Annotated in this window: 46 protein-coding genes, 4 tRNA genes and 1 riboswitch; of the genes, 25 read left to right on the forward strand and 25 right to left on the reverse strand. The window is 63.0% G+C overall.

Going from position 1 to position 57,671, the window contains the following annotated elements:
* Positions 1–97: 97 nt before the first annotated feature.
* Both HDE78_RS19530 and HDE78_RS19535 read left to right on the forward strand, forming a co-directional pair.
* The gene (locus tag HDE78_RS19530) at positions 98–478 is read left to right on the forward strand and encodes a hypothetical protein (RefSeq protein ID WP_179482650.1); all 381 of its coding nucleotides are present in this window, start codon (positions 98–100) and stop codon (positions 476–478) included.
* 91 nt (positions 479–569) lie between these two features.
* Positions 570–2,396: an alpha/beta fold hydrolase gene (locus HDE78_RS19535; RefSeq protein WP_255457920.1), complete on the forward strand. Its 1,827-nt coding sequence runs from the start codon at positions 570–572 to the stop codon at positions 2,394–2,396.
* Here HDE78_RS19535 and eat read toward each other — a convergent pair.
* The 5 genes from eat to HDE78_RS19560 form a co-directional block, all read right to left on the reverse strand.
* Positions 2,380–3,756 (reverse strand): ethanolamine permease, encoded by a 1,377-nt coding sequence (gene eat / locus HDE78_RS19540; RefSeq protein WP_179482654.1) that lies wholly within the window; start codon positions 3,754–3,756, stop codon positions 2,380–2,382. The two genes, HDE78_RS19535 and eat, sit on opposite strands and share 17 nt — an antisense overlap.
* Positions 3,722–4,540 (reverse strand): ethanolamine ammonia-lyase subunit EutC, encoded by an 819-nt coding sequence (eutC, locus tag HDE78_RS19545; RefSeq protein WP_179482656.1) that lies wholly within the window; start codon positions 4,538–4,540, stop codon positions 3,722–3,724. The genes eat and eutC overlap by 35 nt, the downstream gene beginning before the upstream one ends.
* The gene (locus tag HDE78_RS19550; protein ID WP_179482658.1) at positions 4,537–5,928 is read right to left on the reverse strand and encodes an ethanolamine ammonia-lyase subunit EutB; all 1,392 of its coding nucleotides are present in this window, start codon (positions 5,926–5,928) and stop codon (positions 4,537–4,539) included. The genes eutC and HDE78_RS19550 overlap by 4 nt, the downstream gene beginning before the upstream one ends.
* Before the next feature lie 105 nt (positions 5,929–6,033).
* Positions 6,034–6,399, reverse strand: a complete 366-nt coding sequence (locus HDE78_RS19555; RefSeq protein WP_179482660.1) for a hypothetical protein — start codon at positions 6,397–6,399, stop codon at positions 6,034–6,036.
* A gap of 420 nt (positions 6,400–6,819) precedes the next feature.
* Entirely contained in the window at positions 6,820–7,701 is an 882-nt protein-coding gene (locus HDE78_RS19560) for an alpha/beta hydrolase (protein WP_179482662.1), read from the reverse strand.
* A gap of 139 nt (positions 7,702–7,840) precedes the next feature.
* Between HDE78_RS19560 and HDE78_RS19565 the strand changes: the two genes are divergently transcribed.
* The gene (locus tag HDE78_RS19565; protein ID WP_179482664.1) at positions 7,841–8,005 is read left to right on the forward strand and encodes a hypothetical protein; all 165 of its coding nucleotides are present in this window, start codon (positions 7,841–7,843) and stop codon (positions 8,003–8,005) included.
* Here the strand turns inward: HDE78_RS19565 and HDE78_RS19570 are convergent.
* The 8 genes from HDE78_RS19570 to HDE78_RS19605 form a co-directional block, all read right to left on the reverse strand.
* Positions 7,974–10,112 carry a glycoside hydrolase family 3 protein gene (locus tag HDE78_RS19570; protein WP_255457921.1) on the reverse strand — a complete coding sequence of 713 codons (2,139 nt, stop codon included), beginning with the start codon at positions 10,110–10,112 and terminating at the stop codon, positions 7,974–7,976. The two genes, HDE78_RS19565 and HDE78_RS19570, sit on opposite strands and share 32 nt — an antisense overlap.
* Positions 10,113–10,316: 204 nt before the next feature.
* The gene (locus HDE78_RS19575; protein ID WP_179482666.1) at positions 10,317–11,066 is read right to left on the reverse strand and encodes a hypothetical protein; all 750 of its coding nucleotides are present in this window, start codon (positions 11,064–11,066) and stop codon (positions 10,317–10,319) included.
* A gap of 728 nt (positions 11,067–11,794) precedes the next feature.
* Positions 11,795–11,868: transfer RNA gene (locus HDE78_RS19580), tRNA-Cys, on the reverse strand.
* Between the two features lie 94 nt (positions 11,869–11,962).
* Positions 11,963–12,038: transfer RNA gene (locus HDE78_RS19585), tRNA-Gly, on the reverse strand.
* A gap of 147 nt (positions 12,039–12,185) precedes the next feature.
* A tRNA-Gly gene (locus HDE78_RS19590) sits at positions 12,186–12,261 on the reverse strand.
* A 96-nt stretch (positions 12,262–12,357) separates the two neighbouring features.
* Positions 12,358–12,978, reverse strand: a complete 621-nt coding sequence (gene pgsA / locus HDE78_RS19595) for a CDP-diacylglycerol--glycerol-3-phosphate 3-phosphatidyltransferase (protein WP_179482668.1) — start codon at positions 12,976–12,978, stop codon at positions 12,358–12,360.
* A gap of 98 nt (positions 12,979–13,076) precedes the next feature.
* Entirely contained in the window at positions 13,077–14,921 is a 1,845-nt protein-coding gene (uvrC, locus tag HDE78_RS19600; protein ID WP_179482670.1) for an excinuclease ABC subunit UvrC, read from the reverse strand.
* 8 nt (positions 14,922–14,929) lie between these two features.
* Positions 14,930–15,436, reverse strand: coding sequence for a low molecular weight protein-tyrosine-phosphatase (locus HDE78_RS19605; protein ID WP_179482672.1), 507 nt, complete (start codon positions 15,434–15,436; stop codon positions 14,930–14,932).
* A gap of 161 nt (positions 15,437–15,597) precedes the next feature.
* Between HDE78_RS19605 and fabV the strand changes: the two genes are divergently transcribed.
* Positions 15,598–16,800, forward strand: coding sequence for an enoyl-ACP reductase FabV (gene fabV / locus HDE78_RS19610; RefSeq protein WP_179482674.1), 1,203 nt, complete (start codon positions 15,598–15,600; stop codon positions 16,798–16,800).
* An 87-nt stretch (positions 16,801–16,887) separates the two neighbouring features.
* Here the strand turns inward: fabV and kdsB are convergent, their stop codons facing one another.
* The 5 genes from kdsB to HDE78_RS19635 all read right to left on the reverse strand — a co-directional run bounded on the left by kdsB (position 16,888) and on the right by HDE78_RS19635 (position 22,211).
* On the reverse strand, positions 16,888–17,664 hold the full coding sequence (kdsB, locus tag HDE78_RS19615; RefSeq protein WP_179482676.1) for a 3-deoxy-manno-octulosonate cytidylyltransferase: 777 nt from the start codon (positions 17,662–17,664) through the stop codon (positions 16,888–16,890).
* 62 nt (positions 17,665–17,726) lie between these two features.
* Positions 17,727–19,034 carry a 3-phosphoshikimate 1-carboxyvinyltransferase gene (aroA, locus tag HDE78_RS19620; RefSeq protein ID WP_179482678.1) on the reverse strand — a complete coding sequence of 436 codons (1,308 nt, stop codon included), beginning with the start codon at positions 19,032–19,034 and terminating at the stop codon, positions 17,727–17,729.
* 60 nt (positions 19,035–19,094) lie between these two features.
* Positions 19,095–20,183 carry a prephenate dehydratase gene (pheA, locus tag HDE78_RS19625; protein ID WP_179482680.1) on the reverse strand — a complete coding sequence of 363 codons (1,089 nt, stop codon included), beginning with the start codon at positions 20,181–20,183 and terminating at the stop codon, positions 19,095–19,097.
* A 75-nt stretch (positions 20,184–20,258) separates the two neighbouring features.
* Positions 20,259–21,344, reverse strand: coding sequence for a 3-phosphoserine/phosphohydroxythreonine transaminase (gene serC, locus HDE78_RS19630; RefSeq protein WP_179482682.1), 1,086 nt, complete (start codon positions 21,342–21,344; stop codon positions 20,259–20,261).
* A gap of 99 nt (positions 21,345–21,443) precedes the next feature.
* Positions 21,444–22,211, reverse strand: a complete 768-nt coding sequence (locus HDE78_RS19635; protein ID WP_179482684.1) for an FHA domain-containing protein — start codon at positions 22,209–22,211, stop codon at positions 21,444–21,446.
* A 115-nt stretch (positions 22,212–22,326) separates the two neighbouring features.
* On the opposite strand from HDE78_RS19635, the gene HDE78_RS19640 reads away from it, so the two are divergent.
* Both HDE78_RS19640 and infA read left to right on the forward strand, forming a co-directional pair.
* Positions 22,327–22,602 carry a polyhydroxyalkanoic acid system family protein gene (locus HDE78_RS19640; RefSeq protein ID WP_179482686.1) on the forward strand — a complete coding sequence of 92 codons (276 nt, stop codon included), beginning with the start codon at positions 22,327–22,329 and terminating at the stop codon, positions 22,600–22,602.
* Between the two features lie 120 nt (positions 22,603–22,722).
* Positions 22,723–22,941 carry a translation initiation factor IF-1 gene (infA, locus tag HDE78_RS19645; protein WP_007508585.1) on the forward strand — a complete coding sequence of 73 codons (219 nt, stop codon included), beginning with the start codon at positions 22,723–22,725 and terminating at the stop codon, positions 22,939–22,941.
* Positions 22,942–23,067: 126 nt separating this feature from the next.
* On the opposite strand, the gene clpA is transcribed toward infA, so the two are convergent.
* Positions 23,068–25,344: an ATP-dependent Clp protease ATP-binding subunit ClpA gene (gene clpA, locus HDE78_RS19650; RefSeq protein ID WP_179482688.1), complete on the reverse strand. Its 2,277-nt coding sequence runs from the start codon at positions 25,342–25,344 to the stop codon at positions 23,068–23,070.
* 66 nt (positions 25,345–25,410) lie between these two features.
* Positions 25,411–25,737: an ATP-dependent Clp protease adapter ClpS gene (gene clpS, locus HDE78_RS19655; protein WP_179482690.1), complete on the reverse strand. Its 327-nt coding sequence runs from the start codon at positions 25,735–25,737 to the stop codon at positions 25,411–25,413.
* A 131-nt stretch (positions 25,738–25,868) separates the two neighbouring features.
* Here clpS and HDE78_RS19660 point away from each other — a divergent pair, with 131 nt between their 5' ends.
* The 9 genes from HDE78_RS19660 to HDE78_RS19700 all read left to right on the forward strand — a co-directional run bounded on the left by HDE78_RS19660 (position 25,869) and on the right by HDE78_RS19700 (position 36,956).
* On the forward strand, positions 25,869–26,402 hold the full coding sequence (locus HDE78_RS19660) for an NUDIX hydrolase (RefSeq protein ID WP_179482763.1): 534 nt from the start codon (positions 25,869–25,871) through the stop codon (positions 26,400–26,402).
* Positions 26,399–27,553, forward strand: a complete 1,155-nt coding sequence (mnmA, locus tag HDE78_RS19665) for a tRNA 2-thiouridine(34) synthase MnmA (protein WP_179482692.1) — start codon at positions 26,399–26,401, stop codon at positions 27,551–27,553. Before HDE78_RS19660 ends, mnmA begins: the two co-directional genes overlap by 4 nt.
* A gap of 10 nt (positions 27,554–27,563) precedes the next feature.
* Positions 27,564–28,187: a high frequency lysogenization protein HflD gene (gene hflD / locus HDE78_RS19670; protein ID WP_179482781.1), complete on the forward strand. Its 624-nt coding sequence runs from the start codon at positions 27,564–27,566 to the stop codon at positions 28,185–28,187.
* A gap of 45 nt (positions 28,188–28,232) precedes the next feature.
* Positions 28,233–28,634: a phosphate-starvation-inducible PsiE family protein gene (locus tag HDE78_RS19675; protein WP_179482694.1), complete on the forward strand. Its 402-nt coding sequence runs from the start codon at positions 28,233–28,235 to the stop codon at positions 28,632–28,634.
* 98 nt (positions 28,635–28,732) lie between these two features.
* Positions 28,733–29,398, forward strand: a complete 666-nt coding sequence (locus tag HDE78_RS19680) for a response regulator (RefSeq protein WP_179482696.1) — start codon at positions 28,733–28,735, stop codon at positions 29,396–29,398.
* Positions 29,399–29,463: 65 nt separating this feature from the next.
* Complete coding sequence (locus HDE78_RS19685; RefSeq protein WP_179482698.1) at positions 29,464–30,852, forward strand: ATP-binding protein; 1,389 nt, start codon at positions 29,464–29,466, stop codon at positions 30,850–30,852.
* A gap of 168 nt (positions 30,853–31,020) precedes the next feature.
* A complete protein-coding gene (locus tag HDE78_RS19690; RefSeq protein WP_179482700.1) occupies positions 31,021–34,263 on the forward strand; it encodes an efflux RND transporter permease subunit in 3,243 nt (1,080 codons plus the stop codon).
* Positions 34,253–35,446 (forward strand): efflux RND transporter periplasmic adaptor subunit, encoded by a 1,194-nt coding sequence (locus tag HDE78_RS19695; RefSeq protein WP_179482702.1) that lies wholly within the window; start codon positions 34,253–34,255, stop codon positions 35,444–35,446. Before HDE78_RS19690 ends, HDE78_RS19695 begins: the two co-directional genes overlap by 11 nt.
* A 4-nt stretch (positions 35,447–35,450) precedes the next feature.
* Complete coding sequence (locus HDE78_RS19700) at positions 35,451–36,956, forward strand: efflux transporter outer membrane subunit (protein ID WP_255457922.1); 1,506 nt, start codon at positions 35,451–35,453, stop codon at positions 36,954–36,956.
* Positions 36,957–37,133: 177 nt separating this feature from the next.
* On the opposite strand, the gene HDE78_RS19705 is transcribed toward HDE78_RS19700, so the two are convergent.
* Positions 37,134–38,480 carry a hypothetical protein gene (locus HDE78_RS19705; protein WP_179482704.1) on the reverse strand — a complete coding sequence of 449 codons (1,347 nt, stop codon included), beginning with the start codon at positions 38,478–38,480 and terminating at the stop codon, positions 37,134–37,136.
* Positions 38,481–38,859: 379 nt separating this feature from the next.
* Here HDE78_RS19705 and rnt point away from each other — a divergent pair, with 379 nt between their 5' ends.
* The 6 genes from rnt to phoU all read left to right on the forward strand — a co-directional run bounded on the left by rnt (position 38,860) and on the right by phoU (position 44,387).
* Positions 38,860–39,522 (forward strand): ribonuclease T, encoded by a 663-nt coding sequence (rnt, locus tag HDE78_RS19710; protein WP_179482706.1) that lies wholly within the window; start codon positions 38,860–38,862, stop codon positions 39,520–39,522.
* 164 nt (positions 39,523–39,686) lie between these two features.
* Positions 39,687–40,718, forward strand: coding sequence for a phosphate ABC transporter substrate-binding protein PstS (gene pstS / locus HDE78_RS19715; RefSeq protein ID WP_255457925.1), 1,032 nt, complete (start codon positions 39,687–39,689; stop codon positions 40,716–40,718).
* A gap of 165 nt (positions 40,719–40,883) precedes the next feature.
* Positions 40,884–41,903, forward strand: coding sequence for a phosphate ABC transporter permease subunit PstC (gene pstC, locus HDE78_RS19720; protein WP_179482710.1), 1,020 nt, complete (start codon positions 40,884–40,886; stop codon positions 41,901–41,903).
* Positions 41,903–42,769, forward strand: coding sequence for a phosphate ABC transporter permease PstA (gene pstA, locus HDE78_RS19725; protein WP_179482712.1), 867 nt, complete (start codon positions 41,903–41,905; stop codon positions 42,767–42,769). Before pstC ends, pstA begins: the two co-directional genes overlap by 1 nt.
* Positions 42,770–42,800: 31 nt before the next feature.
* Complete coding sequence (gene pstB, locus HDE78_RS19730) at positions 42,801–43,571, forward strand: phosphate ABC transporter ATP-binding protein PstB (RefSeq protein ID WP_255457926.1); 771 nt, start codon at positions 42,801–42,803, stop codon at positions 43,569–43,571.
* 90 nt (positions 43,572–43,661) lie between these two features.
* Positions 43,662–44,387 (forward strand): phosphate signaling complex protein PhoU, encoded by a 726-nt coding sequence (gene phoU, locus HDE78_RS19735; RefSeq protein ID WP_179482716.1) that lies wholly within the window; start codon positions 43,662–43,664, stop codon positions 44,385–44,387.
* A 111-nt stretch (positions 44,388–44,498) separates the two neighbouring features.
* On the opposite strand, the gene HDE78_RS19740 is transcribed toward phoU, so the two are convergent.
* Genes HDE78_RS19740 through rnr form a run of 3 tightly spaced genes read right to left on the reverse strand, consistent with a single transcriptional unit; the run spans position 44,499 to position 48,144 of the window.
* Positions 44,499–44,792: a hypothetical protein gene (locus tag HDE78_RS19740; RefSeq protein WP_179482718.1), complete on the reverse strand. Its 294-nt coding sequence runs from the start codon at positions 44,790–44,792 to the stop codon at positions 44,499–44,501.
* On the reverse strand, positions 44,789–45,535 hold the full coding sequence (gene rlmB / locus HDE78_RS19745) for a 23S rRNA (guanosine(2251)-2'-O)-methyltransferase RlmB (RefSeq protein WP_179482721.1): 747 nt from the start codon (positions 45,533–45,535) through the stop codon (positions 44,789–44,791). The genes HDE78_RS19740 and rlmB overlap by 4 nt, the downstream gene beginning before the upstream one ends.
* The gene (rnr, locus tag HDE78_RS19750) at positions 45,532–48,144 is read right to left on the reverse strand and encodes a ribonuclease R (RefSeq protein ID WP_179482723.1); all 2,613 of its coding nucleotides are present in this window, start codon (positions 48,142–48,144) and stop codon (positions 45,532–45,534) included. The genes rlmB and rnr overlap by 4 nt, the downstream gene beginning before the upstream one ends.
* Before the next feature lie 281 nt (positions 48,145–48,425).
* Here rnr and HDE78_RS19755 point away from each other — a divergent pair.
* From HDE78_RS19755 to HDE78_RS19770, 4 genes are all read left to right on the forward strand, one after another.
* Positions 48,426–48,512: transfer RNA gene (locus HDE78_RS19755), tRNA-Leu, on the forward strand.
* Positions 48,513–48,617: 105 nt separating this feature from the next.
* Positions 48,618–49,082, forward strand: a complete 465-nt coding sequence (locus tag HDE78_RS19760) for a nuclear transport factor 2 family protein (protein WP_179482725.1) — start codon at positions 48,618–48,620, stop codon at positions 49,080–49,082.
* Between the two features lie 170 nt (positions 49,083–49,252).
* Positions 49,253–49,380: riboswitch (glycine riboswitch) on the forward strand.
* 40 nt (positions 49,381–49,420) lie between these two features.
* Positions 49,421–52,297: an aminomethyl-transferring glycine dehydrogenase gene (gene gcvP, locus HDE78_RS19765; RefSeq protein WP_179482727.1), complete on the forward strand. Its 2,877-nt coding sequence runs from the start codon at positions 49,421–49,423 to the stop codon at positions 52,295–52,297.
* Between the two features lie 193 nt (positions 52,298–52,490).
* Positions 52,491–54,611, forward strand: a complete 2,121-nt coding sequence (locus HDE78_RS19770) for a catalase (protein WP_179482729.1) — start codon at positions 52,491–52,493, stop codon at positions 54,609–54,611.
* 99 nt (positions 54,612–54,710) lie between these two features.
* Here the strand turns inward: HDE78_RS19770 and HDE78_RS19775 are convergent, their stop codons facing one another.
* A complete protein-coding gene (locus HDE78_RS19775; RefSeq protein WP_179482731.1) occupies positions 54,711–57,623 on the reverse strand; it encodes a response regulator in 2,913 nt (970 codons plus the stop codon).
* Positions 57,624–57,671 lie beyond the last annotated feature (48 nt).

Below are 57,671 nucleotides of genomic sequence, written 5' to 3' on the forward strand. Positions count from 1 at the left end.
GGTCCAGCGTTTGATTTCTTCTTCCATCACGATGCTCATGGGGGTGCTCCCTTGGGAAAGTAACACCTGAGCAGGATTTCAGTGGGTCATTACATTTGTGTTTTTTCGCAAGGCCCTCGAATGGAAGTTTATTCCAGCGGCGCTTTTCCAGGCTGTTGTTTTCGGTATCGTCCACTGGCTTGGCGCAGGGGGTGGTAGTGGGGTCGCATTGCAGATCTTCTTAATCACGTTTGCCGGTGGCATCTTGTTCGCGGTATTGGACGCCCAAAGCGGCTATTCTGTCTGGAGTGGCTGGGTTTTTCACGCATCGCTTAACGCCGCATGGACTGTGTTCGCGGTTTCAGATTCAGCTGCAACCGGCTGGCTGGGCAACCTTTTACGCTTGGCGAGCGCTGTGCTTGCGATCCTTTTGCTTTACCTATTTATCCGGCCGCAGCTTAACGCCTCGTCAAAGGCGGAAGGCTTCGCTGCCGCTTAACTCCAGCGATATGTCGATCAACCATCGAGTGCGCAAACGGATACAGCGAGGGATCGCTCTTGCGGCTCTGTTCGGCCTCAGCGCCTGCGCCATGGTCGACGTGAAGCATGTCAACTCGCGCGATTACGTCACCGAGCGCCGCGCCGACGTGTTGGCTTCCGGACACCTCAGCGACAACACAGAGCAGGCACTGAACGTAGTGGCGTTGACCGCGGATGGCTGCGAAAAAGCCTTCGCCCCCTGCTCGGATACCCTGCTCCACTCGTCGGGCCTCGACGAGGAGCAGCGGCTGTCGGCGCTGTCCGAGCTGTGGCTGGCGAAAGCCTTGCGCAGCAAAGGCGCCGCGGCGTCGATGGACGACGCGACGCTCGATGCCTACCTGCAGTCGGCGCGCTACGCCTACGCCTATCTCTTCTATACCGCACGCAAGCCGGCCGACCGGGCGTTCGAGCTGCGCCAGGTGCAGGTGATCGACTTCTACAACTTCGCCGTGCAGCGCGCGGTCACGCGCTTCTTCGAAGAGCTGCCGCGGCTCGGGACTGACTGGACACAGACCTCGCTGGCCGGCTGGACAGTGCTGCATCCGCAAACCGACGTGCGGCTATCGGGCGATGCAAGGGTTCCTATCGAGCTGATTCCGGCGGCCGGCCTGCAGTTCAAGGGCTTGCGTGACACCTATACGCGTGACGGTTTTGGTTCGGAGTTTGTCGCCGTGGCGCCGCCGGATACCGACTCCGATGCCGTGCCGTGGCGCAACCCGGACTACGTCTCGATGACCGGCGCGCTGGTGTTCGACGGCGCCACGTTGAATGACGTGCTGGCCGCCCGGGAGGTGCGACTGCTGGCCAGAGATCCTTATCGCGACGACTCGATCCGGCTGGCCGACCGGGACGTGCCGCTGGCCGCCAACTTCACGGCCGCTTATGGCGTGTGGCTGGCGCGTTCGGGATTCGCCAGCCAGTCGATCCGCTCGCTGCTCGGCCGCGAAGGCGGCATCACCACGCCGCGCGTGCTGCTGATGCAGCCGTACGATCCCAACCGGCTCACCGTGGTCATGCTGCACGGGCTGGCGAGCAGCCCGGAGGCCTGGATCAACGTCTCCAACGAAGTGATGGGCGATGAAAACCTTCGCCGCAACTACCAGGTATGGGAGGTCTACTACCCGACCAACGCCCCACTCGCGGTGAACCTGGCAAACATTCGCAGGGCGCTCGACGCCACGCTGAAGCATTTCGACCCCACCGGCAACGCGCGCGCGTCGAACAACATGGTGCTGGTCGGCCACAGCATGGGCGGCGTGATCGCGCGGTTGCTGGTGTCCACCAGCAACGAGCAGCTGTGGAAGGTGGTGCCGGTGCGCGCCAACCTGTCCGATGCCAAGCGGCAGAAGCTGCGCCAGCGACTGGCGCCGTATCTGCAGTTCACGCCGATGCCGCAGGTGACGCGTGCGGTGTTCATGGCCTCGCCGCATCGCGGCACGCCGCTGGCGCAAGGGCGGCTGGCGCTGCTGTTTCGCGGCCTGATCCGGCTGCCGGCGAACCTGCTGGCGGAAGTGACGAATCTGTCCGATGTGCTGAAAGATGCCTCGACGCCGGGTAAGCCGCTGCGCCTGCCCAACAGCATCGACAATCTCAGTGACAAGGACCCCTTCATCATGGCGACGGAGAACTTGCCGATCTCGCCGCGCGTGCGCTATCACACCATTGTCGGCGTGTATAAATCGCACGGCCCGTTGGCCACCAGCAGCGACGGCGTCGTGCCCTATAGCAGCGTGCATCTGGCCGGCGCCGATTCGGAGCTAGCCGTTCCGTCGTGGCACAGCGTGCAGGAGACACCGGCAGCGATCCTCGAACTGCGCCGGATTCTTCGGCTACAGGAAACGACGGCGCGGTCGGGGATGCTCAGTAGCGGGCGCTGAACTCGCCCGGCTGCCCGCGCGCGATGCGCCCGCGTACCACCAGCCAGTAATATCCCGCCGCCAGCACAAACAGGCCGACGAAAAGACCGAACAGCACGGCGTTGTAGAACACCATGGTGAGCAGGCAGATCAGCGCGGTCACCAGCGCAATCAGGGGAAACCACGGATAGCATGGCGCACGAAAAGGCCGTTCCAGCGCCGGCTCGGTGCGCCGCAAACGCAGCAGCGCCAGCATCGAGATCAGATACAGCACCACCGCACCGAAGACCGACAGCGTGACGATATTGGCTGTCAGCGGCTGGCCGCCGATCTGCACCCAGCGATCGGAATAGATCGCCGCCACGCCGATCACGCCACCGGCCAGGATCGCCCAGTGTGGCGTACGTCGGCGCACGCCCAACTGCGCCAGAACAGTCGGCAAAAAGCCCGCGCGCGCCAGCGCAAAGATCTGCCTCGAATAGCCCATGATGATGCCGTGGAACGACGCGATCAGTCCGAACAGGCCGATCGCCACCAACATGTGCAGCCAGCCGCTGTGGCTGCCGACCACCACTCGCATGGCCTGCGGCAGCGGATCGTTGATGTTCGCCAGCGCGCGCCAGTCGCCCACGCCGCCGGCGAGCAGCATCACGCCGAATGCCAGCAGCGCCAGCGTGGCGATGCCGGCGATATAGGCGATCGGCACCGTGCGCCGTGGATCGCGCACTTCTTCGGCCGCCATCGCCGCGCCTTCGATCGCCAGATAAAACCAGATCGCAAACGGAATGGCCGCGACGATGCCACCCCATGCCTTGCCGTCGAGCGTGGCCTGCCCGGCCCAGCCATTGGCGGTGAAATGCTGCCAGGCAAAATCCGGTGCGACTACGCCCATGAATACCAGCAGCTCGACAATTGCCAGCAAAGTTACGATCAGTTCAAACGTGGCCGCAATGGTCACGCCGGCAATGTTCAGCGCCATGAAAACAACGTACGCGCCAACGGCGACCAGCTTCGGCTCCAGCGCGGGAAACTGCACGTTGAGATACGCGCCGATCGACAGCGCAATGGCCGGCGGCGCAAAGACGAACTCGACCACGGTAGCGAAGCCGGCCACCAGCCCGCCCCAGGGGCCGAACGCCCGATAGCTGTAGGCAAACGGACCGCCGGCGGACGGAATCATCGTGGTCAGTTCGGTATAGCTGAAGATGAAGGTCACATACATCACGGTGATGAATACTGCCGTGACCAGAAAACCCAGCGTGCCCGCGCTGGCCCAGCCGTAGCTCCAGCCGAAATATTCGCCGGAGATCACCAGCCCTACGGCAATGCCCCACAGGTGGAAACCGCTAAGTGTTTTCTTCAAGCCTGCCGCTGTGTTCATCCGAGATGCCTGCCTGTGATGAAAGATCAGGTTTGAGTGCGGTACCCGTCAGCTTGCGCTGACGCGCTTCCTGGGCCAGCCACGCCAGCAGCGTGGCGGCGCGTTCGTAGTCGAGTCCATCGGCATGGATATTCGAGATGCAGTTGCGTAGCGAATCGGCCTGCCCCGGCTGCGGTGACCATGTCAGATAGACGCCTAAACTGTCTGCCACGCTGAGACCCGGCCGTTCGCCGATCAGCACTGCCACCATGCGCGCACCGAGCCGCTGTGCAATCGCATCGCCAAGCCCCACGCGCGCCTGCGTCGCCAGCACGATCGGCGCAATGGCCCAGTCCTTCAGTCGCGCCGTGCAGGCGTCCAGCATCGCGACCGAGTGATGCATCGCCGCACGCGCGGACAGGCCGTCAGCAATGACAAAGACCAGATCATAGTCACCGCGCTCAGCATCGAGTTCGGTTTCACCGTTGCCCAGTTCGCGGCCCCAGTCAGGCCGCAGGAGATAAGTCTGGCGATCGGTGGCGCGACTGCCGACGTCGATGCATTCACGTGGCGCCAGCGCCTTGCGCAGCGCAGGGACGTCCAGCGCCGCGTGCACCGCATCGCGCGCCTGGCTTGCGGCGGCCTGGAATTTCAGCAGTTCTTTTGTCGGCAGCGCATCGCCGGTGCGGCCCAGCCCAATGCGCGCGCGGGTGAACTGGCGCAGACGCGCAAACGGATCGCGCGCCAGATCGTCGACCACGCGTCCGTCAACGGCAGATTCGTCGATGGCGCGCTCGTCGCTCATGCGGTTGGCGCTCCGAGCAGTCGCCGCAGCGGTGCACCGCCCGGCTGCGGCGGCGGCAAACGCCCCCGGCTATCAAGCATGCCCATCTGCGCCAGCCAGCGCTCGAACTCCGGCGCAGGCCTCAGGCCGCGCGCGTGGCGCAGGCCGAGCACGTCATGGAACGACAGGCTTTGATAGTTGAGCATCACATCGTCCGCACCCGGCACCGCGATCAGGAAATTGACGCCAGCGTTGGCCAAGAGATGCATCAGCACATCCATATCGTCCTGATCGGCTTCGGCGTGATTGGTGTAACAGACGTCCACGCCCATCGGCAGGCCGAGCAACTTGCCGCAGCAGTGATCCTCCAACCCGGCGCGAATGATCTGCTTGGCGTCGTAGAGATATTCCGGGCCGATAAAACCGACCACGGTATTGACCAGCAGCGGATCGAACGCGCGCGCCACCGCGTACGCGCGCACCTCCAGCGTCTGCTGATCGACACCGTGATGCTGGCCGGCCGACAGCGCGCTGCCCTGCCCGGTTTCGAAATACATCGCCTGCTGCCCGACGCTGCCGCGCTTGAGCGAGCGCACCGCATCGTGCGCCTCGCGCAGCAGCGAGAGGTTGACGCCAAAGCCGGTATTCGCACCTTCGGTGCCCGCCACCGACTGAAACACCAGATCCAGCGGCGCGCCGCGCTCGATCGCCTGCACCGACGTGGTGACGTGCGACAGCACGCACGACTGCATCGGAATATCGAAGCGCTGGCGCAGCTCGTCGAGCAGCTTGAGCAGGGTGATGCAGTCGGACAGGCTGTCACCGGCGGGGTTGATCCCGATCACCGCGTCGCCCATACCGAACAACAGGCCGTCCAGCACCGCCGCGGCAATGCCGGCCGGATCGTCGGTCGGGTGATTGGGCTGCAGCCGGCTGGCGAGCGTGCCGGGCAGACCGATGGTGCTGCGAAACGCGGTGACCACGCGACACTTGGCGGCCACCGCGATCAGGTCGGCATTGCGCATCAGCTTGGAGACCGCCGCCACCATCTCGGGCGTGAGCCCGGGTGCCAGTGCGGTGAGCGCGGCGGCATCGGCTTCATACGAAAGCAGCCAGTCGCGAAACTCGCCGACGGTAAGGTGCGCGATGGTGGCGAACGCGGCAGCATCATGCGTATCGACGATCAACCGCGTCACCTCGTCGTCCTCGTACGGCACCATCACGCGATCGAGGAACGTTTTCAGCGGCAGGTCGGCCAGCGCGAAACGGGCGGCGACACGCTCCTCCTCGCTCCCCGCCGCGAGGCCGGCCAGTTCATCGCCCGAGCGACGCGGCGACGCGCACGCCATCAGCGCGCGCAGGTCGTCAAAGCGATAGTTCGTTGAACCCACGGCCGCGGTATAGGCCATCGACTTGCCCTCTCGCCGGTCGATTCGATACTAGCGGCCGCTTTGTGCACTGCGCAACGGTGGCGTCTGCAACGATGTGCAAAATCCGGCTCTTACCGTTCGGTTCTACCGCATCAACGCCTTGGCGGCCTCCATTTCCGGATCGCGGTAGCTGGCGATATCGGATGCGCGCGGCTTGACACGAACATCGGGATCGAGCCCGGCATCAGCCAGCCAATAAATCGCAAAGGACAGAATCGATAGCGTCGCCTGGATGGGCAGCACTACATGCGTGTGTCCACCATGGTTCCAGCTCAGCTTGAGCGCCATCGGCAGGCAAAACGCGAAGATGTAGTAAAAGCCCTGCAGAGCCATGGGAACGAAATGCCAAGCCCAACCGGTGGGCAGCCGGCCAGTAGCCAGGCGCCGCACATAAAAATAAAGCAGCGGCCCAAAACCCAGTCGCCAGAAAACGGCGCGAACGAAAGCCATGGATACGCGTCGTAGAGGCCGGCGTAGCCGATAGTAAAAGGCGTGATCAACAACACGACAGCGAGCAAAAGAGCAGCAAGAAACCCGTTGGCCACACGATTGCGCCCGGCCTTCAGTAGCAGCACTGCCACAATCACCCCGTGGACGCTACCCACCAACAGAATCGTGCTCCACAGACCGAAGCGGATCATGATCCAGTCGTTTCCCGAGACGGGATTTCCATAGCCTCTCCCACCACCTTTCTGCGTGCTTTGTTCAATGGCCGCCGCTGAGGAACAAGCAAAGCGATCACGCTATTCGATATGGCCCGTCTCTTCAGGCTCAAAGGCGAGAAGGTGCGGCACCTGCAAGTCGTTGGCTTGCAAAACCACGTCGCATCTTGGCCGAAGGTAACTGCGATGTGGCGCATATCCTGCACGGTTACTGAGCAGGCAAGCGATCCAGCCAGTCGCCCATCTGCTTCATCACCTGGGTACGGGCGGGCTCGGCTTCGTTCATCAGCTCGTGATACAGCGCCGCGAAATGGCGGGTGGTGAGCTGGCCGGTCGATGACGCGCCGGTAGCGAACGCAGTGCTGCCGGAGGGATCGACCAGCTTGTCCGCACCGGCAACCAGCAGCAGGGTCGGCACAGGCAGCTTGGCGGCATCGGCAATGCTGGCCTCACCGGCGCGGAAGATAAAGTCGGCCAGACGCGGCGTAATCTTGCCGAAGACCAGCGGGTCGTTGCGGTAGGCCGCAATGACCGACGCGTCGTGCGAGATATGGTCGACCTTGAGACCGCTGCTCAGCGGCAGATTCGGCAACAGCGATGCCAGCACGTGCGCGAGCTTGCGCATGCCGGCGCCTTCCCAACTGCGCAGTGCTGGCGACGTCAGCATCATGGCGCCGGGTTGGATGCGGCCATCCAGCACCGTGCGCGCGGCGACCAGCCCTCCCATGCTGTGACCCAGCAGCAGCGGCGGACGCGCGTGCTTGGCGGCATAGCTTTTATAGACGGCCGTGAGATCGGTCAGCAGATCGTCTGCATGCGTCAGCGCGCCGCGCGGCCCGGGCGTTTCGCCGTGTCCGCGCTGGTCGTAACTGAGCACGTCGAAGCCCCGCTTGCGGAACCAGCCGGCCACGTGCGCATAGCGGCCGCTGTGCTCACCCAGGCCATGCACGATCAGCACAGCCCGCCTGGCGTCCGCCAGCGGCCAATGGCGAAGGCGCAGCGCGAGCCCATCGGCCATGCGCTGTTCGTCGATACGCCCCTGGTCCTGTTCGCTGGCGGAAGACGCGCCAGAGGTTGCCGCTACGTCCATGGTCGAGCCCGATCCCGAGTCAAAGATGGCGCATCATGCTACGAGGCGCCCTGCCGATGCCACCGCGAACAGCATCGACCACTGCCATTTCACCTGATACGGGCTACTTTCTCGCCGATACCGCCATCAGGAACCTCGCATGGGCTGCCTACCCGTACCGCTGTTTTTTCTCATTGGCTTTGGCGTCGGCTATCTGGTCGACGGCCAACACGGCGCGCTATGGGGCGCCGGTATCGGGCTAGTCGTGGGCGTGATCGGCATGGGCATCATGATCAAGGCGATGCGCGGGAGCGACGGACGCTGAAGCTGGCTGCGGGCAGCTCGACGTTCGCCTCGCCCTCGAACGACGTCGCCGAATGCCCCAACTGAATCCGGTAGCTGCCAGCCGGACGCTGCCAGTTTTTCCGCTGGCCATCGAACGCGGCGAGAATCCACGGGTCGGCGGTGATTTCCACGTGCAGGGTCGCGCCCTTTTTCAAGGTGAGTCGACGCCAGCCGGCCAGGCGCCGCGTGTGATTTTCGCCTGGAAGCGTGACATAGACCTGTGGCACATCGGTGCCGTCGCGAGAACCGCGATTGCTGACATCGAACGCAACGACCAGCTTGCCGTCCGCCCACTTCGCCTTCAGCTTGTCGTAGCCGAAGTGCGTATAGGTCAGTCCGTAGCCGAACGGGAACAGCGGCTCGATATGCTTCTTCTGAAACCAGCGATAGCCGACGTCCGCCCCTTCGATACGGTAATCGACCGTGTCGGCCGGCTGACCCTGTGGCGGCACGCCGATCGAAGCCAGTCCCGCGCCCGGAATCTGCGGCCGCGGCAGCTGCGATTCGTCCTTCGGCCAGGTCATCGGCAAACGCCCCGACGGCAGCACTTCGCCAAACAGCAGCCGGGTGATCGCCTCGCCGCCGCGCGCGCCGGGATACCACGACTCCAGCACCGCAGCAGTTTGATCGAGCCATGGCATGTTTACCGGACCGTTGTTTTCCAGCACCACGACCGTGTGCGGATTGGCCTTGGCCACTGCAGCCACCAGCGCGTCCTGATGGTCAGGAAGCGTCATGTCGGGTCGATCGAACGACTCCGCGTCCCACTGCTCGACGAACACCACGGCCACATCGGCATGCGAGGCCAGCTGCGCGGCCGCCGCGACATCGCGCCCGTCGTTGAACTGCACTTTGCCCAGCACAAGGCGCGCAATCGCCGCCAATGGCGCGGACGGCTGATAGACACGCGGCCCCGGCCAGCCGTCTGGCGGCAAGCCGGGTACGGCGTTGCCCGCGGGCGGGTATACCACCGACGAACCGCCGCCGCTGAGCACGCCCTTGTCGGCATGGCCACCGATCACCGCCATCGATTTGAGCGATGGCGACAGCGGCAGCAGATCGTGCTGATTGCGCAACAGCACGACGCCGGCCTCTTCCGCCTTTTGCGCAACTGCGCCATCGGCTGCAAAATCGATCGGCGCCGCTTTGGCGGGATGATCGATGATTCCCGCGGCAAATAGGCTGCGCAGAATCCGCCGCACCATATCGTCGACGCGGGACTGGGGTACCTCGCCGGAAGCGATCGCTGCACGCAGCGGCTGATCGAAAAACACCTTGGGGTCGAACACCTCGCCTGCCGATTCCTGATCGAGCCCCGCCAGCGCCGACTTGCCCGCGCTATGCACCGCACCCCAGTCGGACATCACATAGCCGGGATAACCCCAGTCGCCTTTCAGCACGGCATTGAGCAGCCAGTCGTTCTCGCAGGCATAGACGGCGTTGTAGCGGTTATAGGCGCACATCACCGAACCGGGATGACCGATGCCGATGGCGATCTCGAACGCCAGCAGGTCGGCATCGCGCGCGGCCGGCTCGTCGATCTGCGAACTCAGCGTATTGCGGCCGGTTTCCAGCGCATTGAGCGCGTAGTGCTTGACCGTGGCGATGACTTTTTGATCCTGCACGCCGCGCACCGCGTTGCCCGCGATCGTGCCCGCCAGCAGCGGATCCTCACCGGCGTATTCGAAATTGCGACCGTTGCGCGGATCGCGCTCCAGGTCGACGCCGCCGACCAGCATCACGTTGAAGCCCTTCTTGCGCGCTTCGCTGCCGATCATCGCGCCGCCGGCGTAGGCGATCTGCGGATCGAAGCTGGCAGCGGTCGCCAAACCACTCGGCAACGAAATGGCGCCACCGCTCTTATCCGCCTTGGCCATACCGAGCCCGGCGTCGGTTTCCTGCAAGGCCGGCAGGCCGAGCCGTGCAATCGCGGGAACATAACCGGCCGATGTCAGCGCGCCGGCGGGCATCGCCCGGCCCTCGCTGGGCTGGCCAAAGTCCGCGCGGATCAGCCGGAATTTTTCATCCTGCGTCATCGCCTTCAGCACCAGCGTGGCGCGCTGATCGGGCGACAGCGAGCTGTTCATCCATGGCCGTGTCGATGATTCGGCCGAGGCAGTAGCGCAGGTCATCGTTGCAACGCTACCGGCCAGAATCCATCCCATTCCCAGGTGTTTAGCGCGAGCCAAATTCGTTTCCTTTCTCGTTCGAGTCACGGCCAAGCATGCCACGCTCAGACGCGTCCGTGAACAAACCACGGCAGGCATAAGCCGTCGACAACAGGCTCTCGCTCAAATGAGCCCGTGACTTGCCTGCCAACCGCTGTCCCGCCACCGAGCAAAGACGCCCCGCCACAAGGTGCGCCATGATTTCACTGCGAAGTACAGGCTAGCTGTCAGAGTGTCGTGAGTATCCGCATAGGTACAAAGCGCCACGCCGGCCGCAGGCAAGCACGCACGCCCCACGTGGTATGCACCCCGCTCTTCGCCCACGCCAGGGGGCGAAAAGCGCGCCGACCCCAGCCTCTGCGACTCGACCTGGCGGATGATCTCGCGCACGGCCCGCGCGTCGCCGAAAATGGCATGACCCAGCAGCGACAGCGTGTGGTCGGCCAGTTCGGTGTCATCGCTGGCGGTCACCACATCGCCATGGGCCGAAATCATGTCGATCAGCTGGTTGAGCGTATCGACCTGCTCCAGCGTCATGCCGAAGGTGTAGCGCTCATCCGTGTCGCCGTACATCGCCTGTGCGGCTTCCGGTGTCGCGCCGGCCACATGTGCGACCTCGCTTTCGGACCGGTAGGCCGGAAAAGAGAGATCGTCCAGCACCAGAGCCACCTGCTCCGCCAGCAACTCCAGGCAGATCGCCACCTGCCCCACGTTGATCTCCGGGATCCATTCCTGCGCCACGTCCGGCGTGCGCGGTTGCGCGATATGCGAAAGGAACTCGGCGTACTCGCGCAGCTTCATCAGCCGGAGCTGGCTGTCTTCCGGCAGAAAATAACCCATCGTTTCCCTATCGTCCGCATCGAACGTCGACATGGTCGCCTCCTGGTTCCATAAAAATGCCCATTCACGGCGTGCTGCCGAACGGGAAGTCGGGAAGTTAGAAACCGCACACCGATGACGGGCTTGTTTCCCTTGCAGGTGCTTTGTTCTCCGCCCTCACGGCGCAGGCATCGCGTCGCTTGCACCGAGAAGGCAGAGAGGACATAGGCACAAAAATCCATCGGTTTATCGGAGAGCGGCACCACTGTTAGAGAAGTTTCTACACGCCTTGAAACCGAGCCTGCTATCGCGGGTCGGTGGTGTTAACCATCGCGCACGAGAGCCCGCGTTCGAAGGCTTCAAACCCCCAAAAGTGCACTGTGCCCCCTGATTTTGGATTTTGCGCTGGAATCGAACACTGGGATAGCCATGAGCCGTACTCCGATAGACGGGCAGGCTCAGCATCACCCCAGCCAGTCGCATGAGCTGCGACTGGTCGAGTCATGACATCCATGCTGTCTTTCATCACTCGATGACAATTATTTCTTCCACCACCACGGTCCCGAGAGATGCGAAGTCGATGAAGGTCGATTCGTCAGGCTTCACCTTTTCGAGATAGTTATTGGAACTGAAGAACGCGTCATGATCTCAGCCGTTGTCAAACCAAATCTCGGTCAAACCGTCATAGCTCGGCTCGGGATAGCTCAGCGCGGACATTTGAATCGTTTGAACGGGACAGCAAAGAAAAAGGCGCCCGAAGGCGCCCAAGTCTTTGTTTGCAATGGAGGCCTAGGTCGGAATCGAACCGGCGTACGCGGCTTTGCAGGCCGCTGCATGACCACTCTGCCACCAGGCCATTGCGTCTTTGCTTTGCGATCATCGGCGCATGCCGATGATCGCAGGTTGCCTCTAAAAAACAAAACCCCGGTAGGCCGAGGTTTCGCTGAAACTGGAGCGGGAAACGAGACTCGAACTCGCGACCCCGACCTTGGCAAGGTCGTGCTCTACCAACTGAGCTATTCCCGCAACTGAGCGGAGAATCATAGCAGAATCATCCCGGCTGTGAATACCCACACGCCGATGATCCCGCCGATTTTTCGCTTTCAACCTCGGAGGTCATGAGGCCTCCTGTAACGACAAAGCCCCGAACCAGTCGGGGCTTTGCTTGAAAACTGGAGCGGGAAACGAGACTCGAACTCGCGACCCCGACCTTGGCAAGGTCGTGCTCTACCAACTGAGCTATTCCCGCATTGCAGCCGCGCATTCTAATACGTGAAGCCGGATCGTCAACCCCTGCAGCACGATATCGCGGTGCCGACAGTTTTCGAAGAGCCACCATGACCTCTCAGGCTTCAGGATCCGTCTTGCTGGAAACGATCGGGGCAGGCACATCGCCGCGCAGCATCGGCCACGCCGCGCGCAGGTAATACACGCCGGACCAGATGGTGAGGATACCGGCGATCACCAGCAGACCTTCGCCGATGTGATACAGCCGCAGCGCCGTGGCCTCCTTCTCGTGCTGCACGATCAATACCACCAGCGCCACCATCTGCATGATGGTCTTGAGCTTGCCGACCAGCGCCACTTTGACCGTCGCGCCCATACCGATTTCAGCCATCCATTCGCGCAGCGCCGAGATGCTGATCTCGCGACCCACGATCACGGCGGACGTCAACGCCAGCAAAATGCTCGACCAGCCGCTGGTCGGATCGGACTCCACCAGCAGGAACAACGTCACCGCCACCATCAGCTTGTCGGCGACCGGATCGAGAAACGCGCCGAAGGCCGAAGTGAGGTTCATCCGGCGCGCCAGAAAACCGTCCAGCCAGTCGGTGATCGCGGCCAGCACGAAGACGATCGCGGCCGTGATGTTGTGGCCCGGAAACGGCAGATAAAACACCGCGACCATCACCGGCAGCAGCGCCACGCGGAAGAGGGTCAGCCAGGTTGGCAGGTTGATACGCATGAAAGGTCCAATAGTTGGCCGCAGTGTCGCATGGCAGGAAGTCAGCGGATGAACAAAAACGTCAGACTGCCGAATGAAAGTGAAAATACACGCGCAGGTCAGGCGTGCAGACTGGCGTAAATGCGCTCGGCCAAGCCGCGATCAATGCCCTTGACCGACATCAGCTCCTCGACGCCGGCCGCTTCGACACCGGACAGGCCGCCGAACGCCTTCAGCAAGGCCGATCGGCGCCGGGCGCCGATGCCGGGCACGTCTTCCAGCACGCTGCGCTCGCGCGCTTTCTCGCGCCGCTTGCGATGGCCGCTGATGGCGAAGCGGTGCGCCTCGTCGCGCACGGCCGCGACCAGATGCAGCGCCGGCGACGACGAGCCCGGATGCAGCTCGCGCCCGAGACTTCCCGCGGCCTTGCGTGCCAGCACCAGGGTTTCTTCGCCGGCGCGTCGACCCGGACCTTTGGCCACGCCGACCACCTCGATGCCGCTCACGCCCAGCTCGCTCAACACGTCCATCGCCTGGGCCACCTGTCCATTGCCGCCGTCGATCAGCAGCACGTCGGGCTTGGCGCCTTCACCATCGGCGACCTTGCGAAAACGCCGGGTCAGCGCCTGATGCATGGCGGCGTAATCGTCGCCGGGAGTGATGCCGGCGATATTGAAGCGACGGTAATGCGACTTCTCCGGGCCTTCGGGTCCAAACACCACGCACGACGCCACCGTCGCCTCACCCATCGTGTGGCTGATATCGAAGCACTCGATGCGTCGCGGCGAAAAATCCAGCTCGAGCACTTTCTTCAGATCCTCGAAGCGCGTGCCCAGGGTCTGCCGGCTGGCCAGGCGCGCGGTCAACGACGCCCGCGCATTGCGCTGAGCCATCTGCAGGAACTGGGCGCGGTCGCCGCGCACGCTCGACTTCAGTTCCACCGCGTGACCGGTCTGCTGTGCCAGCAGTTCGGCAAGAATGTCCTGATCGGCGATCGGCTCGCTAAGAATGAGCTCGCGCGGCACCGGCCGGTCGAGATAGTACTGCGCCACGAACTGCGCCAGCACGTCCGGCGATTCGGCGTCTTCCAACGGCAGCCGCGGAAAAAAGTCGCGCGTGCCCAGGCTGATGCCATTGCGGAAAAACAGCACGCTGACGCAGGCGATACCCGATTCGATACTGCAGGCAATCACGTCCATATCCGCATTGGCGCCCTGCACGTGGTATTGCGCCTGCAGCTGACGCAGAGCAGCGACCTGATCGCGCAGAATGGCCGCGCGCTCGAACTGCAGCTCGCGGCTCGACCGCTCCATCGCCTCGCCGAGCTCGTCGAGCACAGCCTTGCTGCGGCCTTCGAGAAACATCTGCGCGTGGCGCACGTCGCTGGCGTAATCGTCCACGCCGATCAGCTGCACGCACGGCGCCGTGCAGCGGCCGATCTGGTGCTGCAGGCAGGGCCGCGAACGATTACGGAAATAGCTGTCCTCGCACTGGCGCACCTTGAACAGCTTCTGCATCAGGCTGAGGCTTTCGCGCACCGCGTAGGTGCTTGGGTACGGGCCGAAAAATTTGCCCTTGAGGTTTTTTGCGCCGCGATGAAACGCCAGTCGCGGATAATCTTCGCCAGTCGATAGATAGATGTACGGATAGCTTTTGTCATCGCGCAACAAGATGTTGTAGCGCGGCTTGAGCGACTTGATCAGCTGCGATTCCAGCAGCAGCGCCTCGCCCTCGGTCCGAGTCACCGTAATCTCGACGCGCGCGATCTGCGACACCATCGCGGCGATGCGCGGTTCCATCCGCGGCTTCAGAAAATAGCTGCCGACGCGCTTCTTGAGGTTGCTGGCCTTGCCGACGTAAAGCAGCTCGTCAGCGGCGTCGAAATAACGGTAGACGCCCGACGACGAGGTCAGCGTCTGGACAAAAACCTTGCCGTCGAACGGCTGCAGTAGGTTGGCCTGCATGCCGGACTCTAGCGCGTCGCGGCGCGTGATGGTGCAACCAACGGCACACCGCGCCGAAGGCGTTCGATCAATCCATCGACGCCCTGCTCTGCCAGCTTCAACACATGGCGGAACGCATCGAGATCCTCGTAGTAGGGATCGGGAACGATCGGCGGCGCGTATTCATCGAGACCGGCCGCATCCAGAAAAAAGATCGCGCGATCCCTGTACTGAGGCGGGCTGCTTGCACGCAACACGGCGAGATTGTCGTCATCCATCGCCAGCAGCGCATCGAAACGGCGGAAGTCATCGACCGCCAGCTGCCGCACGCGATGATCGCGCAGGCGGTATCCGGCCTCCTCGGCCACGCGGATCGAGCGCTCATCCGCGCCCTGCCCGACGTGCCAGCCGCCGGTGCCGCATGAATCCACCTCGATCGACAGCCCCGCATCAGCGAACCGCCGGCGAGCAACGGCTTCCACCAGCGGCGAACGGCAGATATTGCCAAGACAGACAAAAAGTATCGATGAGGTCATGACGTGGAAGTATTCGGGACAGACGGTGTGATTTTAGATGGGGCCATGCGTGGCGCGGGCAAGGACCGCCAGCCGCGATGCCACAGCATGGCGCAATGCGGCACATCGCCGGCACCGGGCAGGCTAAAATGGGGATCGCCCCACGTCAAAGGAAACAGCGAGTGATCATTCATCCCAAGGTTCGAGGCTTTATCTGCATTACCGCGCACCCCGTGGGCTGCGAGAAGAATGTGCAGGAGCAGATCCAGATCACCGAAGCACTCGGCAAGCCGTCGACCGGCCCCAAACGCGTACTGGTGATCGGTGCCTCGACCGGCTATGGGCTGGCCAGCCGCATCACGGCCGCGTTCGGCTACGGCGCCGCCACGCTGGGCGTGTTTTTCGAAAAGCCCGGCACCGAAAAATGCGGCACGGCCGGCTGGTACAACGCCGGCGCCTTCGACAAGCTGGCCAAGCAGGCCGGCCTGTTCAGCAAGTCGATCAACGGCGACGCGTTTTCCAACGAAGCGCGGCAGCACGCCATCGACATCATCCGCAACGAGATGGGTGGCCAGATCGATCTGGTGGTCTATTCGCTCGCCTCGCCCGTGCGCAAGCTGCCCGGCAGCGGCGAGTTGAAGCGCTCGGCGCTGAAGACCATCGGCGAGGTCTATACCGCCACCACGGTCGACACCAACAAGAACGCGGTGGTCGAAGTGTCGGTGGAGCCGGCCACCGAACAGGAAGTGGAAGACACCGTCGCCGTCATGGGCGGCGAAGACTGGGCGCTGTGGATCGACGCGTTGAGCGAGGCCGGCGTGCTGGCCGACCAGGCAAAAACCGTGGCCTACAGCTACATCGGTACCGAAATCACCTGGCCGATCTACTGGCACGGCGCGCTGGGCCGGGCCAAGCAGCATCTGGATCGCACCGCTGCCGAGTTGCGCGAGCGCTACAAGGCGAAAGGTCTGGACGCCAACGTGGCCATGATGAAGTCTGTCGTCACTCAGGCCAGCGCGGCAATTCCGGTGCTGCCGCTGTATATCGCGCTGGTGTTCAAGGTGATGAAGGAAAAAGGCCTGCACGAAGGCACCATCGAACAGGCCAACCGCCTTTTCCGCGACAACCTGTATCGCGCCGACGGCAAGGCACCGGTGACCGACGACGAGCACCGCCTGCGACTGGACGACTGGGAGCTGCGCGACGACGTGCAGGCACGCTGCAAGGAACTATGGCCGCAGGTCACCACCGAGAACCTGTTCGAGATCAGCGACTACGCCGGCTACAAGCACGAATTTCTGAAGCTGTTCGGCTTTGAGCGCGCGGACGTCGACTATGAAGCGGATGTGCCGACGGTACTGACGTTCGACTGCGACGAGCTCTGATTTGGCAAGTCAGCGCCAGCGCTGAAACCTGCCTGCGCTGCATCCCGGCCAATGCCGGGGTGCAGCGGCTTCGAGTCTGCTGAAGAATCAGGCCTGTTGCTGCAGCCACCGCTCCGCACGCTGCAGGTCGTCCAGCGTATCGATACCCGGAGGAAACGGTTCGGGTGTCATGCGCACTGCGATGGCGTAGCCGTGTTCGAGCACGCGCAGCTGTTCCAGCGACTCGGCCTGCTCCAGCGCCGTGCGCGACAGCGTGGTGTACTGCTTGAGGAACCCCGATCGATACGCATAGATGCCGATATGCCGCAGAAAAGGCAGATCCGGCGGCAGCACGTCGCGATCCACGGCAAACGCGTCGCGTGCCCACGGCAGCGGTGCACGGCTGAAGTACAGCGCCCGACCGCTCGCCGTGCGCACCAGCTTCACCACGTTCGGGTCGAACAGCTCATGCGCGTCACTGATGGGCGTAGCGAGCGTCGCCATCGGCGCGTCGTCCTTGGCCAGCGCCTGCGCTACCTCGCGAATGCCGGCCGCCGGCGCGAACGGTTCGTCGCCCTGCAGGTTCACCACAATGGCGTCGTCGGCCCAGCCGTAATAGGCGGCGCATTCGGCCAGCCGGTCGCTGCCCGAGGCGTGATCCGCACGCGTCATGCAGATATCGACGCCGTACCCGGCCAGCGCGTCGGCGATGCGGGAATCGTCCACCGCCACGACGACCTGAGTCGCCCCCGCCTGCAGCGCGCGCTGCGCCACCCGCACCACCATCGGCACGCCGGCAATGTCACGCAGCGGCTTGCCCGGCAGGCGGGTGGAGGCGTAACGGGCCGGTATGGCGACGATGAAATCAGGCGCGGCGTCAGTCACGGGAGTCTCCCGATAAGTTCGCGTCGCCACATGATCGTGTGAGGCGCATCGCTTCGCATAGCCTACCCAACCGCACGCAGCGCGAAGCCGCAGCCGTTCGCTAACTCGAGAAAACCGGGAAACGACGTGGCCACATGGCTGCAATCGTGGATACGCACCGGCGCCTCGGCGACCAGGCCGGCGACGGCAAAGCTCATCGCGATGCGATGGTCGAGATGCGTCTCCACTGAACCACTGCCAAGCGTGCCGCCGCGGATGATCGCGCCGTCCGGCGTCTCATCGATGGAAGCACCGAGCGCGCGCAGGCCGTTTGCCATCGACGCAATGCGATCGGACTCCTTCACCCGCAGCTCGGCAGCACCCCGGATCGTGGTCGTTCCCGACGCCACCGCCGCCGCAATGAACAGCACCGGAAATTCGTCGATCATGTCGGGCACCAGCGATTCAGGCAGTTCAATGCCGTGCAGTGGCGCGTACCGGACCACCAGATCACCCACCGGCTCGCCGCCGCTCTCGCGCGGCGACTCAATTGCGATATTCGCACCCATCAGGCGCAGCGCGTGCAGCAGGCCGGTACGGCGAGGGTTCAAACCTACTGCCTGCAGCCGCAGCTGCGAACCCGGCACGATGCTGGCGGCGACCAGGAAAAATGCCGCCGAGGAAAAGTCGGCCGGCACCTCGACATCCGTCGCGTGCAGCGCGTGGCCGCCTTCGAGACTGGCGTGACCCGGCGAAAAGTCGATCGGCCAACCGAACGCAGCCAGCATCCGCTCGGTGTAGTCGCGGGTCGGATGCGGCTCGATGATCTCGGTGACGCCTTCGCTGTAAAGACCAGCGAGCAGCAGCGCCGACTTCACCTGCGCACTGGCCACAGGCAGCTCGTAATGGATGCCGCGCATAAGCTGACCGCCATGCACGATCAGCGGCGGCAGACCGTCGCGCGTGTCGATCAGTGCGCCCATCTTCGTCAGCGGATCGGTGACGCGGCGCATCGGCCGCTTCGACAAAGAGGCATCGCCGACCAGCTCGCTGTCGAACGCCTGCCCGGCCAGCAATCCCGTCAGCAGGCGCATGCCGGTGCCGGCATTGCCGCAATCGAGCGGTTCCGACGAGCCGCGCAGGCCACGCAGGCCTGCGCCGTGCACAATGCGCTCGCCCGCCGACGGCGTTTCGATACGCACACCCAGCCGTGACAGCACGGCCGCGGTGGCTCGGGTATCTTCGCCCTCCAGAAAGCCGCGGATATGCGACGTCCCTTCGGCGATCGCAGACAGCATAAGGGCGCGGTGCGAGACCGACTTGTCGCCCGGCACGCGAAGATCGCCATGCAGCGCCTGACCCGGCTGACTGGTCCAGTCAAAAGCGTTCAATCGACGTTCTCCAAAAACAGATTTCGACAACGATCATCCACGCAGCGAGAGCGTGTCATATCAGGGCAACGCCACCGGATACGAACCCAGCACCCGAACGGTGGCCGCCGTCTCGCTGATTTCGCCGACCGCCGCCTGCAGCTTTCCGTCATCGATATGCCCGGACACATCGATGAAAAACGCGTACTGCCATTTGCCCGTATGCGCGGGCCGCGACTCGATGCGGTTGAGGCTGACGTCATGCTTGGCGAACGGGCTCAACACCGCGTAGAGCGCGCCCGGCTGGTCGTTCACGGTGACCAGCAGCGAGGTGCGGTCATTGCCCGACGGAGGAAACAGCGAGCGGCCGATAACCAAAAAGCGCGTGGTGTTGTCGGCGCGATCTTCGATACCGTTAGCCAGCGTCTTCAGCCCGTAAATCTTGCCGGCGGTTTCGCCGGCAATCGCTGCCGCGTCATCCGCGTGACGCGCCATGCGCGCCGCCTCGGCGTTGCTGCCGACCGCGATGCATTCCACGTTGGGCAGATTGATGCGCAGCCAGGTCTTGCACTGCTGCAGCGACTGCGCGTGGGCATAGACGCGCTTGACATCCTCGAGCTTGCCGGCCAGCGAATGCAGGCACTGGTGGACGCGCAGCTCTACTTCGCCGCAGATGGTCGCCTCGGAGGTGAGGAACATGTCCAGCGTAATCTGGATCATGCCCTGACCGGAATTTTCCACCGGCACCACGCCAAAGTCGGCGTGGCCGGCCGCCACTTCCTGAAACACTTCCTCGATGCTGCCCAGCGGCAAGCCGTAGGCGGCATGGCCGAAGTGCTTGCGCACGGCCTGCTCGCTGAAGGTGCCTTCCGGACCGAGAAAGCCGATCTTCAGCGGATCTTCCTGCGCCAGACAAGAAGACATGATCTCGCGAAACAGCCGCACCATTTCGGTATCGGACAGCGGGCCGTCGTTGCGGTCCACCACCATGCGCAGCACGTGCGCCTCGCGCTCGGGTCGGTAATAGTCGATGGCTGAAAGCCCCTCGCCCTTCACCTTCGCCACTTCCTGGGCGCGCCTGGCGCGCTCGGAAATCAGCTGCTGGATCTGCCGGTCGATGCTGTCGATGCGCTCGCGCATTTCGGACAGCGGGGTCTTTGCATCGCTCATCGATTTAGCCGCCTGGAAGTAAAGAAGTCCAAATTACATCAGGCATCTTGCCTGAAACACCCATCTCTTGACCACTCAGCCATGCTGTCTGGCGAAATCACGCATAAAGGTCGTCAATGCCTGCACGGCTTCCAGCGACACGGCGTTGTACAGCGATGCGCGCATCCCGCCCACGGCTTTGTGGCCCTTGAGCGCAAGCAGGCCCGCCTCCTCGGACTGCTTCAAGAAGGAGGCATCCAGCGCGCTGTCCTGCAGGGTAAAAGGCACATTCATGCGCGAGCGCGCCGACACCGCCACCGGATTGCGATAAAAGCCGCCGGAGCCGTCGATGGTGCCGTAGAGCAGTTCGGCCTTGGCACGATTGCGCTCGGCCATCACGGGAAGACCACCCAGCGCGTTGAGCCACTGAAACGTCAGCCCCGCCAGATACCAGCCCCAGGTATTGGGCGTGTTGAGCATGGAATCGTTCGAGGCCTGCTCGGCGAAACGGAAGATTTTCGCCATCGGCCGGCCGGCGCGGGCCAGGAGATCGCGGCGGACGATCATCAGCACCAGCCCGGACGGGCCGATATTTTTCTGCGCGCCCGCGTAAATCAGGCCGAAGCGGGATACGTCCAACGGCTCGGACAGAATGCTCGACGACATGTCGGCGATCAGCGGTACCGAGTCAACCTCGGGCACGCTGTGGAACTCGACGCCGTGGATCGTCTCGTTCGGCGTGTAGTGAACGTAGGAAGCGCCTGGATCGAGCTGCCAGGTATCGCGCGCCGGGATGCTGCGATAGTCGTCCGCTTTGGCGCTGGCCGCGACATTCACATGGATATACGGCGCCGCCTCGCTGATCGCCTTGCGGCTCCAGTGACCGGTGTCGATATAATCCGCCGTGTCGCCGGCGGCCGCGAGGTTCATCGGAATCTGTGCGAAAAGCTGGGTCGCCCCGCCCTGCAGAAACAGCACGGCATAGTCGTCGGAAATGCCGACCAGCGTGCGCAGATCCGCCTCGGTCTGCGCAGCCATCTCGACAAAGCGCTTGCCGCGGTGGGACTGCTCCATCACCGAAGCACCGCTGCCGTTCCACTCCAGCATTTCGCGCTGGGCGCGCTCGAGCACTTCTTGCGGCATGGCTGCCGGACCGGCGCTGAAATTCCAGATTCTGCTCACGTACGCTGGCATCCATCAGGGGTTGAACCGGCATTATGACGCGGCGCGGAACGTGATGGCTAACCGATAAGACGCACGGTAATCCCACGCGACAAACGCTCAACGATGGATCAGCAGCACCAGTGCAATAGCCAGGGCAATCAGCGCGGCGGTGGTAATCAGCCACCAGACCTCGCCGGTTGGACCCGCGGCGGCCTCGGGCAATGTCGGTGGCAACGGCTCGGGCATTACGATTTCCGGCTCGGGCTCCATGCCCGGCGCATCGACCACGAAACGGTGCATGGCTACGCCGATCTGATCGCCGGGCTGCAGGACCACGGAGCGTGCGGTAACGCCGTTCACACGCAGCGGAAAGCGCTCGGAGGACTGCATAGGCTCCAGCATCAGCTGACCATCCTGCCAATGGATGCGCAGCGAAGCCGACTCACCCTGCGGCAACTCCAGCGGATAGCGCCCCTGCGCGCCCAGTTCGAGACTGGACTCCAGCGGCAAGACCCGGCCCGACAGAGGACCGGATACGGCACGCAATGCCACCGTGCATCTGGCCTGCTTGGGCAGTATTGGAGACTGTCGCTGCGAAGGATCCTGATCGTCGCGCAGCAGCATGCGGCAATCGCCGACGCTGATGACATCGCCAGCGCGCAGAAGCGCCTTCTCGCGCACCGGCCGCGCGTTCACGTGAATGCGACTGGCGCTGGGCAGCACCTGCAGCACCAGGCCGCGACGATCCTGCTGAATGCGCAGATGCTTGGGAGCGGCCTGCGTCGCCGCGAGCACCAGGTCATTGTCGGGCGCGCTGCCGATGGTGAGCTGCGCCTGCGTCCAATGAAAATCCTCTCGGGCCACATTGGGAAATTCGATGCGCATGGATCAACCAGTAAATAGACGTCAAAACTTTACCATGCAGTCCGTCACGTCCTGACTCCCAGGCGTCATTAAGATGCCGGTGTTTAAGATAGCTGTTCACTCAAGGAGCCCTTGCATGGCCAAAATCGATATTCGTCGGCCACACAATCTGCCGATGGCCGACGCTCGCACCGTGGTCGACAAGGTCGCGGTGAAGCTGCGCGAGAAATTCGCCACGGAAACCCAGTGGCAGGGCGACACGCTGAAGTTCTCCCGATCCGGCGTGAACGGCACAATCGCGGTGGCGGCCGATGCCGTGGTGGTTCACGCGGAACTGGGGCTGATGCTGTCGCCCATGAAAGGCATGATCGAGCAGGAAATCCGCAACAAGCTGGATGAATACTTCGCCTGACGCCGGTTGCTGACCGCCGCGCCCGAGATTTCATTGCTGATGATTGTTTAACCAAACGCTTATCCATGGCATAATCGGCGGCTTAGCAGCCATAACGGCTGTGCGTGACTACCGGAACACATGGCCAAAGACGACGTCATCGAAATGGAAGGCACGGTCCAGGAGACCCTGCCAAACACCATGTTTCGCGTACAGCTGGAGAACGGGCACGTGATCATCGCCCACATCTCCGGTCGTATGCGCAAGCATTACATCCGTATTCTCACGGGCGACAAGGTCAAGATCGAAATGACCCCGTACGACCTGAGCAAGGGACGCATTACGTACCGCATGAAGTAAGTGACAGCAGCATAAGCCTCGGTCTGCGACCTCAAGGCTCAAGAAAAAGCCGCGCCATGCGCGGCTTTTTGCATTGCTGGTGGAGAACCGAGTCAGGGATGCACTTCCATCCCAGACCCGCCCAGCTCAACCCGCCGACTCGGTCACTTGAGCCGGCTCGATGCTCTCGCAGTCCACCTGCAGCTCGCCATCGCGCACGCTGAGTCGGACCAGACCGCCTTCGGCCAGCTTGCCGAACAGCAGCTCGTCGGCCAGCGCACGCTTCACCTTCTCCTGGATCACGCGCGCCATCGGGCGGGCGCCCATTTGCGGATCGAAGCCGTGGTCCGCCAGCCAGCGGCGGGCATCGGCATCGACGTCCAGGCTGACGTGCTTCTCGCTGAGCTGGCTTTCCAGCTCGATCAGGAACTTGTCGACCACGCGCAGGATGTGCTCGAAGTCCAGCGCACCGAACTGGATGATGGCGTCCAGACGGTTGCGGAACTCCGGCGTGAAGGTACGGCGAATCACCTCCATCGCGTCCGAATCGTGCTTCTGCTCGACAAAACCCATGCTGCGACGCGAGGCCAATGCGGCGCCGGCATTAGTGGTCATCACCACCACGACGTTCTTGAAGTTGGCCTCGCGACCGTTGGTATCGGTCAGCACGCCTCGATCCATGACTTGCAGCAGGATATTGAACACATCCGGGTGCGCCTTCTCGATCTCGTCCAGCAGCAGCACGGCGTGCGGGTGCTTGACCACCGCTTCGGTCAGCAGGCCGCCCTGATCGAAGCCGACGTAGCCCGGAGGGGCACCGACCAGCCGCGACACCGAGTGGCCCTCCATGTACTCGGACATGTCGAAACGGATCATTTCGATGCCGAGCTGCATGGCCAGCTGCTTGGTCACTTCGGTCTTGCCGACGCCGGTCGGGCCGGCCAGCAGGAAACAGCCGATAGGCTTTGACGGGTCGGCCAGGCCCGAACGGGCCATCTTGATCGACGCGGCCAGGGCCTCGATCGCCGGGTCCTGACCGAACACGACCATCTTGAGATTGCGCTCGAGGTTACGCAGCACATCGCGATCGGATGCCGACACTTGCTTAGCCGGAATACGTGCCATCTTGGCCACGATGTATTCGACCTCGGTCACGTCGATCTTGCCGGTGCGCTGATCTTCCGGCAGCAGGCGCTGACGCGCGCCCGCCTCATCGATCACGTCGATGGCCTTGTCCGGCAGCAGTCGATCGGGAATGTGCTTCACCGACAGATCCACCGCGGCCTTCAGCGCCTCGTTGGTATAGGTGACGTGGTGATGCTCCTCGAAGCGCGAACGCAGGCCTTTGAGAATTTCCAAGCTGTCGGCCACCGTCGGCTCGACCACGTCGATCTTCTGGAAGCGACGCGCCAGCGCGCGATCTTTCTCGAACACGCCGCGGTATTCCTGGAACGTGGTGGAACCGATGCAGCGCAGCTCACCCGAGGCCAGCATCGGCTTGATCAGGTTGGACGCGTCCATCGTGCCGCCCGACGCCGAGCCGGCACCGATGATGGTGTGGATTTCGTCGATGAACAGAATCGCGCCCGGCTGCTTCTTCAGCTGGCCGATCACTGCTTTGAGACGCTTCTCGAAATCGCCGCGGTACTTGGTGCCGGCCACCAGGGCGCCGAGATCCAGCGACCAGATCGTGGCGCTTTCGAGTACCTCGGGCACTTCGCCGTCGACGATACGCTTGGCCAGACCTTCGGCCAATGCGGTTTTGCCCACGCCGGCCTCGCCCACGTAAAGCGGGTTGTTCTTGCGGCGGCGGCACAACACTTGGATGGTGCGCTCGATTTCGTCGGCACGGCCGATCAGCGGATCGATCTTGCCTTCCAGCGCCAGTTCATTGAGGTTGCTGGCGAACTCGTGCAGCGGATTGCCCTTCGGCTCGCCGCCCTCTTCGCCTTCGCGCTCGGTGTTCGGGCTGCCGGCCGCCGCGTCATCGCCAATCTTGGCGATGCCGTGCGAGATGTAATTGACCACGTCGAGCCGGGTGATTTCCTGCTGATGCATGAAATACACCGCATGCGAGTCCTTTTCACCGAAGATCGCCACCAGCACATTCGCGCCGGTGACTTCTTTTCGACCCGACGACTGCACGTGATACACGGCACGCTGCAGCACGCGCTGGAAACCCAGCGTCGGCTGCGTATCGCGCTCGTCGCCCTGCGGCAATACGGGCACGGTTTCGAGAATGATGCGCTCGAGCTCGGACGAGAGCCGCGGCAGGTCGACACCGCAGGCGCGCAGTGCGCCCAAGGCCGACTGGTTTTCGGTCAGCGACAACAACAGGTGCTCCACGGTCATGAACTCGTGGCGCTGTTCGCGAGCCTGCTTGTAGCAATGGCCGATGGTTACTTCCAGATCCTTGCTGAACATTCGGATCGTCTCCGCTTGCAAAGTTGAGCGGCCAGTTGCGCCGCGATGATCACGAAGTGGGGTCGCTCAGAGCTTTTCCATAGTGCAAAGCAACGGGTGTTGGTGTGAGCGTGAGTATTCGTTGACGTGAGTTACCTTGGTTTCGGCAACCTCCCTGGTGAAGACACCGCACACGCCTTTGCCCCGGGTGTGTACGTGCAACATCACCTGCACCGCCTGCTCCTGATCGAGATTGAAGAAGCTTCGCAATACCTCTACCACGAAATCCATCGGGGTAAAGTCATCATTCAACAAAAAGACTTGAAAAAGTGGCGGACGAGCGACTTCCGGCTTGGCGATTTCCACCGCCAGACCGCGACCGCCGCCTTGTTCGTGTTCGGATTCGTGGGCCATGATTTCTCGAGTAGCTCATCTTTGATACGAAGTATACGCCGCCGCGGATGCGGCTTTTTCCCGCCGCGGCCGCTCGGACACACCCCTAGGTGATGGCACAATGGTGACTTTTCCAGTGTCGTCACGTGTCCATGATCGAAACCGCCGCCCCTGCCGATACCGATGCCGACGTTTGGCGTCCGCATGTCACCGTGGCCTGCGTGGTGGCCGACGGCGACCGCTATCTGATGGTCGAGGAGGAGGTCAAGGGCCGGCTCGCTTACAATCAGCCCGCCGGCCATCTCGACGATGGCGAAAGTCTGCTGGAAGCGGCCGTGCGCGAAACGCTGGAAGAAACCGGCTGGACCGTGGCACTGGAGCACCTTATCGGAATTCACCAGTGGCGCAGCACCGAACACGGCGACGCGGTGATCCGTTTCAGTTTTGCAGCGAAGGCGCTCAGTCACGATGCCGCCCGTCCGCTGGATACCGGCATCCAGCGCGCCCTGTGGCTGACCCGTAGCGAAATCGCCGCACTGGGCGATCGTCTGCGCAGCCCGCTGGTGCTGATGAGCATCGACGCCTGGCTCGCCGGCCAGCGGCTTGCGCTGAACACCCTGGGCTACGTCCCTGATCGAGGCCGCCTCGATCAGAGCGCTCATCCGGCAGCGGAAAGCACCGCATGAAGGTCATGCTCGGCATCTCCGGCGGAGTCGACTCGTCCGTGGCGGCGCTTTTGCTGCAGCAAGCCGGGCACGAGGTCGACGGTCTGTTCATGCAGAACTGGGAGGAAGACGACCGCAGCGGCCCGTGCACCACCGACGCCGACCGCAAGGATGCCGTCGCCGTCTGCGGCCGCCTCGGCATTCCGTTTCACGCGCGCAATTTCGCCGCGGCCTACTGGGACGGCGTATTCGAACATTTCCTCGCCGAATATCGCGCCGGCCGCACGCCGAACCCCGACGTGCTGTGCAATCGCGAGATCAAGTTCAAAACCTTTCTCGACGAGGCACGCTCGCTCGGCGCGGAAAAAATTGCGACCGGCCACTACGCGCGCGTCGACTGCAGGGACGGCGCCTATCGCCTCCTGCGTGCAGTGGATACGGCCAAGGATCAGACCTATTTTCTGCACGCCCTGGGCCAGCAGCAGCTGGCGGCCACGCTGTTTCCGGTCGGCGAGATCGAAAAGCCGCGCGTGCGCGAGATGGCGCGCGAGGCTGCCCTGCCGACGCACGCGAAAAAGGATTCCACCGGCATCTGCTTTATCGGCGAGCGCGATTTTCGCAGCTTTCTCGCGCAGTACATTCCCGCCCGCCCCGGCGAGATGCGTACGCCGGGCGGCGAGTTGATCGGCGAGCACCAGGGCGTGATGTATTACACGCTGGGCCAGCGCAATGGCCTGGGCATCGGCGGCCGCCACGGTGCCAGCGGCGAAGCCTGGTATGTGGTGGGCAAGGATGTGGCCGCCAACACGCTCTATATCGCCCAGGGTGGCGAGAACGACTGGCTTTATTCCAAGCGTCTGCAGACCGAGGCACCCACGTGGGTCGCCGGGGTAGCGCCGGCCGCGCACTTTCGCTGCACGGCCAAAACTCGCTACCGCCAGGTCGATCAGCCCTGCACCGTCGAGATTCGCGAAAACGGGCTTGAGGTACGCTTCGACGACCCACAGCGCGCCGTGACACCCGGCCAGTCCGTGGTTTTCTACGAAGGCGAGGCCTGCCTCGGCGGCGCGATCATCGCCGCCACCGACGCGCCTTACGGTGGCCTGCTCCCGGCCTTCACACCCTCAGCGGCATCCCCCTCTGTTTCCGGAGAAACGCAAGCTCGTGTTTGACACTTTTGCCATGAATGAAGAGCGCGTGCTCGCACTCGCCGGCCTGTTCCAGGCCTGTGCACTGGCGCAGCAGCTCGCCAACGAAGGACGCTGCGACGAGGGCGTCATGGAAGCCAGCGTGGCCAGCATTTTCCGCATCGACGCGCCGTCGGTGGTTGGCGTCTACGGCTCGATTTCGAGCGTGCGGCTGGGCCTGCGCAACCTGATTGCGCAGCTCGACGAGAGCGATCGCGACATGTCGATCACCCGCATGGTGGTCACCGTGATGCGGCTGGAGCGCAGCCTGTCGCGCCGACCGGAGCTGCTGGAGAAACTGCAGCAGGGCATCGTCGCGGCGCAGCGTCAGGTCGAGCACTTCGGTCAGAGCTCACCGCAGGTGTTCGGCCGCCTGGCCGAACTGTATGCCTCGACGCTGTCGACGCTGAAGCCGCGCGTGATGGTCAGCGGCAATCCGCAGCAGCTGGCCCTGCCGGCCGTGGTGGAGAAGGTGCGCAGCAACCTGCTGGCGGCCGTGCGCTCGGCCGTGCTGTGGCGCCAGGTCGGCGGCCGGCAGTGGCAGCTGATTCTGTATCGGCGCCAGTGCAGCATGCTGGCGCGCGGCATGCTGACCGGAGCGACGCTGGACAATCGCTGAAGAGTGCTGTCCACTCGACGCATCACCCCCGCGCCGGGACATACCATGCAAAGCACGCTGGTCAGACGCTCGTTTTCCGTGATCGAACGGATCGGCCTGCTGGTGATCCTCATCGCCACGCTGTGTGCCGTCATCGGCGAAGTGCGGCAGATGATTGCGGCAGGGCATTCCGCCGTCAGCGATCTGCTGCTCTTGTTCATGTACATCGAGCTGATCTCGATGGTCGAGGTGTACTGGCACGCCGGCAAACTGCCCGTGCGCATGCCGCTGTATATCGCGATGGTCGCGCTGGCGCGGCACATGATGGTCGACCAGCAGCTGCCTGCGCTCGATCTGTTGGGTACGGCCGGCGCCGTGCTCATCCTGGCGCTGTCGGTGATCGTGGTCCGCTACGGACATTTGAAACTGCCCTACAACGACTCGATCGACGGCAGGCACCTCAGCTGATCGTGCCGCGCCGGGTAATCCAAAAGGTCTGCACAAGCATTCCCGTCCACCATGGTGCGCAACCCTGCCCGCTTCCGCTGAACTCTTGGTAGCCCGACGTGCACATCTTGCTTGTGGAAGACGATATCCAGCTCGGCGAAGCGATTCGGCACGCGCTCGAGCAGCAGTCCTATGCGGTGACCTGGCTGCGCGACGGCAACGAGGCGGCGCGCGCGCTGCGCGACCCCACCGCCGATCTGGTCCTGCTCGATCTCGGCCTGCCCGGTAAGGACGGCATGGACGTGCTGCTGGAAGCGCGTCGCCAGGGCATAAAAACGCCGATCCTGGTGCTGACCGCGCGCGACGCCATCGACACGCGCATCCGCGGGCTCGATCTGGGCGCCGACGATTTTCTGGTGAAGCCCTTCCACCTCGGTGAGCTGGCGGCACGTATCCGCTCGCTGACCCGCCGCGCGCAGGGCTTGGCCGACAACCTGATCGAAGCCGGCGGCATGCGGCTCGACCTGTCCAACGCCGAAGTCGAGTTTCGCGGTGAAAAGGTCAGCCTGACCCGCCGCGAGTTCGCGCTGCTGCAAGTCTTGATGGAGCGCGCCGGGCGCATCGTGCGCCGCGATGCGCTGGAAAACTCGGTCTACGGCCTGGATACGGTGGTCGAACGCAATGCGATCGAAGTGCAGGTGCACTGGCTGCGGCGCAAGCTCAGTCCGGAGGTGATCACCACCGTGCGCGGCATCGGCTATATGGTGCCGCGCGAGGCCAAGTAAACCTGTCCAGATGAACATGCGAACATAAGCCATGGTCTCGAGCGCACATCCATGAAGGTGGCCCGATGAGAACGGCCAGCCTGCGCACGCGTCTGACCTGGCTGATCATCGCCGTGCAAGTCGGTGTGCTCATTCCGCTGGGCGTGCTCAGCTACCAGCGCGAACTCAGCGAAATGGATCACCTGCTGGACGGCCGCCTGGCGCAGGCCGGACGCACCCTGGGCACCTTGATCGAACATGTTTCGACGCTGTCCGCGCACGGCGCGGGTAACGCCGTTCTGCCGGACGACACGTTGCGCGGCGTGATGGTGCGCGTACACGAGCGCAACTTCGAGCCGGAAGTGGGCTTTCAGGCCTACGCAGGCGACGGCCATTTACTGGCCGCCACCGCGAATCTCGCCAGCTTGCCGCCACCGCCGACCACCGAGCGCGGCTTTCGCGACCTGAGCCTGCAGGATCAAACCTGGCGCATCTTTACGCTGAAGAATCGGGCCGGCCTGGTGATACGCATCGGCGAACGTTCGGATAACCGGCGCGCCATTACCCGTGCGCTGGTGATGGAGCACACCCTGCCGCTGATCATCGGCTTGCCGCTGCTCGCATTGCTGGCCAGTTGGGCGGTTGGACGCGGGCTGCGACCGCTGGACCGACTTGCCGAACACCTGGCCCGCCGACTACCCGGCAGCCGACAGCCGGTCGCCGTGGACGACGCCCCGCGCGAGATCACGCCGCTGCTGTTGACCCTCAACCAGCAAATCGAGCGACTCGAAGACACCATCGAACGCGAACACCGTTTTGCCGGCGACGTGGCACACGAGCTGCGCACGCCGCTGGCTGCCACCATGATTCATCTGGAAAGCGCGCAGATCGCCGGCAGCGCGGCGGAAGTCGATGCGATGCTGCGAAGCGCGCAGCTCAGCCTGGCGCGACTGGCGCGTCGCATCGAACAGATTCTGGCACTCGCACGGCTTGAGTCCGGCGCCGCCTCAGAGCAGCGAACGACCATCGAACTGGTCGGGCTGACCACCGAAGTCATCGAAGAGCTGGCACCGCTGATTGCCGAAAAAGATATCGAACTCAGCCTTACCACCAATACGGGACGCATTCCGGTCAGTGGCCATGAAGTGGCGCTGACGGCCATGTTCCGCAACCTCATCGAGAATGCGCTGCGCTACTCGGAATCGAGTGGTCGGGTCGATGTGTCGATCCAGCGCGAGGCCAGCGCCGTGATCATCGCCATCTCCGATGACGGCCCAGGCATACCAGCGGACCGGCGCGAAGCGGTGTTCGAGCGCTTTCACCGCGAGGTGGGGGGCGAATCGCGCGGCTATGGCCTAGGCCTGAGTATCGTGCAGCGTGCGATCCAGCTGCATCAGGCACATATAGAGCTGTTGGCCTCGCCGTTCGGCCACGGGCTGCAGGTGCGAATCCGCATGACGAGCGCCGACGGCTGATCAGCACGTCAAGTCGCTCAAATGGACGGCCATTCAGGCGCCAGAAGGCCGCGAAGGCATCCAAAAAGGTTTAGCAAAGGCTGGGTTGCCATGCTCCCGGGCAATCGTTGATACGACCTCGGCGCTGTCCGTGGTGGTGCGCGAACCAACTGCCCACTGGAAACATCCATGCTCGGTCTCGTCCGCTTAGCCCTGTCGCGGCCCTATACCTTCGTTGTGCTGGCGCTGGTCATCCTCATCGCCGGCCCGCTGGCGGCATTACGCACACCGACGGATATCTTTCCCAATATCGGTATTCCCGTGATCAGCGTGGTGTGGACCTACAACGGCCTGCCGCCGGATCAAATGTCCGGTCGCGTCATTTATTACTACGAGCGATCGCTGACCACCTCGGTCAACAACATCGAACACATCGAATCGCAGTCGCTGCCCGGCGCCGGCGTGGTCAAGATCTTCTTTCAGCCCGGCACGGATATCCGCACGGCCACGGCGCAGGTGACCTCGATCTCGCAGACGGTGGTCAAGCAGATGCCGCCCGGCATCACGCCGCCGCTGATTCTCAACTACAACGCGTCCACCGTGCCGGTGCTGCAGATGGCGCTATCGAGCAAGACGCTGTCGGAATCGAAAATTCGTGACATTGCGCAGAACGAGGTTCGCCCCACGCTGGTCTCGGTCAACGGTGTGGCGATCCCCACCCCGTACGGCGGCAAGCAGCGCCAGATCACGATGGATCTGGACCCGCAGGCGCTCGACGCCAAGGGTCTATCGGCGCAGGACGTCGCCAACGCGCTGGCCTCGCAGAACCAGATCATTCCGGTCGGCACGACCAAGATCGGCACCTACGAATACCACGTGCAGCTCAACAACAGCCCCAAAGCCTTCGAAGATCTCAACAATCTCCCGATCAAGACGATCAACGGTGCGACCATCACCATCGGCCAGGTCGCCCACGTGCGCGACGGCTCGCCGCCGCAGAACAATCTGGTGCGCGTGGACGGCAAGCGCGCGGTGTTGATGCCGATCCTGAAAACCGGCAGCGCTTCGACGCTGGCCGTGGTCGCCGGCATCAAGAAGCTGATGCCGCTGATCGAAGAGACGATGCCGCCTTCGCTGAAAATTTCCCAGCTCAACGATCAGTCCGTCTTCGTGAAAGAGGCGATCGCCTCGGTGGCCCGCGAAGGCATCATTGCGGCCCTGCTGACCTCGGTGATGATTCTGATCTTTCTCGGCAGCTGGCGCTCCACCGTCATCATTGCGGTGTCGATTCCGCTGTCGATCCTTTCGGCGATCGCGCTGCTGTCCGCGACCGGACAGACGCTCAATGTGATGACGCTGGGCGGCTTGGCACTGGCCGTCGGCATCCTGGTCGACGATGCCACGGTGACCATCGAGAACATCAACTGGCATCTCGAGCAGGGCAAGGACGTCAAGTCGGCCATCCTCGACGGCGCCGCGCAAATCGTCACGCCCGCCTTCGTGTCGCTGCTGTGCATCTGCATCGTGTTCGTGCCGATGTTCATGCTCGACGGCATCGCCGGCTTCCTGTTCCGACCGATGGCGCTGGCGGTGATCTTCGCGATGGCCTCGTCGTTCGTATTGTCGCGCACGCTGGTGCCGACCATGGCGATGTTTCTGCTGAAGCCGCACGTCACCGAAGCTGGCGGCGGCGATCATCCGGAAGACCGTTACATCAACCATCACGAAGGTGATCAGCACCATGCGCACCGGAACGTGGTAGTGCGCAAGGCGATCGCGTTCCAGCTCGCGTTCGAACACCGCTTCACCCAGATTCGCGATGGCTACTATGCGCTGCTGGGTGCAGCACTGGCTCGGCGTCGAGTCTTCATTCTGGGCTTCCTCGGTTTTGTGCTGATCTCGTTCGCCCTGGTGCCGTTCCTGGGCCGCGACTTTTTCCCGGATGTCGACGCTGGCGCCATCGCACTGCACGTGCGTGCACCGATGGGCACGCGTGTGGAAGAAACCGCTGCCGAGTTCGATCACATCGAACAGACGATCCGCCAGATCATTCCGGCCGATCAGCTCGAAACCGTCATCGACAACATCGGCCTGCCGCTCAGCAGCGTCAACCTGGTCTACAGCAATACCGGCACGATCGGGCCGGAGGATGGCGACATCCAGATTGCCCTGAAGGAAGGCCATGGGCCGACGGCCAAGTTCGTCAAGCAGCTGCGCGAAAAGCTGCCACAGCTTTTCCCCGGCACCCAGTTCGCGTTTCTGCCGGCCGACATGACCAGCCAGATCCTGAACTTCGGCGCCCCCGCACCGCTGGACGTGTCGATCACCGGACGCAACAGCGAGGAAAACGAAGCGTATGCGATGCAGATCATGAAGAAGCTGCGTGCCGTGCCCGGCATCGCCGACGTGCGCCTGCAGCAGAGCACCAGCTACCCGCAGTTGAACGTTCACGTCGATCGCACCCGCGCCGATGCGCTCGGCATCACCGAGCGCGACGTCACCAACAGCATGGTCGCCTCGCTCGCCGGCAGCAGCCAGGTGGCGCCGGCGTTCTGGCTCAACCCTAAGAACGGCGTGTCGTACGCGATCGTCGCCGCGACGCCGCAGTACAAGATGGATTCGATGGCCGACCTGGCGCGACTGCCGGTGACCTCCTCCAGCGACAAGGCCAGCCAGATGCTGGGCGGTATCGCCAGCTTCACGCGTGAGCCCAGCGCTGCGGTGGTGTCGCACTACAACATCCTGCCCTCGTTCGATATCTACGCCGCCGTGCAGGATCGCGACCTCGGCGCAGTCAGCACCGACGTCAACAAGGTGCTGGCGCAGTTCGCCAAGAGCCGACCCAAGGGCACCCTGGTGACGCTGCGCGGTCAGGTCGGCACGATGAACGAAGCTTTCAGCGGCCTGCTGTTCGGCCTGCTCGGTGCGGTGGTGATGATCTACCTGCTCATCGTGGTCAACTTCCAGTCGTGGCTCGATCCCTTCGTGATCATCACCGCCCTGCCTGCGGCACTGGCGGGCATCGTGTGGATGCTCTTCATAAGCCACACCACGCTGTCGGTTCCCGCACTGACCGGCGCCATCATGTGCATGGGCGTGGCTACCGCCAACTCGATTCTTGTCGTGAGCTTCTGTCGCGAGCGGCTGGCGATTCACGGCGACGCGGTGAAGGCCGCGATGGAAGCGGGTTTCACGCGCTTCCGCCCGGTCTGCATGACCGCGCTGGCGATGATCATGGGCATGCTGCCGATGGCGCTGAGCCACGAACAAAACTCGCCGCTGGGCCGCGCCGTGATCGGTGGCCTGCTGTTCGCCACCTTTGCCACGCTGCTCTTTGTGCCGGTGATTTTCAGCCTCGTCCATGCGGGCGAAGAACACGCCGCTTTCACTGACCCCGTTCTGTTGCCCGGAGAAAATCCCCATGTCGCCTAATCACGAAGCCCCAGCGCAGCGCCCGCTGCGCCTGGGCCGTCCGATCGCCATCGTTGTTGTCGTGGCTGTTCTGTCCACGGTGATCGGGTTGGCCGTGCGTGCGCATGACTATCATCAGGTGGTCAGCTGGACCGACGCGCAAGAGTTACCTACGGTGCAGTTGGCGCCAGTCTCCGGTAAGGCAGACAGCCATGCGATGACGTTACCCGGCCGCATCGACGCGTGGATCAGCGCTCCGATCCACGCGCGGGTCAGCGGCTATCTGAAAAGCTGGGACAAGGATATCGGCAGCACGGTCAACGCCGGCGATACGCTGGGCATCATCGACACGCCCGAGCTGGACCAGCAGTTCGACCAGGCCAAGGCCGTGCTGGTGCGTGCCAAGGCCTCACAGCATCTGGCACAGATCACCAGCCAGCGATGGCAGCATCTGCTGAGCTCCAACTCGGTGTCCAAACAGGAGGCCGACGAAAAAAGCGGTGAAGCCGAAGTGGCAGCCGCCAACGTGCTCTCGGCGCAGGCCGACGTGGACCGGCTCGCCGCGTTGGAATCGTTCAAGCACATCACCGCGCCCTTCAGCGGCACGGTGACCAGCCGCAATACCGATATCGGCGATCTGATCTCCTCCACCAGCGAGAGCAGCCCGGCCCTGTTCACCGTGGCCGATACCAGCAAGATGCGTCTCTATGTGCGCATTCCGCAGGGCTATGCCGCATCGATCAAGCCCGGCATGACGGTCGACCTCAGCGTACTTGAGCACCCGGGGCAGACCTACAAGGCGACGCTGATCGGCTCGTCGGGATCGGTCAATCAGGAGTCCGGCGCGCTGCTGGCACAGTTCGAGGCGCCCAACCCCAACGGCGAACTGCTGCCGGGCGACTATGCGGAAGTGAGCCTGCCTATAACCGTCAACACGCACGTGACTACGGTACCGTCGACCGTGCTGATTTTCCGCGCCGCCGGTCCACAGGTCGCCGTGTTGGGCGCGGACAACCGCGTGCAGCTGCGCAATGTTCACATCGGCATGGACCTGGGCGATTCGCTGGAGATAGATCACGGCCTGCAGCCTGGCGATCGCATCATCGACCATCCGCCGGACTCGCTGTCGCAGGGTGACAAGGTGCAATTGGCCAGCGCGGCGACACCGGCAAAAAGCACGCAAGCTCAGCCGAAGCAGGGTTGAAGTCATGCGCACTTATTCCTTGATGCACAAACACAAACAGCAGATGCCTCGACGCAGCGGCGTGAAACACGCTCTGGCTGCGGCTCTGCTCATCGCGCTGAGCGGCTGTTCGCTGGCGCCCACCTATCATCGGCCGACCGTCGACATGCCGGCTAATTACAAGGAAGCATCCGGATTGTGGACACCGGCCGCGCCGGCCGATACGCAGGCACGCGGCGACTGGTGGCATATCTTCAACGACGGCACGCTCGATGGACTGGAACGAAAGCTCGACGCCGACAACCCGTCGCTGGCCGTGGCGCTGGCCCACTACAACCGCGCGCATGCCTACGAGGGCGAGCTGCGTTCCGGACTGTTCCCGCACGTGGGCGTGGATGGCGGCCCTTCCGACAATCGCCAGTCGAACAATCGTCCACTGCGCGGCAGCAATCAGCCCAACGAGTACGACGCCGACACGGCGCAGTTTTCGGCGGGCTATGAATTCGATTTCTGGGGCCGCGTACGTAACGAAGTCGCCGCCGGCAACGCTGAAGCGCAGGCAGCCAACGCCGACCTGGCCACAGCCAAGTTGAGCCTGCAATCGCAGCTCGCCGATCTTTATATCCAGCTGCGCGGCTACGACATCCAGGCACATATTCTTAGCGATTCACTAGAGGCTTATCGCAAGGGTCTGGTGCTGACACAAAATCGCATGGAGGGCGGGATCGCCTCAGGTCTGTCGGTAGCCCGCGCCAAGACCCAGCTTTCGGATGCACAAGCGCAGGCCGCCGAAGTGACCGCACAGCGCGCGCTCACTGAACACGCCATTGCGACCCTGATCGGCGTGCCGGCGTCGAAGTTTTCGCTGCCGGCGTCGGACGTGCAGATCGGACTGCCCGCCATTCCTGCCGAGGTGCCGTCCGTTCTGCTGCAGCGTCGGCCGGATATCGCAGCCGCCGAGCGGCTCACCTTTGCCGCCAATGCCAATATCGGCGTAGCGCGCGCGGCGTTCTATCCCAGCTTCAGTCTTTCGGCGATGTTCGGCTGGCAAAACACCGGCAACGGCAGCCTGCTCACCGCGGGAAACCGCATGTGGGCGCTGGGCCCGATCGGCGCATTGAGCCTCTTTGACGGCGGCTTGCGGCGCGCGCGGGAGCGCGAGGCGAAGGCGAACTTCGATGAAGCCGCAGGTCAGTACCGCGTCACCGTACTCGCCGCGTTCCAGCAGGTCGAAGACAACCTGTCGCTGCTGAGCAATCTCAGCCGCGAGGCGCACGACGAAGACGACGCTGCCGCATCCGCGCAGGATGCAGCAGCGATTGCGACCAACCGTTACAGCGAAGGCATCGTCAACTATCTTGACGTGGTCACGGCGCAGACCAGCTATCTCCAGGCCAAGCGCAACGCCGAGCAGGTGCGCACGCGGCGGCTGCAGGCCAGCGTGAATCTGATTCGCGCGCTAGGCGGCGGCTGGAGCGATGCCGACATGAAAAAGCCGCCAGCCGGGCAACCGGTGGCGGCTGTTCCATGAATTCCATTTGAGGTACCGCACAAAAGCAAACGGCGGGCCATGCCCGCCGTTTTCCGTCCTTGGGTCGAACTCCTTTCCGATAACTCGATGCGGGTCAATCGTGGCAGGCACAGATGACACTTTCGAATCGGGGCGATGACAAATTGACTGTCATCGCCCGCTCTCCGAAAAATGCGATCAGAACTTGTAGCTCAGCATCACGCGGTTATACGTAAACGCCTCGTTGCCCGGGTTCAGATTGTTGATGCCACCCGACGAACGCTCCCAGCGATCGCGAATCTGGAAACCCTTCATGAAGCCGTCGAAGTTGTAGATGATGTCGAAGTAGGTATCGTGGAAATTGCCGTCGAGAACGGTGCTGTACTTGGCGTAGGCAGCGACCAGCTGCAGCTTCTTGTCGAACAGGTCGTAGGAGAACTTGACCTTCTCCGCATGGCCCGGACCGGTTTCCACCAGACCGCGAATCATCGACGTGGTGTACAGGGGGTCTGTCGCGTAGCTGGCGGTATAGGGCGAAATGATCGCGCCATCGCCGATGGTCGAACCGCTCTCCTGCTCCGCCTTGTTGTACATGAAGTCGATACGGCCGTTCGGGATCACCACGCCGAGGTCGGCACCCCAGACGCGGGCCTTCACGTTGGTACCGGCAATGCCGTTGATCTTGAGCTTGTTCTGCACCAGCACGTTATCCGAGCCACCACCGCTTTCGGTCAAGCCCTGCAGGCCGACGACCGGATTGAAGCCGGTACCGGTGTCGAACACGTAGCTGCCGTCGGCGTAGCCCATGCGAGCAAAGTCGAGGAAGTCGTAGTACCAGCCCTGTGCCTTCAGGCCACCGTTCACATAGGTGCTGCCCAGCGCCCACGTACCGCTGGTCTGCTTTGCGGTCAGCGGCAAGCCCTGGTTACCACCGTAGAGCGTGTCGCCCTGATACGCGCTGGCGTAATAGTTGTTGTCGTTGAAATAGTCATCCGACGTGCGGCTGCGGTAGCTGAGCTCACGGATACCGATGATGTTCCAGCCCTTCACCGGCGTGAACACTGCACTCAGCGCTTCATAAGAGCTGGGAATCAGGCGGCCGTCGCTATTGCCCATCCAAGGCGTATTCAAATACTGGTAACCGGCACGCGCCAGGACCCAGTCGTTCTTGTACTGCAGGTAGGCCTGGCTTAGCGCGGTCAGCGAATCGCTGGCGCCCATCAGGGTGGTATCGACCCGCTTCGGATTGTCGGCCAGCGAACCCAATGAATTGGCGCTGACAAGCGACGCACCGGCACTGAAACCATTCAACGAAGCGGTCTGTGCATTGAGCAGAATCGAGCCACCGAACGCACGGGCGCTGGGCTTCGCCGCGACGCTATAGTCGTAAGTGCGGTTGAAGTCATACAGGCGCAGCTCGCCGTCGACGTGACCCTGCTTGAACAGGTCACTGAAAGTGTTGATGTCGGCATCATCGGCGTGCGCGCTGATGCTGAGTGTGCCAAGCACGGCAGCGATGGCTGCAGCGACAATTTTGTTGCGCATGATTGTGGAGCTCCGCATCAAGTTAGAAAGAGTCGTGCGACGGAGCCGACACGTTCCAGTGCCTGTTAAATTGATTTAACGCCCCATCTCGAAGCGCAGCATGCCGCGCACGCGTTACGCTTACGTATACGAATGATGACACTTAGATGACAGTGGTCGCCACTGACGCTGGTTGTCTGCGGGAAATGGCAACCATGGAGAAACGGTTCTGCACCTCAAAAAACCGCCGCTGCTTCGCCACATAGTGATCGAGCGAGATGTCCGCTCTATGACATGTACCGCAGGGCCAAGCGCTTTTTGAGCGTCTTAATGAAAACGAAAACGCTTTCGCAGTCGCCGAACGACCGGGCATGGAAAACGCCAATGCTATGCTTCGATCATGTCTTATAGTCCGCTTACCTCCCCCGCACGCATGGCGGAACGCTTCCGCGGTTTTCTACCGGTGGTCGTCGATGTCGAAACCGGGGGATTCGATGCCGAGCACGATGCCCTGCTGGAAATCGCCGCGGTCACCATCAGCATGGATGCCGACGGTTTCCTGCGCCCGCACCAGACCATCTCGACCCATGTCGAGCCCTTCCCCGGCGCCAATATCGACCCACGATCGCTGGAAATTACCGGTATCGATCCCTACAACCCGCTGCGCGGCGCCTTGGCCGAACGGCTGGCTTTGGACCATATATTTCAAGCGGTGCGCCAGGCTGTGCGCGATGCGGAGTGCCAACGCGCGATCCTGGTGGGTCACAACGCGGCGTTCGATCTGGGCTTTTTGAATATGGCCGTGCGTCGCTGTGGCAACAAGCGCAATCCATTTCATCCCTTCAGCTGCTTCGATACCGTCAGCTTCGGCGGCCTGGCATTCGGCCAGACCGTGTTGAGCAAGGCCGTGCTGGCTGCCGGCCATACGTTCGACGGTCGCGAGGCACATTCCGCCGTCTACGATGCCGAGCGAACGGCCGACCTTTTCTGCACCGTGGTCAACCGCTGGCGCCAGCTTGAGCTTCTCGAACAGGAGCACGTCGGTCTGGGCGTCTTGTCCTGAGCCGTATTCACCGACTCACAGGGGCATGGGAGGCGCCCGATCGCAATTCATGACAACAATTTCTTGCGTTGTCATCTCCTTGAAACATTCATCTCATCTCATTGCAACACGAAAGGCCTGAAATGGCGGGGTCCAATCCTCCGCCCCTCCTAGGAGCTACCGTGTTGATCACTCGCAAATCCTCGTTCCGATTCGCCGCCGTCGCGGCCATCGCCGTGTCCTCGACGTTTGCCGTCGCCGCCCAGGCCACCGATATCACCGGCGCGGGCTCCAGCTTCGTGTATCCGGTCATGTCCAAGTGGTCCGCCGCGTTCGCCGAAAAAACCGGCAACCATCTCAATTATCAGTCGGTCGGCTCCGGCGCCGGCATCGCGCAGATCAAGGAAGGCACCATCGACTTCGGCGCGTCCGATGCGCCGATGAAGGCCGAAGACCTGCAGCAGCTCGGCCTGGGCCAGTTCCCGGTCGTGGTCGGCGGCATCGTACCGGTCGTGCACATCGAAGGCATTGCCGAAGACCAGGTCAAGCTCGACGGCACCACCCTGGCCGACATTTTCCTGGGCAAGATCACCAACTGGAACGACCCGAAGATCGCCGCGCTGAATGCCGGCCTCAAGCTGCCGGCCGGCAAGATCACTGTCGTGCATCGTTCGGACGGTTCGGGCACCTCGTTCAACTTCACCAACTATCTGTCCAAGGTCAACACGGATTGGGCGACCAAAGTGAAGTTCGGCACGGCCGTCGAATGGCCGACCGGCGTGGGCGGCAAGGGCAACGAAGGCGTATCGCAGTACGTGCGCCAGATTCCGGGCTCGATCGGTTACGTGGAATACGCGTATGCGGTGAAGAACAAGCTGGCCTGGGTCGACCTGAAGAACGCCAGCGGCAACTTCATCAAGCCGAACGCGTCTGCCTTCGCCGCCGCTGCTGCCACCGCCGACTGGAAGAGCGCCAAGGATTTCAACCTGGTCATGACCAATGCACCCGGTGCGCAGGCCTGGCCGATCACCGCCACCACCTGGGTGATCATGTACAAGACGCCGAAGAACGCCGCCAACAGCAAGGTCGCCTTCGACTTCTTCAAGTGGTCGCTGGAGCAGGGTCAGGCCGACGCCAGCGCGCTCGACTACGTGCCGCTGCCGGCACCGCTGGTGGCGCAGATCGAGGCTTACTGGGCGTCCGATTACAAGCATTGAAGCGACCTGACGGCGGTAGCAGTCATGCTTCCGCCGCACGCTGTGGATAGGCTAGACACCATGCCGCCCTTTTTCGAAAGGGCGGCTTTTCGCTGAAAGCGGTGGCCGCATCGGTAACACCACCGCCGCACCCTGCTACCTGTCAGTTTGAGGATCGCATCGCACATGTCAGCGCAACCCGGCACCATCGCGCCTCCCATGGTCGTGGAGCAACGCACGCGACGCGACGCGCGGCAGGAACTCTTTTTCCGATGGCTGCTCAAGGGCTGCGCCCTGCTGGTGCTCGCCTCGCTGCTCGGCGCTGCCGGCGCCACCCTGTGGGGCGGCCGCGAAGCCTTCGCCAAGTTCGGCTGGCACTTTCTGGTCAGCACGGCATGGGATCCAGGCAACGATGTCTACGGCGCACTGGTTCCGGTTTACGGCACCATCGTCACCTCGCTCATTGCGCTGCTGATCGCCGTACCGGTGAGCTTCGGCATCGCGCTCTACCTTTCCGAAGTGGCGCCTGCCTGGCTGCGCACGCCGGTATCTTCGGCGATCGAATTGCTGGCGGGCATACCCTCGATCATTTACGGTATGTGGGGGCTGTTCGTCTTCGCACCGTTCTTTTCCGCGCACATCAAGCCGTGGCTGACCAACAACCTGGGCAACAAGCCCGATGACGGCAAGCTGTCGTGGGTGGCCCAGCACGTGCCGTTCATCGGCAAACTGTTCGGCAGCGACTATCCCTTTGGCGCCAGCATCCTGGTGGCCGGAATCGTGCTGGCGATCATGATCGTCCCGTTTATCTCCTCGGTGATGCGCGAGGTGTTCCAGACCGTGCCGACGCGGCTGAAGGAGTCCGCGTACGCGCTCGGTTCGAGCACGTGGGAAGTGTCGTGGGACATCGTGCTGCCGTATACGCGATCGGCCGTGATCGGCGGCATCTTTCTGGGCCTCGGACGCGCGCTGGGCGAAACGATGGCAGTGGCCTTCATCATCGGCAACTCGATGACCTTTTCGGCGTCGCTGCTCGACCCTGGCACATCGATCGCCTCGACCATCGCCAACCAGTTCAGCGAAGCCAGCGGCCTGCAGAAGTCCTCGCTGATGGCGCTGGCGTTTCTGCTGTTCGTGGTCACCTTTATCGTGCTGCTGATCGCCCGGCTGATGCTCCGCCAGCTCAAGCGCAAGGAAGGCAACTGATGAGTGCGATCTATCTACGCCGCCGCGTCACCAACTGGATCGCCATCGCGCTGAGCACGCTGGCCACCCTGGTCGGCCTGGTGTTTCTCGCCTGGATTCTGTGGGAAACGCTGCGCCAGGGCATCAGCGCGTTGAACTTCAAGCTGTTCACCAGCATCACGGCCAGCGGCGAAGACGGCGGACTGGCCAATGCCATGGTCGGCAGCCTGATCATCAACTTTCTCGGCATCGCCATCGCCACACCCATCGGTGTGATGGCTGGCACCTGGCTGGCCGAATATGCCAATCGCACCAAGCTGGGCGAGACGATCCGCTTCCTCAACGACATTCTGCTGTCCGCGCCATCGATCGTGATGGGCCTGTTCGTCTACACCATCATCGTGCTGCCCAGCACGGTGCTGACCCACGGTTCGACCACCTTCTCCGGTTTCGCCGGCGGCGTGGCGCTGGCTCTGATCGCCCTGCCCGTGATCGTGCGCACCACCGACGAAATGCTGCGGCTGGTCCCCTCGACGCTGCGCGAAGCGGCGCTGTCGCTCGGCGTGCCGCAGTGGAAGCTGACCATGCAAATTCTGGTCCGCGCGGCGCGCTCGGGCATCATCACCGGCGTGCTGCTGGCACTGGCGCGCATTTCCGGTGAAACCGCACCGCTGCTGTTCACCGCGTTCGGCAACAACTATATGACGCTGAACCCGATCGACAAGATGTCCAGCCTGCCGCAGATCATTTATCAGTACGCCAACGATCCGGGCGACACGATGCACGCGATGGCCTGGGCCGGCGCCTTCGTGGTCACCATGTTCGTGCTGCTGCTCAGCCTCGGCTCCCGCCTGATTTTCTCGCGCAACAAGGTTTCCCATGACTGATCCTGCCGTCGCCAACCACCTGGCGCAGACCATGGCCGCTCCCCTGGCCAGCACCAAAATGACGGTGCGCGACCTGCATTTCTACTACAACGGTTTCCATGCGCTGAAAGGCATCAACATGGAAGTACCGGAGAAAAAGGTCACCGCCATCATCGGGCCCTCCGGCTGCGGCAAGTCGACCCTGCTGCGTATCTTCAATCGAATCTACGCCATCTATCCGAAGCTGGAGGCGAAGGGCGAAATCGTGCTGGACGGCGAGAATATTCTCGACCCCGGTTATTCGATGAATCGCCTGCGCAGCAAGGTCGGCATGGTGTTTCAGAAACCCGTGCCGTTTCCGATGACCATCTTCGAGAACGTGGCCTACGGCATTCGTCATCACGAAAAGCTGTCCAAGCCGGATATGGACGGTCGGGTCGAACAGGCACTGCGCAGCGCGGCGCTGTGGGACGAGGTGAAGGACAAGCTGAAGCAGAATGCGCTCGGCCTTTCCGGCGGTCAGCAGCAGCGTTTGTGCATCGCCCGCGCCATCGCGCTGCGGCCCGAGGTGCTGCTGCTCGACGAACCGACCTCGGCGCTCGATCCGATCGCCACCAGTCGAATCGAGCAGCTGGTCGAAGAGCTGAAAAACGAATTTACCATCGTCATCGTCACGCACAATATGCAGCAGGCGGCGCGCTGCTCCGATCTCACCGCCTTCATGTACATGGGTGAGCTGATCGAGTTCGACCGCACCGAAAAAATCTTCACCAAGCCCGGCAAGAAACAGACCGAGGATTACATCACCGGTCGGTTCGGCTGAGCGTATAACCGATGCCTCTCCCTTGATGGAGAGGTCTGCGCGAACGGGCGAGCTGCGCGCACTCCCTACTTGATGCATGAGAGAACACCTATGAGCAGCACCGGCAAAGAACACATCATCAAGAGCTATGACGGCGAACTGACCCGGCTGACCGGCGAAATCGTGCGCATGGGCGAGTTGTCGGTGAGCCAGCTCGAAGCGGCCATCGACGTGATCGACCGCCGCGACGAACGCGCCGCCCAGCGCGTCGTCGGCAACGACGAGGCCATCGACCAACTCGAACAGGAAATCAGCCACGATGTAGTGCGCCTGCTCGCGCTGCGCGCGCCGATGGCCGGCGACCTGCGCAACGTGTTCGCCGCGCTGCGCATTGCGGCCGACATCGAGCGCATCGGCGACTACGCGGCCAATGTGGCCAAGCGTTCGATCCCGCTATCGATGGTGGCGCCGGTGGCGCCGACGGCCGGACTGAACTACCTCGCCGAGCTGGCCGCCACCGAAGTGCGCGACGTGCTGCTGGCCTATCGCGACCAGGACGCCGAGAAGGCCTACCAGGTCTGGAAGGACGACGCGGAACTCGACGACGCCTACACCGGCTATTTCCGCCAGCTGCTGACCTACATGATGGAAGACCCGCGCAATATCACCCCGTGCACGCATCTGCTGTTCATGGCGAAAAACATCGAGCGGATCGGCGACCACGCCACCAATATCGCCGAAAACGTGTGGTTCCAGGTCACCGGCGAGCCGCTGAACAAGCAGCGCACCAAGCGCGATTTCACGTCGAATCCTGAGCTCGGCAAGCTCGGCGAATAAGCCGAGCTGGACCATTGACGCAAAAAAAGAAGCGCATCACGCGCTTCTTTTTTCCGACTAACCGTCGTTCGCCCTAGCTGTACCTAGGTAAGAACCATCGCACGACGTCGCTCACCATATCGGCATGTTCTGGCCTTTTTCACGGGCGCGCTGGCGAAGCCGCGTTCCGTGCACGATACCGAACACGCCGATGATGACCCAGGCCAGTTCCATCAGGAACGCCGGCCAGTTGATCGGCCCCAGCCCGAAAACCAGCGATAGGATCACGCCGATCGCGCCCAGCACATTCAAGAGTTGGTAAGTCAGCCCGTTGCCACGGATCTTGTGTGCCTGCAAAAGTAGATAGGCCAGCAGCACAAAGAACACGCCGATATAACCCACCCAGTCGTGCCAAAAAAAAGTCATTTCACTGCACTCCGTTGACGCAAGGCTTCGAATAAAACCACACCGGTAGCGACGGAGACGTTAAGGCTCTCCATCGTGCCCGGCATCGGAATTTTCGCCACGAAATCGCACAGCTCACGCGTCAGCCGTCGCATGCCCTCGCCTTCGCTGCCGAGCACGATGGCCACCGGCCCCTTGAAATCGACCGTGTAGATCGACGTTTCCGTCTCGCCGTCCAAGCCGGTAATCCACACGCCAGCATCCTTCAACTCGCGCAGCGTGCGAGCCAGATTGGTCACCGCAATCAGCGGCACGCGATCGGCGCCACCGGCCGACGCACGGCGCACGACCGGCGTCAGGCCGACCGCGCGATCCTTCGGCACGATCACCGCGGTAACCTTGGCGGCGGCCGCACTGCGCAGGCAGGCGCCGAGGTTGTGCGGATCGGTGACGCCGTCGAGCACCAGCACCAGGGTGCCGCTGCCGTCGCGCTCCATCAGCGCCGCCAGATCGTTTTCATGCGCCATCGGCGGTGGCTCGTACAGCGCAGCCACGCCCTGATGGCGCGCCTCGCCGGCGAGCTTGTCCAACTGCTCGCGCGGACGATGGTTGACCGTGATCTTCAGCGCCTTCGCCCGCTCGGCCAGCTCGAGCACGCGCGCATTGCGCTGGCCCTGCTCCACCACCAGCTCGCGCACGCGCTCCGCGTCGTTACTCAATGCACCTTCGACCGGGTTGATCCCGACGATCCAGCTCTCACTCATGGTTTACCTTTCGGTTTCGGTTTACGCGGCCCGCGCTTGTTGCGGTTGCCGCCGGATGGCGCCGCGTTGGATGGTGTCGCCACGGGAGCCTGTGCGGCACGCCCCGAGCGATTCTGCCCCTGCCCTTTACCGCGGGAGCCGCTGCCGGAGCGGCTGGGCGATGCATCCGTCGATGCCGAACCGCGCCGCGGACGCTGGCCGGACTCGGCCGGCTTGTTCGACGCATAGGAACGCCGCGACGGCGGATTTTCGTCGTGGTCAACGTGTGCGGGCGCCTCCACCACGGCGACATCCTTACGACCGAAGGCACGACCGATGGCCTTAGCGGCACGACCGAACATACCCGGCGCCTTCGCTTCGGCCACCGGCTTTTTCGGCAGCGAATAACGCTCGCCCGCAGCGGCGTAGTTGTAAGCCTTGCCGGCCGCCTGCGGCGGAGCTGCCGCAGCACGCGTGGGCACCAGTCGGAAATCGATCTTGCGATCTTCCAGGCTGGCACGCAGCACCTGCACGCGCACATGATCGCCGAGACGAAACTGCGTGCCGGTGCGCTCGCCCTTCAGCAGTTTGCGGATCGCATCGAAGTGGTAGTAATCGTTGGCGAGCTGGCTGATATGTACCAGGCCGGAGACCTTGGATTCGTTCAGCTCCACGAACAGGCCGAACGAGGTGACGCCGGTGACCACGCCATCGAACTCGCTGCCGATATGCTTTTCCATCCATGCGCACTTGAAGCGCTCGTCGACGTCGCGCTCGGCTTCCTCGGCACGGCGTTCGCGCTGAGAACAGTGGATCGCCATCGCGGCCATTTCCGCCGGCGTATAGCTGTAATCGCTCGGCTTGCGGCCGGTCAGCGCAAAACGGATCGCGCGATGGACCAGCAGGTCGGGATAGCGGCGGATCGGCGAGGTGAAGTGCGCGTAGGCCGTCAACGCCAGACCGAAGTGGCCGCGGTTGTCCGGCTGATACGCTGCCATGCTCTGCGAGCGCAGCAGCACCGACTGGATCAGCTCGCGCTCGGGACGATCTCTGACCATACGCAGCACTTCGGAGAAATCGGCCGGCGTGACTCGATCGACCGACGGCATGCTCAGCTTGAACTCGCGCAGGAACTGCTGCAGGTCCTCGTACTTTTCCGCCGGCGGCGGCTCGTGCGCGCGAAACAGCGCGGGGATTTTCTTTTTCTCCAGATACAGCGCCGCCTGCACGTTGGCCGCGATCATGCACTCCTCGATCAGCTTGTGCGCGTCGTTGCGCTCGGTCGCGCCCATCGATTCGACGCTGCCGGTCTGGTCGAGGCGGAACTTCACTTCCGGCGTCTCGAAATCGATCGCACCGCGCCGCTTGCGCTGGGCCGCCATCGCCTTGTACAGCGCGTGCAGGTTCTCCAGCTGCGGCAGCACGTCGGCCACTTCCTGCAGCGCTTCTTCCTCGCGCAGCCCCACCGCCTGCCACACCTTGTCGTAGGTCAGCCGCGCGTGGGACAGCATTACCGCGTCGTAGAACTTCGACTTGACCACATTGCCTTCGGCATCGACCTGCATATCGCAGACCATGCACATCCGCTCGACTTTGGGCATCAGTGAGCAGATGCCGTTGGACAGGGTTTCCGGCAGCATCGGCACGACGAAACCGGGGAAGTAAGTGGACGTGCTGCGTTCGTAGGCCTCTCTGTCCAAGGCGCTGCCGAGGCGCACGTAGTGCGACACGTCGGCAATCGCCACGATGAGTCGGAAGCCGCCACCGCGTCGCGGTTCGGCATATACCGCATCATCGAAGTCGCGTGCATCGGCGCCGTCGATCGTGACCAGCGGCAGCGAGCGGATATCGATGCGGCCTTCGCGCTCGGCCGCGCTGACCTGAGGTTCGACCTGCGCGGCTTCGCGCAGCACTTCGGCCGGCCATTCGTGCGGCAGGTCGTGGCTGGCGATCGCCATCTCCACCACCAGCGACGGCTGCAGGCGTTCGCCCAGCACCGCCTTGATCACGCCTTTGGGACCGCGCTGCGAGGTGGGCGGATCGGTAATTTCGACCACCACGATTTGCCCCGAGGTTGCGCCCTGTTCTTCGCCGGGTTTGATGACCACTTCCTGCAGAATGCGTCGGTCGTCCGGCGTTACCGAAGTGACACCGTTTTCAACGATGACGCGGCCGACCAGTCGCGATGAGCGCCGCTGCAGCACTTCGGCAATCGCGCCCTGGCGACGCCCGCGGCGATCGATGCCGACCACGCTGGCGAGCACGCGATCGCCGTGCATCACGGCGCGCATCTGTTGCGGCGAGAGATAGAGATCATCACCGCCCGCGTCAGGACGCAGAAAACCGTAGCCCTCGGCGTTGGCGATCACCAGGCCGGCGATCAGGTCGAGCTTTTGCGTCGGCGCGTAGCCGCCGCGACGTCCAAGCAGCAGCTGGCCGTCGCGGACCATCGCGCCAAGCCGCTTGCGCAGCGCCTCGAGATCGGTCTCGTCGTCGATCGCCAGCGCTTCGGCGATGCGCACCTCGGTCAGCAGCTCGCCGCGCTCTTCGAGCAGCGCAAGAATCGCCTCGCGGCTGGGAATGGGACGGTCGTACTTCTGCGCTTCGCGAGCCGCATGCGGATCACGCACGGCGCCGCCAGAAGCTTTGTTGCGAGGTGCCGAAGCACCGCCATTTCGCGGCGCTCGGCCGGCAGGTTTTGCGCGACCTTGGGTCGGGCCGGACTCTTGTCCGTTTCCGGACTGGCCCTTGCCAGACGGGGAGGATGTTTTTCTAGTCACTAAGTTACCTTGAGTTGTTCGCGGCGCGAAGGATGACACGACGCGATGAATAGGGTGAAAAGTGTTGACAAGCCACCGGCAGGTGCCTACATTACGCGGCTCACGCAGCTTGTACAGCCCAGTGAGACCCTGCCCGGGTGGCGGAATTGGTAGACGCACTAGCTTCAGGTGCTAGCGGGGGCAACTCCGTGGAGGTTCGAGTCCTCTCCCGGGCACCAATTGTAAACGAAGGCCGCCCCACAAAGGCGGCCTTCGTCTTTTGGGGAATCCGCGACGGCGTCGATCGGCGATACGATACGAACTCGCCACCTACGGAGTTCAACATGTCGCGTCCGCCGCTGCCGCCGTTCAACGAAGCCACCGCGATCCAGAAAGTGCGCATGGCCGAAGATGCATGGAACGGCCGCGACCCGGCCAAGGTCGCGCTGGCTTATACGTCGGACAGCCAATGGCGCAACCGTGCGGAATTCATCCACGGCCGCGCAGAGATCGAAGCCTTCCTCACGCGCAAGTGGGCGAAGGAACTCGACTACCGGCTGACCAAGGAACTATGGACCTTCGCCGGCAATCGCATCGCCGTGCGGTTTGCTTACGAGTATCACGACGACAGCGGCCAGTGGTTTCGCGCCTACGGCAACGAGAACTGGGAATTCGATGAGGACGGCCTGATGCGGCGGCGTCTGGCCAGCATCAACGAACACCCGATCAAGGAAACCGACCGCAAGTTTCATTGGCCGCTGGGTCGCCGGCCCGATGACGCGCCCGAACTGAGCGATCTGGGGCTTTGAACCGGCCGGCCACACTGTCGCAGCATCCGCTGCGCTAACGAATATCGCGTCGCTCTCCCTGTATAATTCGGGCGGTAAACGCATGGTGGGAGAAGCGGATGGCGCCAGACCGGCCATTCCGCTGCCGAAGACGCAACGCCCGTAATCGCTCAGGCTCCTGTACCACCACGCGCAAACACTCTGGAGAGACCGGTTCGATCCGGCGCCGAAGGTGCACGAAACGCCACATTGTTGACATCGACGTTGATCTCGACTGGCGCGTTTCCAAACTCTCAGGCAAAAGGACAGAGGGGCGCCCGACGTGCGGCACGGCACGTTGCCTTTGGATGCCTCCAGTCATGAGCCACAAACATTCCCCTTCCCTGCGCGAACTCGAGCATCACCACGCCTTCGTCGAGCGCCATATCGGCCCGAACGATGCCGAGATCGCGCAGATGCTGCACGTGATCGGCCATGAGTCGCTGGAAACGATGACCGACGCGATCGTGCCGGCCTCGATCAAATCGTCGGCGCCGCTGGCGTTGCCGCAGGCGATCACCGAGGTCGAAGCGCTGGCCAAGATCCGCGCCATCGCCGACAAGAACCAGGTGTTCCGCAGTTTTATAGGCCAGGGCTACTACGGTACGCACACGCCGAACGTGATCCTGCGCAATATCCTCGAGAATCCGGCCTGGTACACGGCCTACACGCCGTATCAGGCGGAGATATCGCAGGGCCGCATGGAAGCGCTGATCAACTTCCAGACGTTATGCGCCGACCTCACCGGCATGGAGATCGCCAACGCGTCCCTGCTGGACGAAGCCACCGCCGCCGCCGAGGCGATGACGCTGGCCAAGCGCTCGTGCAAGTCCAAGTCCAATGTCTTCTTCGTGTCGCGCGGCGTGCATCCGCAGACGCTGGAAGTGCTGCACACCCGCGCCGAAGCGATGGGCCTGCAGCTGCATATCGGCGATGACGCCGAAGCCGCCAGCGTCGACAGCTTCGGCGTGCTGCTGCAGTACCCCAACACCTTCGGCCAGATCCATGACTACAAGGCGCTGGCTGATGCCGCGCATGCGCGCGGCGCGCTCGTCGCGGTGGCGACCGACCTGCTGGCGCTGACCCTGATCGCGGCGCCAGGCGAATGGGGCGCCGACATCGTCGTCGGCAACTCGCAGCGCTTCGGCGTACCGTTCGGCAACGGCGGCCCACATGCGGCCTTCATGGCCTGCCGCGATGCGTACAAGCGCTCGATGCCGGGCCGCCTGATCGGCGTATCCATCGATGCGGAAGGCAAGCCGGCGTATCGGCTCACCCTGCAGACTCGCGAGCAGCACATCCGCCGCGAGAAGGCCACGTCGAATATCTGCACCGCGCAGGTGCTGCTCGCCGTCATGGCCAGCATGTACGCGGTGTATCACGGTCCCGAAGGCCTGACCCGCATCGCCCGTCGCGTGCACCGCCTCAGCGCGATCCTGGCCAATGCGCTGGGCAAGGCCGGCATCACCGTCGGGCCGGATTTCTTCGACACACTGCACGTGGTCGACATCGACGCCGAGGCCATCCACGCCAAGGCCGAATCGGCGCGGCTCAACCTTCGTCGCATCGACGGCCGGAGTCTCGGCATCAGCCTGGATGAAACCACCACGCGCGAGGACGTAATCGCACTGACCAAGCTGTTCGGCGCCGGTGTGGCCATCGACGACATCGACGCGCTGGATGCCAGCACCGACGACGCCCTGCCCGCCGGCCTGCGCCGCACCAGCGCCTTCCTCACGCATCCGGTGTTCAACACGCATCACAGTGAGCACGAACTGCTGCGCTACATGCGCGCGCTGGCCGACAAGGATCTGGCGATGGATCGCACGATGATCCCGCTGGGTAGCTGCACGATGAAGCTCAACGCCACCGCCGAGATGATCCCGGTGACCTGGCCGGAGTTCGGCAATATCCACCCGCTGGCGCCTTCGGCGCAGACGCAGGGCTACACCCAGCTGATCGATACGCTCGAGGCGATGCTGGTCGAATGCACGGGCTACGACGCGGTGAGCCTGCAGCCCAACTCCGGTGCGCAGGGCGAATACGCCGGCCTCTTGGCGATCCGCGCGTATCACCGCTCGCGCAACGAAGGCCATCGCGATATCTGCCTGATTCCCGAATCCGCCCACGGCACCAACCCGGCGTCCGCGCAGATGTGCGGCATGACGGTCGTGGTGACCCAGTGCGACGCCAATGGCAACGTCGACGTCGACGACATCCGCGCCAAGGCAGAGAAGTATTCCGATCGCCTCGCGGCACTGATGATCACCTACCCGTCCACGCACGGCGTGTTCGAGGAAGACATCGTGGCGATCTGCGACGTCATCCATCAGCACGGCGGCCAGGTTTACACCGATGGCGCGAACATGAATGCGCTGGTCGGAGTGGCAAAGCCCGGCAAGTGGGGCTCGGACGTGTCGCATCTGAATCTGCACAAGACCTTCTGCATTCCGCACGGCGGCGGCGGACCGGGTGTCGGCCCGTGCGCGGTCAAGTCCCATCTCGCCCCGTTTCTGCCGAAGAAGTTCGGCGAAGAAGGCGCGGTCGGCATGGTCAGCGCGGCCAGCAACGGCTCGGCCTCGATCCTGCCGATCTCGTGGATGTACATCACCCTGATGGGCAGCGAAGGCCTGCGCAAGGCGACCCAGGTCGCCCTGCTCAACGCCAACTATGTGGCCAAGCGGCTGGCGCCGCATTACAAGACGCTGTATACCGGACGCAACGGCCTGGTCGCGCACGAGTGCATTCTCGACCTGCGCCCGTTGAAGGACGCCACCGGCATCGGTGCCGAGGACGTCGCCAAGCGCCTGATCGATTTCGGCTTCCATGCGCCGACGCTGAGCTTCCCGGTCTCCGGCACGCTGATGGTCGAGCCGACCGAAAGCGAATCGCAGCACGAGCTCGACCGCTTCATCGACGCGATGATCCAGATCCGCGAGGAAATCCGCGCGGTCGAGGAAGGCAAGCTCGATCGCGAAGACAACCCGCTGAAAAACGCACCGCACACGGCGACCAAGGTCAGCGCCAGCGAATGGAAGCACGCCTACCCGCGCGAGCTGGCGGCTTTCCCGCTGCCCAGCCTGAAGTTGCAGAAGTACTGGTCGCCGGTGGCCCGCGTAGACAACGTCTACGGCGACAAGAACATCATGTGCGCCTGCATTCCGATCGACGCGTACAAGGAAGAAGCCGACGCCTGATCTGATCGACTGACTATTGCTCGATAAAAAGCCCCGCGTCGCGGGGCTTTTTTTGCCATCGTTTAGCGGCGATCGACCATTGCGCCATTCATCGATCTCTTCACACACATTTGAAGCACGGGCAATTCACTTGCCGGAGCGCACCGTTGATAGACGTCCTCAGACCTCCACCATCGATCGCTTCGGAGAACCCATGGCCAACGCCAAAAAAAATTCCAGTGCTTCATCTAAAAAATCTGTCACCAGCAGGCAGCCGGCAGTCAAGTCAAAAGATCAACGCGGCAACGGCGACGAGCTGCACCAGCTCGCCGGCGGCCAACACCCGCTGCTGACGACCAATCAAGGTCTGCCGCTGTCGGACAATCAGAATTCGTTGAAGGCTTCGCCACGCGGTCCGACGCTGTTGGAAGACTTCATTCTGCGCGAAAAAATTACCCATTTCGATCATGAGCGCATTCCCGAGCGCATCGTGCATGCGCGCGGCTCGGCCGCGCACGGCTACTTTGAGCTGACCAAGTCGCTGAAGAAATACACCACGGCAAAAATTCTCACGGAGGTCGGCGAGAAGACGCCGCTGTTCACACGCTTCTCCACTGTGGCCGGTGGTGCGGGCTCGATCGACACCCCGCGCGACGTGCGCGGCTTTGCGGTGAAGTTCTATACCAAGGAGGGCAACTGGGATCTGGTCGGCAACAATATCCCGGTGTTCTTTATCCAGGACGCGATCAAGTTTCCGGACCTGATCCACGCCGTGAAAATGGAGCCGGACCGCGGCTTTCCACAGGCCGCGTCGGCACACGACACGTTCTGGGATTTCATTTCGCTCACGCCCGAATCGATGCATATGATCATGTGGGCGATGTCCGACCGCACGATCCCGCGCTCGTTGCGGATGATGGAAGGCTTCGGCATCCACAGCTTTCGTCTGCTCGACGCCGAAGGCAAATCGACCTTTGTGAAATTTCACTGGCGGCCCAAGCTCGGCCTGCAGTCCACAGTGTGGGATGAAGCGGTCAAACTGGCCGGCGCGGATCCGGATTTCCACCGTCGCGATTTGTTCGAGTCGATCCAGGCCGGCGAGTATCCCGAATGGGAACTGGCGGTGCAGCTGTTCACCGAAAAAGAGGCCGACGCCTTCCCATTCGACCATCTCGACCCGACCAAGCTGATTCCGGAGGAGCTGGTGCCGCTCACGGTGATCGGCCGCATGGTGCTCGATCGTTACCCGGATAATTTCTTCGCCGAAACCGAGCAGGTGGCGTTCTGCCCGTCGCACGTGGTGCCCGGCATCGACTTCTCCAACGATCCGTTGCTTCAGGGTCGCCTGCACTCGTATCTCGATACCCAACTATCGCGCCTGGGTTCGCCGAACTTCCATCAACTGCCGATCAATGCGCCCAAGTGCCCGTTCGCCAATCAGCAGCGCGACGGGCATATGCAGATGCAGGTGCCGAAGGGCCGCGTGAGCTACGAGCCGAGCTCGCTCGATCCCACCTCGCCGCGCGAAACGCTGGCCGGTTTTCGTAGCGCCGCGGTCGCCGACGCCGACGGCGCCAAGGGCCGCGTTCGCCCGGAAAGCTTCGCCGACCACTACAGCCAGGCGCGCCAGTTTTTCCGCAGCCAGACCAGGTACGAGCAGGCGCATATCGCTTCGGCACTAGTGTTCGAACTGTCCAAGGTGGAGACCCAGCATGTGCGCGAGGCTGTGGTCGGCCATCTGCGGCATATCGGCGAAGACCTTGCCCGCCGCGTTGCCGACGGACTGGGACTGGACGATCTCCCTGCCCTACCGGCAGCCGCGGTGGAAACGCACGATGCCAAGGTGTCGCCGGCGCTGCAGATCATCGGCAAGATGAAGGACACGCTCAAAGGCCGTACCGTCGGCATCCTCATTCACGACGGCTCCGATGCAGCCACGATCAAATCGGTGAAGAAAGCCGTCGAAGCTGCAGGAGGCGCGACGAAACTCGTCGCCACCCGCGTGGGCGGCATCAAGCTCAGCGACGGAAAAAGCACCGCAGCCGATGGCCAGCTCGACGGCACACCGTCGCTGATATTCGACGCGGTGGCATTGGTGCTGTCCCCGGCAGCGGGTAAACAGCTGGCCGGCGTGGCGGCCGCCGTGGATTTTTCCCGTGAAGCGTTCGGTCATCTCAAGGCCATCGCTGCCGACGAAGGCGCGCAGGCCGTGCTGGCAGCCGGTGGCGTCGGTAAGGATGCGGGCGTGGTCGATACCGACGACACCAAGGGCTTTATCAAGGCAGCGAAAACCCGCCAATGGGAACGCGAGGCCAAGCTGCGCACGCTTGCCTGAGCATGTGAAGCATGAAACTAGAAAGGCCGCCCGTTACAGGGCGGCCTTTCTTTCGAGATGTGACGGCTGCCGATGACCGAAGACATCAACAGCCGCAACTCACGACCGCTGTTCCTCGAAGGAATGCACGATCAGCTGATGCAACGCATCGGAACCGTACGGCTTTTGCAGAATGCGCGTCCGAGCGTCCAGATCGATACCGCTCACCATGTCGTTACCCGTCGCGAAAATAACCGGCAGATGCGGCTGCTTTTCGCGCAGGGCCTTGACCAAGTCGACACCGGACATATCGGGCAGGCCGACGTCGGTCAGCAGCAGATCGATCGGGTGCTCGTCGAACGCATTGATCGCCTGCGCCGCATCGCCCGATTCGATGACCGCATACCCTTTCGCCTCGAGAATATCCACGATACTTACGCGAATCATCCAGTCGTCCTCGCACACCAGAATGCGCCGCTTGCCGGTCGACCCGGAAACGTCCTCAGGGCTGGATACGGCCAACGGTGACTCGATCGCCATGGTCGCCTTTTCGTTGCGCAGCGCCTGGGCGGCCAGCACCTGACGCAGCTTTTTCGCCAGCGCCTCACGCGTATACGGTTTGGTCAGCAGGTCCACGCCTTCGTCGAGGCGCCCACCGTGCACGATCGAATTTTCCGTGTAGCCCGAGGTAAACAGCACCGCCAGATGCGGCAGCCGCTCGCGCGCCTTGCGCGCCACTTCCGGGCTTTTCAGCGAGCCGGGCATCACCACATCGGTAAATAGCAGGTCGATCGGAATGCCGCTTTCGATGACGGTCAGTGCACCCTGCGCATCGCGTGCCTTGAGCACCCGATAGCCGAGGTCGGACAGCAGCGCGACGACGGTGTCGCGCACCGCGTCGTCATCCTCGGCGACAAGAATGGTTTCCGTACCGCCCGTCACGACACCCGAATCGTGGTCGATGATCACGTCCTCGGTCTGCACCGAGCGCGGCAGATACAGCTTGATCGTGGTTCCCTGCCCCAGCTCGCTATACACCTTGATGTGGCCGCCGGACTGCTTCACGAAGCCGTAGACCATCGACAGCCCAAGCCCGGTACCGTGGCCTTCCGGCTTGGTCGTGAAGAACGGCTCGAACACCTGGCCGATGATGTCGTCGGGTATGCCGCAGCCGGTGTCGCTCACCGCCAGCATCACGTACTGACCCGGCATCGCATCGGGATTGGTCTGCACGTAATGATCGTCGAGCGAGGCGTTGCCTGCCTCGATGGTCAAACGACCGCGGCCGTTCATCGCGTCGCGCGCGTTGATCGCCAGATTGAGCAAGGCATTTTCCACGTTGGCCGGATCGATCAAGGTGTTCCATAAGCCGCCGGCGGCAATGGTTTCGATTTCGATCGCCTCGCCCAGCGCGCGGCGCAACAGATCATCGAGATCGCGAATCAACCGCCCCAGGTTCACCACTTTGGGTGCCAGCGGCTGGCGACGGCCGAAGGCCAGCAGCTGCGAGGCCAGCTTCGATCCACGCGAGACGCCGGCCATGGCGTTGACCACGCGGCGCTCGGCGCGTTCGTTGCCGGCCACGTCATTGCTGAGCAGCTGCAGGTTGCCGCTGATGACCTGCAGCAGATTGTTGAAGTCGTGTGCGATGCCGCCGGTCAGCTTGCCGATGGCTTCCATTTTCTGTGCTTGGCGCAACTGCTCCTGCGCCAGCGCCAGCGCGTGGGCATGCTCTTTCTCACTGCCTACGTCGCGGCCGACCGCGTGGATCAGACCATCGTTCGGAAACGCGTTCCACGATATCCAGCAGTAGCTCCCGTCACGCCGGCGGTAGCGGTTCTCGAACTGGATGGCCACATGCCCTTCCGACATGCGGCCGACTTCGTTACGGGTCGATTCCACATCGTCGGGATGAAGCAGATCGAACAGGTTGCTGCCGATCAGTTCGTCTTCGTGCCATCCAAGAATGCGTGTCCACGCTGGGTTGGTGGCTACGATGCGGGCGTCGATCTGCACGATCAGGATCAGGTCGATCGACAGGCGCCAAATGCGGTCGCGCTCGATAGTACGCGCCGCCACCTGCTGTTCCAGCGATGCCGCGACTTCGCGCAGTTCCTGCTCGGCGCGACGCCGCTCAATGGCTACCCGCGTGCGATTGGCGACATCGCGCATGAAGATCAGCTCCGCGCTGGTCCATTCCCGCGCGCTTTCATGATTGGTGTAGATGATGGCCACAAAGCCACCCTGCTCGGTAATCGGCATATTGACCGCCGACTGAGCACTGATGGCTTTGAGCTTGTCTGCGTTTTCAGCCGTGCGCGGATCCTTGTACGCGTCGGCGAAGACCACCGTGCTGCCGCGCTTGAGGTCTTCGATATACGAGCCGTAGTCGCGAAAATGCAGCGTGCCGGCGATGGTTTGGATGCCCGGGGCATTCCAGTCACGTTCGATGGTAATCGTTTCGGCGATCGGATCGATGGTGCCGTAGCCGGCCCGGCTGACGTTGAGCGTGCGACCGAGAATTTCGGCCGAGGCGTAGGCCAAGTCGGACGTATCGTCCAGATCGAACAGTCTGGTGCTCAACTCGCTGAGTGCTTGGTGGCGCAGCTCCGCCTGCTGGCGCTCGCTTTCGCTCGCGCTCAGTGCGATTTTGCTCTGCCGATGCTCGGAGATATCGCGGGAAATGCCAACGATCTGCGCCGGCATCCCTTCGGCCTGAAACGGTGCCAGGCTCACTTCCCAGCACATCAATTCGTGCTTTGCGTTATTGCAGCAGGCCTCAAAACGCGCCGTTCGCCCGGACGCCGCCTGCCTCACCGCGTGATCGATCCGCTCACGGTCCTGTTCCAGCCACAGGTCGAGGTAATGGAGCCCGGTGATGTCGCCGACAGAGTCCAGCCCCATAAGCTCGGCACCCCGCGCGTTCACATACAGAATCTCCCCCGCGGCGGAAAGTATTTTCACGCAGTCCGGGCTGGCCGCCAGCATGGCGGACATCACCTCGCAGGTGAGCTCAGGGTTTACATCGTGCATCGATCCGGTCTCGTCCACAGGGTGTGATCTGTCCCCTAGTCTAGCGGG

The organism is Rhodanobacter sp. K2T2 (assembly GCF_013408815.1).
Taxonomy (GTDB): domain Bacteria; phylum Pseudomonadota; class Gammaproteobacteria; order Xanthomonadales; family Rhodanobacteraceae; genus Rhodanobacter.

Coding starts and splice junctions, on each gene's coding strand:
- HDE78_RS19555 (WP_179482660.1), bottom strand. CDS start 6,399: ATGGCTTTCGTTCGCGCCGTTTTCTGGCGACTGGGTTTTGGGCCGCTG.
- phoU (WP_179482716.1), top strand. CDS start 43,662: ATGAGCAGCACCGGCAAAGAACACATCATCAAGAGCTATGACGGCGAA.
- pstC (WP_179482710.1), top strand. CDS start 40,884: ATGTCAGCGCAACCCGGCACCATCGCGCCTCCCATGGTCGTGGAGCAA.
- HDE78_RS19695 (WP_179482702.1), top strand. CDS start 34,253: ATGTCGCCTAATCACGAAGCCCCAGCGCAGCGCCCGCTGCGCCTGGGC.
- clpA (WP_179482688.1), bottom strand. CDS start 25,344: ATGTTCAGCAAGGATCTGGAAGTAACCATCGGCCATTGCTACAAGCAG.
- HDE78_RS19640 (WP_179482686.1), top strand. CDS start 22,327: ATGGCCAAAATCGATATTCGTCGGCCACACAATCTGCCGATGGCCGAC.
- HDE78_RS19690 (WP_179482700.1), top strand. CDS start 31,021: ATGCTCGGTCTCGTCCGCTTAGCCCTGTCGCGGCCCTATACCTTCGTT.
- HDE78_RS19635 (WP_179482684.1), bottom strand. CDS start 22,211: ATGCGCATCGAATTTCCCAATGTGGCCCGAGAGGATTTTCATTGGACG.
- HDE78_RS19535 (WP_255457920.1), top strand. CDS start 570: ATGGTCGACGTGAAGCATGTCAACTCGCGCGATTACGTCACCGAGCGC.
- HDE78_RS19660 (WP_179482763.1), top strand. CDS start 25,869: ATGATCGAAACCGCCGCCCCTGCCGATACCGATGCCGACGTTTGGCGT.
- HDE78_RS19705 (WP_179482704.1), bottom strand. CDS start 38,480: ATGCGCAACAAAATTGTCGCTGCAGCCATCGCTGCCGTGCTTGGCACA.
- rnt (WP_179482706.1), top strand. CDS start 38,860: ATGTCTTATAGTCCGCTTACCTCCCCCGCACGCATGGCGGAACGCTTC.
- HDE78_RS19760 (WP_179482725.1), top strand. CDS start 48,618: ATGTCGCGTCCGCCGCTGCCGCCGTTCAACGAAGCCACCGCGATCCAG.
- pstA (WP_179482712.1), top strand. CDS start 41,903: ATGAGTGCGATCTATCTACGCCGCCGCGTCACCAACTGGATCGCCATC.
- HDE78_RS19560 (WP_179482662.1), bottom strand. CDS start 7,701: ATGGACGTAGCGGCAACCTCTGGCGCGTCTTCCGCCAGCGAACAGGAC.
- HDE78_RS19770 (WP_179482729.1), top strand. CDS start 52,491: ATGGCCAACGCCAAAAAAAATTCCAGTGCTTCATCTAAAAAATCTGTC.
- uvrC (WP_179482670.1), bottom strand. CDS start 14,921: ATGCAGGCCAACCTACTGCAGCCGTTCGACGGCAAGGTTTTTGTCCAG.
- HDE78_RS19775 (WP_179482731.1), bottom strand. CDS start 57,623: ATGCACGATGTAAACCCTGAGCTCACCTGCGAGGTGATGTCCGCCATG.
- pheA (WP_179482680.1), bottom strand. CDS start 20,183: ATGAGCGATGCAAAGACCCCGCTGTCCGAAATGCGCGAGCGCATCGAC.
- hflD (WP_179482781.1), top strand. CDS start 27,564: ATGAATGAAGAGCGCGTGCTCGCACTCGCCGGCCTGTTCCAGGCCTGT.
- HDE78_RS19570 (WP_255457921.1), bottom strand. CDS start 10,112: ATGAACAGCTCGCTGTCGCCCGATCAGCGCGCCACGCTGGTGCTGAAG.
- pgsA (WP_179482668.1), bottom strand. CDS start 12,978: ATGCGTATCAACCTGCCAACCTGGCTGACCCTCTTCCGCGTGGCGCTG.
- mnmA (WP_179482692.1), top strand. CDS start 26,399: ATGAAGGTCATGCTCGGCATCTCCGGCGGAGTCGACTCGTCCGTGGCG.
- infA (WP_007508585.1), top strand. CDS start 22,723: ATGGCCAAAGACGACGTCATCGAAATGGAAGGCACGGTCCAGGAGACC.
- pstB (WP_255457926.1), top strand. CDS start 42,801: ATGGCCGCTCCCCTGGCCAGCACCAAAATGACGGTGCGCGACCTGCAT.
- HDE78_RS19565 (WP_179482664.1), top strand. CDS start 7,841: ATGGGCTGCCTACCCGTACCGCTGTTTTTTCTCATTGGCTTTGGCGTC.
- HDE78_RS19740 (WP_179482718.1), bottom strand. CDS start 44,792: ATGACTTTTTTTTGGCACGACTGGGTGGGTTATATCGGCGTGTTCTTT.
- HDE78_RS19575 (WP_179482666.1), bottom strand. CDS start 11,066: ATGTCGACGTTCGATGCGGACGATAGGGAAACGATGGGTTATTTTCTG.
- eutC (WP_179482656.1), bottom strand. CDS start 4,540: ATGAGCGACGAGCGCGCCATCGACGAATCTGCCGTTGACGGACGCGTG.
- HDE78_RS19605 (WP_179482672.1), bottom strand. CDS start 15,436: ATGACCTCATCGATACTTTTTGTCTGTCTTGGCAATATCTGCCGTTCG.
- HDE78_RS19685 (WP_179482698.1), top strand. CDS start 29,464: ATGAGAACGGCCAGCCTGCGCACGCGTCTGACCTGGCTGATCATCGCC.
- eat (WP_179482654.1), bottom strand. CDS start 3,756: ATGAACACAGCGGCAGGCTTGAAGAAAACACTTAGCGGTTTCCACCTG.
- clpS (WP_179482690.1), bottom strand. CDS start 25,737: ATGGCCCACGAATCCGAACACGAACAAGGCGGCGGTCGCGGTCTGGCG.
- HDE78_RS19700 (WP_255457922.1), top strand. CDS start 35,451: ATGCGCACTTATTCCTTGATGCACAAACACAAACAGCAGATGCCTCGA.
- rlmB (WP_179482721.1), bottom strand. CDS start 45,535: ATGAGTGAGAGCTGGATCGTCGGGATCAACCCGGTCGAAGGTGCATTG.
- gcvP (WP_179482727.1), top strand. CDS start 49,421: ATGAGCCACAAACATTCCCCTTCCCTGCGCGAACTCGAGCATCACCAC.
- HDE78_RS19675 (WP_179482694.1), top strand. CDS start 28,233: ATGCAAAGCACGCTGGTCAGACGCTCGTTTTCCGTGATCGAACGGATC.
- HDE78_RS19550 (WP_179482658.1), bottom strand. CDS start 5,928: ATGGCCTATACCGCGGCCGTGGGTTCAACGAACTATCGCTTTGACGAC.